The sequence below is a fragment of the Caulobacter sp. GW821-FHT05F04 genome (genome assembly GCF_059419665.1).
The window spans coordinates 55,703-113,373 of sequence record NZ_JBWKSF010000008.1; the positions used below are offsets into that span (position 1 = coordinate 55,703).

Annotated in this window: 44 protein-coding genes, 1 tRNA gene and 1 pseudogene (2 of these 46 running past the window's edge); 18 read left to right on the top strand and 28 right to left on the bottom strand. The window is 65.4% G+C overall.

The window, feature by feature from the left end; all coding sequences use genetic code 11:
- The 3 genes from AC07R7_RS19685 to AC07R7_RS19695 all read left to right on the top strand — a co-directional run.
- Positions 1–34, top strand: the final stretch of a protein-coding gene (locus AC07R7_RS19685) for an HD domain-containing protein (RefSeq protein WP_494636368.1). 530 nt of this gene lie to the left of the window's left edge; only the last 34 of its 564 coding nucleotides appear in the window; its start codon lies off the left edge, out of view; it ends in the stop codon at positions 32–34.
- A 245-nt stretch (positions 35–279) separates the two neighbouring features.
- Positions 280–798 (top strand): alkaline phosphatase D family protein, encoded by a 519-nt coding sequence (locus AC07R7_RS19690; RefSeq protein ID WP_494636454.1) that lies wholly within the window; start codon positions 280–282, stop codon positions 796–798.
- Positions 799–809: 11 nt separating this feature from the next.
- Positions 810–2,945, top strand: a complete 2,136-nt coding sequence (locus AC07R7_RS19695; protein ID WP_494636369.1) for a phosphocholine-specific phospholipase C — start codon at positions 810–812, stop codon at positions 2,943–2,945.
- Between the two features lie 119 nt (positions 2,946–3,064).
- Here the strand turns inward: AC07R7_RS19695 and AC07R7_RS19700 are convergent, their stop codons facing one another.
- Positions 3,065–3,898 (bottom strand): oxidoreductase, encoded by an 834-nt coding sequence (locus AC07R7_RS19700; protein WP_494636370.1) that lies wholly within the window; start codon positions 3,896–3,898, stop codon positions 3,065–3,067.
- Positions 3,899–3,990: 92 nt separating this feature from the next.
- Here AC07R7_RS19700 and AC07R7_RS19705 point away from each other — a divergent pair, with 92 nt between their 5' ends.
- The 4 genes from AC07R7_RS19705 (at position 3,991) to AC07R7_RS19720 (ending at position 9,323) form a co-directional block, all read left to right on the top strand.
- The gene (locus AC07R7_RS19705; RefSeq protein ID WP_494636371.1) at positions 3,991–4,917 is read left to right on the top strand and encodes a LysR family transcriptional regulator; all 927 of its coding nucleotides are present in this window, start codon (positions 3,991–3,993) and stop codon (positions 4,915–4,917) included.
- Positions 4,918–5,164: 247 nt separating this feature from the next.
- Positions 5,165–7,189 (top strand): TonB-dependent receptor domain-containing protein, encoded by a 2,025-nt coding sequence (locus tag AC07R7_RS19710; RefSeq protein ID WP_494636372.1) that lies wholly within the window; start codon positions 5,165–5,167, stop codon positions 7,187–7,189.
- The gene (fes, locus tag AC07R7_RS19715) at positions 7,189–8,448 is read left to right on the top strand and encodes an enterochelin esterase (protein ID WP_494636373.1); all 1,260 of its coding nucleotides are present in this window, start codon (positions 7,189–7,191) and stop codon (positions 8,446–8,448) included. Before AC07R7_RS19710 ends, fes begins: the two co-directional genes overlap by 1 nt.
- On the top strand, positions 8,445–9,323 hold the full coding sequence (locus AC07R7_RS19720; protein WP_494636374.1) for an alpha/beta hydrolase: 879 nt from the start codon (positions 8,445–8,447) through the stop codon (positions 9,321–9,323). The genes fes and AC07R7_RS19720 overlap by 4 nt, the downstream gene beginning before the upstream one ends.
- Before the next feature lie 368 nt (positions 9,324–9,691).
- Here the strand turns inward: AC07R7_RS19720 and AC07R7_RS19725 are convergent, their stop codons facing one another.
- Genes AC07R7_RS19725 through AC07R7_RS19745 form a run of 5 tightly spaced genes read right to left on the bottom strand, consistent with a single transcriptional unit; the run spans position 9,692 to position 17,021 of the window.
- Positions 9,692–10,591: an alpha/beta hydrolase fold domain-containing protein gene (locus tag AC07R7_RS19725; protein WP_494636375.1), complete on the bottom strand. Its 900-nt coding sequence runs from the start codon at positions 10,589–10,591 to the stop codon at positions 9,692–9,694.
- A gap of 14 nt (positions 10,592–10,605) precedes the next feature.
- Positions 10,606–11,358, bottom strand: coding sequence for an SDR family NAD(P)-dependent oxidoreductase (locus tag AC07R7_RS19730; RefSeq protein WP_494636376.1), 753 nt, complete (start codon positions 11,356–11,358; stop codon positions 10,606–10,608).
- A complete protein-coding gene (locus AC07R7_RS19735) occupies positions 11,358–12,656 on the bottom strand; it encodes an MFS transporter (protein WP_494636377.1) in 1,299 nt (432 codons plus the stop codon). The genes AC07R7_RS19730 and AC07R7_RS19735 overlap by 1 nt, the downstream gene beginning before the upstream one ends.
- A gap of 8 nt (positions 12,657–12,664) precedes the next feature.
- A complete protein-coding gene (locus tag AC07R7_RS19740) occupies positions 12,665–14,827 on the bottom strand; it encodes an alginate lyase family protein (RefSeq protein ID WP_494636378.1) in 2,163 nt (720 codons plus the stop codon).
- Between the two features lie 7 nt (positions 14,828–14,834).
- Positions 14,835–17,021: a polysaccharide lyase 6 family protein gene (locus AC07R7_RS19745; RefSeq protein WP_494636379.1), complete on the bottom strand. Its 2,187-nt coding sequence runs from the start codon at positions 17,019–17,021 to the stop codon at positions 14,835–14,837.
- A gap of 383 nt (positions 17,022–17,404) precedes the next feature.
- Here AC07R7_RS19745 and AC07R7_RS19750 point away from each other — a divergent pair, with 383 nt between their 5' ends.
- The 3 genes from AC07R7_RS19750 to AC07R7_RS19760 all read left to right on the top strand — a co-directional run bounded on the left by AC07R7_RS19750 (position 17,405) and on the right by AC07R7_RS19760 (position 23,629).
- A complete protein-coding gene (locus AC07R7_RS19750; protein ID WP_494636380.1) occupies positions 17,405–20,743 on the top strand; it encodes a TonB-dependent receptor domain-containing protein in 3,339 nt (1,112 codons plus the stop codon).
- 136 nt (positions 20,744–20,879) lie between these two features.
- Positions 20,880–21,617 carry a FadR/GntR family transcriptional regulator gene (locus tag AC07R7_RS19755; protein WP_494636381.1) on the top strand — a complete coding sequence of 246 codons (738 nt, stop codon included), beginning with the start codon at positions 20,880–20,882 and terminating at the stop codon, positions 21,615–21,617.
- Positions 21,618–21,679: 62 nt separating this feature from the next.
- A complete protein-coding gene (locus AC07R7_RS19760; RefSeq protein ID WP_494636382.1) occupies positions 21,680–23,629 on the top strand; it encodes a sialate O-acetylesterase in 1,950 nt (649 codons plus the stop codon).
- A gap of 132 nt (positions 23,630–23,761) precedes the next feature.
- Here the strand turns inward: AC07R7_RS19760 and AC07R7_RS19765 are convergent, their stop codons facing one another.
- The 3 genes from AC07R7_RS19765 to AC07R7_RS19775 are packed head-to-tail and all read right to left on the bottom strand — an operon-like array spanning position 23,762 to position 31,171.
- The gene (locus AC07R7_RS19765) at positions 23,762–25,567 is read right to left on the bottom strand and encodes a CIA30 family protein (RefSeq protein WP_494636383.1); all 1,806 of its coding nucleotides are present in this window, start codon (positions 25,565–25,567) and stop codon (positions 23,762–23,764) included.
- A gap of 26 nt (positions 25,568–25,593) precedes the next feature.
- A complete protein-coding gene (locus AC07R7_RS19770; protein WP_494636384.1) occupies positions 25,594–28,104 on the bottom strand; it encodes a zinc-dependent metalloprotease in 2,511 nt (836 codons plus the stop codon).
- A 16-nt stretch (positions 28,105–28,120) separates the two neighbouring features.
- Entirely contained in the window at positions 28,121–31,171 is a 3,051-nt protein-coding gene (locus AC07R7_RS19775; protein ID WP_494636385.1) for a TonB-dependent receptor domain-containing protein, read from the bottom strand.
- A 1,101-nt stretch (positions 31,172–32,272) separates the two neighbouring features.
- Here AC07R7_RS19775 and AC07R7_RS19780 point away from each other — a divergent pair.
- From AC07R7_RS19780 to AC07R7_RS19795, 4 genes are all read left to right on the top strand, one after another.
- Positions 32,273–33,205, top strand: a complete 933-nt coding sequence (locus tag AC07R7_RS19780; RefSeq protein ID WP_494636386.1) for a tyrosine-type recombinase/integrase — start codon at positions 32,273–32,275, stop codon at positions 33,203–33,205.
- 195 nt (positions 33,206–33,400) lie between these two features.
- A complete protein-coding gene (locus AC07R7_RS19785; RefSeq protein ID WP_494636387.1) occupies positions 33,401–33,682 on the top strand; it encodes a type II toxin-antitoxin system RelE/ParE family toxin in 282 nt (93 codons plus the stop codon).
- 46 nt (positions 33,683–33,728) lie between these two features.
- Entirely contained in the window at positions 33,729–34,046 is a 318-nt protein-coding gene (locus AC07R7_RS19790; protein ID WP_494636388.1) for a HigA family addiction module antitoxin, read from the top strand.
- Positions 34,047–34,313: 267 nt separating this feature from the next.
- On the top strand, positions 34,314–35,522 hold the full coding sequence (locus AC07R7_RS19795; protein WP_494636389.1) for a tyrosine-type recombinase/integrase: 1,209 nt from the start codon (positions 34,314–34,316) through the stop codon (positions 35,520–35,522).
- A 418-nt stretch (positions 35,523–35,940) separates the two neighbouring features.
- Here the strand turns inward: AC07R7_RS19795 and AC07R7_RS19800 are convergent, their stop codons facing one another.
- A complete protein-coding gene (locus tag AC07R7_RS19800) occupies positions 35,941–36,174 on the bottom strand; it encodes a helix-turn-helix domain-containing protein (RefSeq protein ID WP_492840295.1) in 234 nt (77 codons plus the stop codon).
- 193 nt (positions 36,175–36,367) lie between these two features.
- On the opposite strand from AC07R7_RS19800, the gene AC07R7_RS19805 reads away from it, so the two are divergent.
- Together AC07R7_RS19805 and AC07R7_RS19810 are read left to right on the top strand one after the other, a co-directional pair.
- Complete coding sequence (locus tag AC07R7_RS19805; RefSeq protein ID WP_494636390.1) at positions 36,368–38,239, top strand: hypothetical protein; 1,872 nt, start codon at positions 36,368–36,370, stop codon at positions 38,237–38,239.
- 274 nt (positions 38,240–38,513) lie between these two features.
- Positions 38,514–38,587 (top strand) — tRNA-Cys (locus AC07R7_RS19810).
- A gap of 172 nt (positions 38,588–38,759) precedes the next feature.
- Here the strand turns inward: AC07R7_RS19810 and AC07R7_RS19815 are convergent.
- The 14 genes from AC07R7_RS19815 to AC07R7_RS19880 all read right to left on the bottom strand — a co-directional run bounded on the left by AC07R7_RS19815 (position 38,760) and on the right by AC07R7_RS19880 (position 52,487).
- Positions 38,760–39,946, bottom strand: a protein-coding gene (locus AC07R7_RS19815) for an IS3 family transposase (RefSeq protein ID WP_494636391.1) whose coding sequence is annotated in 2 segments (ribosomal slippage) — positions 38,760–39,685 and positions 39,685–39,946 — 1,188 coding nt in all. Because the reading frame shifts where the segments join, the coding sequence is not laid out codon by codon here.
- A gap of 24 nt (positions 39,947–39,970) precedes the next feature.
- On the bottom strand, positions 39,971–41,251 hold the full coding sequence (locus tag AC07R7_RS19820; protein WP_494636392.1) for a hypothetical protein: 1,281 nt from the start codon (positions 41,249–41,251) through the stop codon (positions 39,971–39,973).
- A 45-nt stretch (positions 41,252–41,296) separates the two neighbouring features.
- Positions 41,297–42,217 (bottom strand): glycosyltransferase family 2 protein, encoded by a 921-nt coding sequence (locus AC07R7_RS19825; protein ID WP_494636393.1) that lies wholly within the window; start codon positions 42,215–42,217, stop codon positions 41,297–41,299.
- An 8-nt stretch (positions 42,218–42,225) separates the two neighbouring features.
- Positions 42,226–42,978, bottom strand: coding sequence for an SGNH/GDSL hydrolase family protein (locus AC07R7_RS19830; RefSeq protein ID WP_494636394.1), 753 nt, complete (start codon positions 42,976–42,978; stop codon positions 42,226–42,228).
- Between the two features lie 15 nt (positions 42,979–42,993).
- Positions 42,994–43,653, bottom strand: a complete 660-nt coding sequence (locus AC07R7_RS19835; protein ID WP_494636395.1) for an acyltransferase — start codon at positions 43,651–43,653, stop codon at positions 42,994–42,996.
- Between the two features lie 21 nt (positions 43,654–43,674).
- Complete coding sequence (locus tag AC07R7_RS19840) at positions 43,675–44,982, bottom strand: MATE family efflux transporter (protein ID WP_494636396.1); 1,308 nt, start codon at positions 44,980–44,982, stop codon at positions 43,675–43,677.
- The gene (locus AC07R7_RS19845) at positions 44,983–46,059 is read right to left on the bottom strand and encodes a glycosyltransferase family 4 protein (RefSeq protein WP_494636397.1); all 1,077 of its coding nucleotides are present in this window, start codon (positions 46,057–46,059) and stop codon (positions 44,983–44,985) included.
- Positions 46,059–47,207 carry a glycosyltransferase family 4 protein gene (locus tag AC07R7_RS19850; RefSeq protein WP_494636398.1) on the bottom strand — a complete coding sequence of 383 codons (1,149 nt, stop codon included), beginning with the start codon at positions 47,205–47,207 and terminating at the stop codon, positions 46,059–46,061. Before AC07R7_RS19850 ends, AC07R7_RS19845 begins: the two co-directional genes overlap by 1 nt.
- An 80-nt stretch (positions 47,208–47,287) precedes the next feature.
- Positions 47,288–48,268, bottom strand: coding sequence for an NAD-dependent epimerase/dehydratase family protein (locus AC07R7_RS19855; RefSeq protein WP_494636399.1), 981 nt, complete (start codon positions 48,266–48,268; stop codon positions 47,288–47,290).
- Complete coding sequence (gene rfbA, locus AC07R7_RS19860) at positions 48,268–49,137, bottom strand: glucose-1-phosphate thymidylyltransferase RfbA (RefSeq protein WP_494636400.1); 870 nt, start codon at positions 49,135–49,137, stop codon at positions 48,268–48,270. The genes AC07R7_RS19855 and rfbA overlap by 1 nt, the downstream gene beginning before the upstream one ends.
- Entirely contained in the window at positions 49,134–50,036 is a 903-nt protein-coding gene (rfbD, locus tag AC07R7_RS19865; protein ID WP_494636401.1) for a dTDP-4-dehydrorhamnose reductase, read from the bottom strand. Before rfbD ends, rfbA begins: the two co-directional genes overlap by 4 nt.
- Positions 50,029–51,090, bottom strand: a complete 1,062-nt coding sequence (rfbB, locus tag AC07R7_RS19870) for a dTDP-glucose 4,6-dehydratase (protein WP_494636402.1) — start codon at positions 51,088–51,090, stop codon at positions 50,029–50,031. Before rfbB ends, rfbD begins: the two co-directional genes overlap by 8 nt.
- Before the next feature lie 12 nt (positions 51,091–51,102).
- Complete coding sequence (gene rfbC / locus AC07R7_RS19875) at positions 51,103–51,684, bottom strand: dTDP-4-dehydrorhamnose 3,5-epimerase (RefSeq protein ID WP_494636403.1); 582 nt, start codon at positions 51,682–51,684, stop codon at positions 51,103–51,105.
- A 149-nt stretch (positions 51,685–51,833) separates the two neighbouring features.
- Positions 51,834–52,487 carry an exopolysaccharide biosynthesis polyprenyl glycosylphosphotransferase gene (locus tag AC07R7_RS19880; protein WP_494636404.1) on the bottom strand — a complete coding sequence of 218 codons (654 nt, stop codon included), beginning with the start codon at positions 52,485–52,487 and terminating at the stop codon, positions 51,834–51,836.
- A gap of 628 nt (positions 52,488–53,115) precedes the next feature.
- Here AC07R7_RS19880 and AC07R7_RS19885 point away from each other — a divergent pair.
- A complete protein-coding gene (locus tag AC07R7_RS19885; RefSeq protein WP_494636405.1) occupies positions 53,116–53,643 on the top strand; it encodes an antirestriction protein ArdA in 528 nt (175 codons plus the stop codon).
- 11 nt (positions 53,644–53,654) lie between these two features.
- On the opposite strand, the gene AC07R7_RS19890 is transcribed toward AC07R7_RS19885, so the two are convergent.
- The 4 genes from AC07R7_RS19890 to AC07R7_RS19905 form a co-directional block, all read right to left on the bottom strand.
- Positions 53,655–55,223, bottom strand: coding sequence for a type IV secretory system conjugative DNA transfer family protein (locus AC07R7_RS19890; RefSeq protein WP_494636406.1), 1,569 nt, complete (start codon positions 55,221–55,223; stop codon positions 53,655–53,657).
- Positions 55,220–55,459: a conjugal transfer protein TraD gene (locus AC07R7_RS19895; protein ID WP_494636407.1), complete on the bottom strand. Its 240-nt coding sequence runs from the start codon at positions 55,457–55,459 to the stop codon at positions 55,220–55,222. Before AC07R7_RS19895 ends, AC07R7_RS19890 begins: the two co-directional genes overlap by 4 nt.
- 38 nt (positions 55,460–55,497) lie before the next feature.
- Positions 55,498–55,806 (bottom strand): conjugal transfer protein TraD, encoded by a 309-nt coding sequence (locus tag AC07R7_RS19900; protein ID WP_494636408.1) that lies wholly within the window; start codon positions 55,804–55,806, stop codon positions 55,498–55,500.
- 364 nt (positions 55,807–56,170) lie between these two features.
- The gene (locus AC07R7_RS19905; protein WP_494636409.1) at positions 56,171–56,416 is read right to left on the bottom strand and encodes a hypothetical protein; all 246 of its coding nucleotides are present in this window, start codon (positions 56,414–56,416) and stop codon (positions 56,171–56,173) included.
- 469 nt (positions 56,417–56,885) lie between these two features.
- On the opposite strand from AC07R7_RS19905, the pseudogene AC07R7_RS19910 reads away from it, so the two are divergent.
- Positions 56,886–57,671: pseudogene (locus AC07R7_RS19910) on the top strand (IS110 family transposase) (it continues 98 nt past the right edge of the window).

Genomic DNA, 57,671 nt, shown 5'->3' on the forward strand with positions numbered 1-57,671 from the left:
CGAGCGTCACCTCGTGGCGGCGCTGAACCCGTAAGCCACCCCACCCGATCGTCACGCGATCATAATAATACCGCATTATATCAACGACTCTATAATGCGATATTATGCTGATTGGGGACACTCAGGGCGCGCACATGGCGACGTGGGACGATCACGACTATGGCGCGAACGACGCCGATCGGACCTATCCGCTGAAGGAGGTCTCCAGGACGGCCTTCCAGCGCTTCTGGAACCTCGAAACCGACACCTTCGCGCCGGCTGCACGTCATCTTGCTGGACGTGCGCTGGCGTCGCGACGCGCCCGATGGACACGGCGACATTCTGGGCGAGGGGCAATGGCGCTGGCTGGACGGCCGACTGGCTGTTCCGGCCGACTTGACGCTGGTGATCAGCGGCACGCAGATCCTGCTCAACGCCGGCACGGGCTCCGAGACCTGGGAAGACTATCCGCGCGCCCGCGACCGCCTGTTCAAGATTATCCGCAAGCATCGCCGCGAAGGCGTCGTTTTCATCACCGGCGATCAACACTATGGCGAGGTGGCCCGCGCGCGCGGCGCTCTGGGCTACGACGCGGTCGAACTGCAGTTTTGCGGCCTCAACCAGATCGAGAAGCCGGAAAAGAACCTCTACCGCGTCTCCCCTGTATCCACGAGCCTGCACGCCATGTGCCTCCTGGATATCCAGTGGGAGGCGGACGACTACAACGCGCCGCACATCCTCTATCGCGTCAGCGACAGCCAGACCGGCGCGACCGACATCGCCTATCGCCTCAATTTCAGTGAACTGACCTATAGCTGAGAGACGTCGCCATGACCGCTGACCGCCGCCATTTCCTCAAGGCGCTGGGCGCCGCCGGCTTGAGCGCCGCCACGCTGGCGACGCTGGAAAAAGCCATGGCCACCCCGGCCAATAACCGCACCGGGACGATCATGGACGTCGAGCACGTGGTGATCCTGATGCAGGAAAACCGCGCCTTCGACCACTATTTCGGCGGCTTCCCCGGCGTGCGCGGCCTGGGCGATCCGCGCCCCTTGCGGCTGCGGAACGGTCACACCGTCTGGCGTCAGCCCAGCGATCAGCACCCGGACGGCTATGTGCAGCCCTACTGGGCCGATTCAAAGACCGCCAACGCCTATGTGGTCGACGGCGCGGATCAGGGGCACAGCGCCGCGACGATCATCGTCAATGGCGGACGTTTCGATCAGTGGGGCGTTTCCCGGCAGCTTCAACACCGCATGACCTACTACAAGGCCTCGGATCTGCCCTTTTACCACGCTCTGGCCTCGACCTTCACCATCCTCGACGCCTACCACTGCTCGACCCTGACCCAGACCTATCCCAACCGCCTGCATCTTTGGACCGGCTGCAACGGCGGCGGGCATGTGGGCGGCGACCCGGTGATGAGCAACTACGGCGAGGACGAAACACCTTCGGCCGACATGGCCACCGATCAGCCGATCAAGGCCTATGAGTGGACGACCTACGCCGAGCGCCTTGAGGCGGCGGGCGTAAGCTGGAAGGTCTATCAGGAATACGACAATTTCGGCGACAACATCCTGTCGGTGTTCAAGCCCTTCCGCCCCTGCGACAAGGATTCCAACCTCTACAAGCGTGGCCGTTCATGGGTGTCCGAGCACAAGGACGGCCCAGACCGCACCCGGTCGGACGGCAAGCAACTCGTCGAAGCCTTCCGCGCCGACATCGCCGCCGGACGCCTGCCGCAGGTGTCGTGGATCGTCACGGCGGCCGCCCTGTCCGAACACCCGCGCTGGACGCCGGCGGACGGCGAAAACCTGACCGCCAAGCTGATCGAAGCTCTGGTCGATCATCCCGAGGTCTTCTCCAAGACCGTCTTCATCCTCAACTACGACGAAGCGGGCGGCCTGTTCGACCATATGCTGCCCCCCATGCCCGCCGCCGACGCCACGCGGGGCTATAGCGGCGTCAGCGTGGCCGGCGAGTTCAAGGATTACGACAAACATCCCCACCCCGGCGTCAGCGGCCCTCAGCCGCTGGGCCTCGGCATCCGTGTCCCGGCCATCGTCGTTTCGCCGTGGAGCCGCGGCGGCTACGTCTGCTCGCAGGTCTTCGACCACACCTCGACCCTGAAATTCCTCGAAAAGCGCTTCGGCGTGAAGGAGCCGAACATTTCCGACTGGCGGCGCGCGGTGTCCGGCGATCTGACCTCGTGCTTCGATTTCAAGACTCCGAACGCGCGGGGCGTCGACCTGCCGTCCACCGACGACTACACGCAGCGCCTGGCCCATGCCGCGCGCCAGCCCGCCCTGAAAATCCCCGCGCTCCAGACCCCCGCCGAGCAGCCTCGCGTGCAAAGACCGGCGCGCGCCCTGCCCTATCGCCTGGGAGCCGATCTGCGGCCAGACGGGGAAAACCTGCTGGTCGAGCTCGCCAACACCGGCGGCCACGCGGCGGTCTTCACCATCCACGACTACGCGCCCTACGGCCTGAGCGCGCCGTGGCACTACACGCTGGTCGCGGGCGAGCGCCATACGGCGGCGCAGTGGAACCACAAGGACAAGGAAGCCTACGATCTGGCCGTGCATGGGCCCAATGGCTTCTACCGCCATTTCCGCGGTCGCCCGTCCAAGAACGGCTATGTCCGGGTCGCTTTGCGCGAAGAACCGGCGACCGGAAAGGTTATGCTGAGCCTGCGCAATGAGACCTCGGCCAAGGCGAAGCTCAGCCTTGGCGTCGATCCGCGCTATCCCGTCGCCGCCGGCGCCTCACGCCAGCAGGCCATCGCACTGGAGCCCGGCGAGCAGCGCGAAATCGCCCTCGATCTCGCCGCCAGCGACCTTTGGTATGATATCAGCCTGACGGATGCCGCCGATGCCGACAGCCTTTGGCGCTATGCCGGGCGCGTCGAAAACGGCAAACCGGGCCGCACCGACCCCGGCATTGGGGCGATGGCGCTGACTCTGTAATCCGGACAGAAGAACCGAAACATCAAGGAGCCGGGTCGTGCGCGTATAGCCGCACGGACGGCCACCGAGCCTTCAGTTCCGCAAGCAGGCGCTGGACCTTGAGGCGTTCTGAGAACGCCTCAAGCCTCCGGGAAGTCGGTGCTGATCGTGAGGTCCTCCCAAGTCCCAATCTCCGCCTCGACCGCCTTCAGCTTGGCGCGGGCTCGGCGCAGGGCGTCGGAGCCCAGCAGCAGGTGCAACGGCGGATCGGACGCGTCGACGATGCGCAGGAGGGCCTGAGCGGCGCGGTCCGGATCGCCCAACTGCTGGCCAGCCATCGACGAGAAGGCCGCGCGGGCATTGCCGACCGTGGCGTCGTAGCCTTCGGCCCGCGTCTCGCTCAGGCGGATGGAGTGGGTCGACAGGAAGTCGGTGCGGAAGGCGCCGGGCGCGACGGCCGTGAGCTTGACGCCCAGCGGCGCGACCTCCTGGTGCAGCGACGCCGTCAGGCCCTCCAGGGCGTACTTCGCCGCCGCGTAGAGCGCCGAGGCCGCCCCCGGCGCCCGGCCGGCGATCGAGGTGATGTTGAGGATCCGGGCCTCGCCCTGCGCGCGCAGCCGGGGCAAGGCCGCGCGGATGACCTTGAACGGCCCGAAGACGTCGGTGGCGAACAGCCGCTCGGCCTCCGCGTCCGTGGCGTCCTCCAGCGCCCCCAGCAGGCCGTAGCCGGCGTTGTTGACCACGATGTCCAACCTTCCATCGGCCAGGCGGAAGGCCTCGTCGACGGCTCGGTCGATGGCCGCGCCGTCGGTGACGTCCAGGGTCAGGATGTGCAGCATCCCCGGCCCCGCCTCGATCGCCGGTGCGCCCGAGCGGACCGTGCCGACCACGGTGTCGCCCCGCGCCAGGGCCGCCTGGGCCAGCGCGAGCCCCAGGCCGCGCGAGATCCCGGTGATGAACCAATGCTTCGTCATCGCATGCTCCTTGTGAGGCGCACCTTGTGCGCCCCTCAGAGCAACTTCAGAATAGAACTATATCTGCGTGAGCTTATTAGCCGGACTAAACAATGACCACGAGCACCAACGCGATGCTGAGCGGCGGCGACTTCGTCCACCTGCGCGCCTTCGTGGCGGTGGGCCAGGCCTTGAGCTTTACTCGCGCCGCCGAGATCCTCGGGGTCACGCCGTCCGCCCTCAGCCAGGTGGTTCGGACCTTCGAGGACCGGATCGGCGTTCGTCTGCTGAACCGCACCACTCGCAGCGTCTCGCTGACCGAGGCCGGCGAGAACCTGCTGCGCCGCGTCGCTCCGGCGGTGGCCGAGCTCAGCCAGGCCGTCGGCCAGGCCCGCCTCTACCAGGAGCGTCCGTCGGGGACGGTGCGGGTCCATGTGTTCCGCTCGGCCGCGGAGCTCTACCTCCAGCCGATCCTGCCCGCGTTCCGCAGCGCCTTTCCGCAGGTCGTGCTGGACATCACGATCGACGACGAAGTCGTCGACACCGTGGCGGCCGGGTTCGACGCGGCCATCCGTATCGGTGAGGTCATCGAGCGCGACATGATCGCCGTGCCGTTGGAGCCGCCCGTGCGACAGATCCCGGTCGCCGCGCCCAGCTATATCGCCGAACGCGGCCTGCCGACCCATCCGCGCGCCCTGCTAGGCCACGACTGCATCCGCTGGCGCTGGCCGGGCCGCACCCAGCCCTATCGCTGGGAGTTCTTCGAGAACGGCGCCTGGTTCGAGGTCGAGGTCGACGGGCCGCTGATCGTCAACAGCAAGGACATCGCCCTCAAGGCCGCCATCGACGGCGTCGGCATCGCCTTCTCGGTCGAGCGCACCGCCCGCCAGGCCATCGCCGATGGCCTGCTGGTTCCGATGCTGGAGCCCTGGTGCGAGCCCTTCCCGGGCCACCACCTGTGCTTTCCTCAGCAGCGCCAGATGAGCCCAGCCCTGCGCGCCTTCATCGACGCGGTCCGCGACGGCGCTTCGGCCACTTAGTCCGCTTGCCAACGAGCGGCGAAAGCGTTGAGCCCATGAGAACTTGGCGGACTTGACGCGGCTGGCCACGCTCGACGCGAAGACGCGCCGGTCTCGCGGACACGCCTCCCGCGCCGGGCATGGCCGACGGCCGCTGCGCGGTCATGGCTCTGCTTCGCATCGCCCTTAAGTGATGCGACTGATTTGCATTTGCAAATATGGCTCGTTAGAAGCCCGGTCGTTGTACGAAAGCCAAGGGGGTCCAACGATGATCGGAATCAAGAGCCGGGCGCTGCTCATGGCCGGGGCGAGCGTCGCGCTGCTGACCCCGGCCAGCCTAGCCCACGCCGACGAAAGCAAGACTGCCGTCAATCAAGTCGAACAGGTGGTCGTCACCGCCGCCGCCACCCAGCAGAAGCTGACCGATGCTCCCGCCAGCATTTCGGTCGTCACCGAGGAGGATCTGCACGTCCGTCCGGTCCGAGACCTGACCGATATCCTCGACCGGGTCGAAGGCGTGACCCTCAACCGCTCGGGCAATCAGCGCACGATCCAGCTACGCGGCCTGGGCAGCGCCTACACACTCTTCCTGATCGACGGCAAGCGCGTGAACTCGACCAGCGCCATGTTCCGCGGCAACGATTTCGACGCCGGCTGGGCGCCGGTCGAGGCGATCTCGCGGGTCGAGGTGGTGCGCGGCCCGATGTCTTCGCTCTATGGCTCGGACGCCATCGGCGGCGTGGTCAACATCATCACCAAGCCGGTCGGCAAGCATTGGACGGGCTCGGCCAGTCTTGACTACGTGCTGCAGGAGGACGGCGACGCGGGGGACGCCTACAAGGCTGGCTTCTTCGCCAGCGGCCCCCTGAAGGACGACGTCCTGGGTCTGAAGATCTATGGCGGCTACAACCGCCGCCTCGGCGACGCCAACAACGTCAACCCGCCCACGACGAGCGGCGGCGCGCCGCTGTTCGGCATCCGCGACAAGCACGAGGGCTACGTCGACGCAACCCTGGCCTGGACGCCCGACAAGGCCAACACCGTCCTGGCCAACCTCGGCTGGAACCGCCTGACCCACGACAGCTTCCCGATGGAGCGTCGTGACTGGTCGCTTACCCACAAGGGCAAGTATGGTTTCGGCGACACCCAGTTGCGCGCCTACGGCGACCGCATCGAGAACGAGATCGGCAACGTCACCGGTCAGAAGAACCCGAACAAAGCGACCAACGCCGCTGTCGACGGCCGCGTCACCCTGCCTTGGGACGCCGCACGCCAGACCATCACCTTGGGCGCGGAGTGGCGGCGCCAGGAGCTGAAGGATCCGGCCAACCTGCGCGGCCTGCCCGGAACGCCGACCTACAATCAGAACCCGGTCACCCAGGTTGACCAGAAGGCCGCCTTCATCGAGGACGAGGTTCGTTTCACCGACGATCTGCGCCTGACGATCGGCGACCGCTATGACGACCACGAGAACTTCGGCGGTCACCACAGCCCCCGCGCCTATCTCGTCTTTCACGCCACGCCGAACATCACGTTCAAGGGCGGCGCGGCCAAGGCCTTCCGCGCGCCTACCCTGCTGCAGAACAGCCCCAACTGGGGTTCGGTGTCCTGCGGCAGCGCCACGACGGGCTGCTACATCATCGGCTCGACCGAGCTGAAGCCCGAGACGGCCACCAGTCGCGAACTGGGCGTGCGCGCCGAGTTCGACCGGTTCAGTGGCGGGGTCACCGTTTTCCGCAACGACCTGAAGAACATGATCGACATCACCAGCCGCACGCGCGACGTCAAGCTGGCGCCGACCTATTCCAATTTCGTGGGCTTCCTGCCTGATGGCCGGCCGATCTTCCGCAACCAGAACATCGCCAGGGTACGGTCGCAGGGCCTGGAGGCGAACGCCCGCTTCCGAGTCAGCGACAAGGTCGATCTGACCGCCAACTACACCTACCTCGACAGCAAGAACCGCAGCAATCCGGTCGAACTGGCGATGATCTATCAGCCCAAGCACTCGGCCAACGCCACGGTCAACGTGCGTCCGACCGACGCCTGGTCGCTGTTCGCCACCTGGAACTATGTCGGCGAGCAGTTCCTGGCCGTCTACACGAACGCCGCCAACAACGTGAAGCGCCAGGGCTACGGCACGGTCGATATCGGCGCGGCCTACGCCCTGAATCCCGAGACCACGGTGCGGTTCGGCGTGCTGAACACCGCGGACAAGGCGATCAAGCGCCAAACCTCGGACGAATATAACGAGGAAGGTCGCCGCTTCTTCGCCGCCGTCACGCGGCGGTTCTGATGGCGTCGCGCCCCTGGGCGATCGTGGCCGGCCTGACGCCGGCCGCCCTGGCCGCAGCCGCCCTGGCCGCGCCGCTGGAAAGCCCGCGGCTCGAGGCCCTGCGCCAGACGCTGTCGGCGCCCGGCGCCGCGGCGGAGTTCTGGGCCGGCGTGAGGGCCGGGGGCGCGCCCCTAGTCGAGCCCAGGCCCGACGGCTCGGCGCTGGTCACCTTCCTCTGGCGCGGCGAGACCAATCGCGAGGTCGAACTCAGTTGGCCGGTGTGGACAGCGGACCGACGCGAGAACCATCTCCAACGGCTGGCCGGCAGCGACGTCTGGTTCAAGACCGTGCGCCTGCCGGCCGGAACCCGACTGTCCTACCAGCTCGCGCCGGATCCCAAGCGCGGCGCCCCAGGCGACCGCGCCGCGTATCGCGCGGGGCTGGTCGCGGCGCTGGCGCCCGATCCGCTGAACCCGCATCGCTGGGAGACGTCCTCGGTTGTCGAGCTTCCCGGTGCGTCTCCTCAGCCCTGGGTCTCCCCGCGCGCGGTCGCCAAGGGGCGGCTGGCGACCAGCGTGTTCGAGAGCAAGACCCTGGGCGCCGGGCGGGAGGTGACGGTCTATTCGCCGCCGGGCCCAACCAGGAACACGCCGTTGATCATCGTCTTCGACGCCGATCGCTACCTATCGTCGATCCCGACGCCGACGATCCTGGACAACCTGATCGCCGCCGGCGCCATCCCACCGGTGACGGCAGTGTTCGTGGCCAATCCCACGCGAGAGGCGCGCGGGGTCGATCTGGCCTGCAATCCCGCTTTCGCCGACATGCTGGCCGATGAACTTCTGCCCTGGATCCGCGGAAGAGCGTCGGTCTCGGATGATCCGGCCAGAACCGTTCTGGCGGGCTCCAGCTTCGGCGGGCTGGCCAGCGCCTGCGCGGCCCTGAGGCGTCCAGAACGGTTCGGCGCGGCGCTCAGCCAGTCAGGATCATTCTGGTGGGAGCCCGATAACGGCAAGCCCCCTTCCGACGCCGCCGGTTGGGTGGCGCGACAGGTCCAGGCGCAGGACCGCAAGCCCGTCCGCTTCTATCTCGACGCCGGCCTGCTGGAGTCGACCGGCGGCTCGGAGAGCATCCTTTCGACCACCCGCAAGCTGGCCGACGTCCTGCGGGCCAAGGGCTATGAGGTCCGGCAGGTCGAGTTCGCCGGCGGTCACGACGACCTGGCCTGGCGTGGCACGCTTTCCGACGGCTTGATCCATCTGCTTGGAGACCCGCGATGATCTCCCGACGCCATGCGCTGGCCGTGCTGGCCAGCCTGCCCGCCACGCCGGCGCTCGCTCAGCCCGGAACAGGTCCCACCGGCCCCGGCCTGTTCGAAACCGGCGCCGCAACGCACAGGATCACCCGCCACGCTTTCCTCTCGGCCGACGGCAAGCGCCGCTATCGGGTCGACATGGCCACGCCCAAGGGCAGGCCGCCCCGGCGCGGCTGGCCCTCACTCTACCTCCTGGACGGCAACGCCGCCTTCACGATCCTGACGCCCGCGGATCTGGCGAGCGTTCCGGATCTGGCGCTGATCGCCATCGGCTACGAGACCGAGCAACGGTTCGACAACCTGGCGCGGACCTTCGACGACACGCCTTCCTTGCCCGGCCCGCCCGAGACGCCGGGCCGTCCCGAGGGGGGATCGGCCGCCTTTCGCGAACTGCTGCTGGGAGAGATCCGGCCGCGCCTCGAACAACTCGGTCGCCTGGATCCCGAAAAAGCGGCGATCTGGGGACACTCGTACGGCGCGCTCTTCGTGCTGGACACGTTGCGGGCGGCCCCGGAAGCCTTTCGGACCTGCGTTCCGGTCAGCCCTTCGCTTTGGTGGCGCGACGGCGCGATCGCGGCCGCGCCGTTCCGCTCCCCAAGCCGTCCTGTCCGCGTCGCCTTGATGGTCGGCGACCGCGAAGCGCGACGCACCGGCGGTTCGCCGCCTTCGCCGGATGACTTCGCCGCCTCCGTCGCCCGCGTCCGCGCCTTGGGCGAGAGCCTGGCGGCCACACCGCGCCTGATTGTCGACGTCACCGTGCTGCCCGGCCAGTCGCACGGCGGCGCCCTGACAATGTCTCTTCCCCTGGCCCTGCGCCTCGCCGCCGAGGATCGTCCATGAAATGCGCCGCCTTCATCGCTAGCCTCACGCTCGCCGCCGTTCTGGCCTTCCCGGCCGCGGCCCCTGGGACCTCGTCGCCTACGTCCTGATCGCACCGGCCCTGATCCTTGTTGCTCAGGTCTCGGCAAGGGCGGCGCGCGGCCTGCGCGGCCCCACCGATCTCCAACCGTCCCAACCGAGACCATCGGCCAAGAAGACCTGACACCCCAAGTCGAACACCGCTTCGGCTTTAAGCCAAAATGTCCAAACAAGGGTGGTGCGGGCGCGAACCAACCGGTCCGGTCAATCGCGACTTCGCGTTAAAGATGCGCCATCTGCTGACGTTGGCCCCCCGCGCCGGAAAGCCGACTTGCGGCCAGCTCCTGGCGCTAGCGAGCGCCAACCACCCGGTTCATCGTCAGAAACTCCAGGGCCTCGCGTTCGATCTTGTCCTGCTCCTCTTTCGGGAACTTGCCATGCACGCCGCCCGGCACGGTGTGGAGGCGGCTCGCAACGCCGGCCTTGTCCAGGTCGGCCTTCAGCGCCAGCGACGCCTCATAGGGAACGGTCGGGTCCGCATCGCCATGCACGATGAACACCGGTGGCTGGCCCTTGCGCACGTACGTCGCCGGCGACATCGTCGTCCACAGGATCTCCGGCCCTTCACCGATCCATCGCGCCGTCGACGGGCTCTTGAAGGCGCCGGGAAGGTTGGATCGCAGGTGATAGGGTCCGTAGAAATCGAGGATCGCCGGCACGGTCGGCTGGTCGCGACAGGCGGGCAGGTCGATATCGTTGGTCTTGGGCAGCATGCCCGCCATCAAGGCCAGGTGACCGCCGGCCGAAGTGCCATAAGGCACGACCCGCCTGGCGTCGAAGCCATAGGTCTTGGCGTTCGCCTTGACCCACGACAGGGCGCAGCGAACGTCCTGCACCGCCGCCGGCGCCGTGGCGACGTCGCTCAGGCGATACTCGACGGTTACGACCGAGAAGCCCGCCGCCAGATAGGCGCGGAAGCCGCCCCATCCCGCCGGCTTCTCGCCCTTCCACCAGGCGCCGCCATGAATATAGACCAGCACCGGACGCGGCCCCTTGAAGGCGGTGTTGCGATAGACATCGAGATGCAGGTCCTTGCCGCTGGCCCGCAGGTAGACGACGTCCTTGGTCGCCTCCGGCGCCTTGACCGACACCGGCGGCGCGGGTTCGGTCGGCGCCTGGGCGACGACGGGCGTCGCGCCCAGCAGGACGATGGCGGCGAGCGCCTTGGTGGCCAGCGTTTGGGCGATCATCGATACCTCTCCCATCAGCTCATCAGCAGGCCGCCGTTGATGTCCAGGCAGACCCCCGTCAGGAAGCTCGACTCGTCGCCGGCCAGATAGGCCACCGCGTCGGCGATCTCGGGCGCGCGACCCTCGCGACGCAAAGGGGTGCTGGCCGCGACGCGGGCGCGGACCTCGTCCTTGGAGAAGGTGTCGTGGAAGGTGGTGCCGATCATGCCGGGGCACAGGGCGTTCACCCGGATGCCCTGCGGCCCCAATTCCTTGGCCATGGCCTTGGTGAAGGTCATGATCGCGCCCTTGGCCGTGGCGTAGGCCGTGGCGCCGGGACCGCCGCCGTCCTTGCCGGCCTGCGAGGACAGGTTCACGATCGCCGAGCCGGCGGCCATGTGCGGGACGGTCGCCTTGGTGGTCAGGAACACCGAGTTCAGGTTCAGGCGCATGACGTGGTCGAAGAAGGTCTCGTCCATCTCGTCCAGCGTCTTGCGGGCGACCATGCCGCCGGCGACGTTGACCAGGGCGCCGATCGGGCCGCCGAAGGTCGACAGGGCCGCGTCGACCAGGGCCTGGACGTCGCTGGCGGAGGTCATGTCGCCCTTCAGGATCAGCGCGCGGCCGCCCGCGGCTTCGATCTCGGCCAAGGTCGCCCTGGCGCCCTCTTCGCTGCCGAAATAGTTGATCGCGACCTTGGCCCCTTCGGCCGCCAGCTTCAGCGACACGGCCTTGCCGATATCGCGCGCGCCGCCGGTGACGATGACGGTCTTGTTGGTGAGGCGCATCAGGATTTTGCTCCGTTGGTAGTGCGGGCCGCGAGGGCGGGATCGACGAGGCGTTCGCCTCGGCCGCCCAAGAGCCAGATGGACAGGATGGAAAGGGGAACCAGGCTGGCGCCCATGACAAAGACCGGGGCGTAGCTGACCTTGGTGGCGACCGGGACGATCCAGGTGGTGATCAGCACCCCGGCCACGGCGGCGGTGCCGCTGATCCCGGCCAGCGATCCGACCGACCGAGGCAGGTAGTCGCTGGGCAGGGTCTGGATGTTGTTGATGGCGATCTGGAAGCCGAACAGGATCACGGCGATCAGCAGCACCGCGTGCAGCGGCGTGGACGCGCCGATGGTCAGCAGCAGGGCCGGCAGCATGAGGACGCCACCCAGGGTGATCGCCCACTTGCGGGCCTTGACCGGCCGCCAGCCGCGACCGATCAGCCAGCCGGAGATCCAGCCGCCGAACAGGCTGCCCGCCGCCGCGCCCACATAGGGCACCCAGCCGAACAAGCCGATCTGCTTGATGTCGAAGCCGAAGCGCTCGGCCAGGTAGATCGGCAGCCAGGAGACGAACAGCCACCAGACCGGGTCGATGAAGAAGCGCGCCAGGATCAGGCCCCAGGCCTCGCGGTGGCGCAGCAGACCCGACCATGTCGGCTTGTAGTCGACCTCGGCGTCGCCGGAAGCCGGGCGCTGGCCGGTCAGGATGTGCTGGCGCTCCTCCTCCGACAGCCAGGGATGGTCCTCGGGCGCGGCGCGGCAGACGATGGCCCACGGGACCACCCACAGAACGCCCAGCAGGCCGATGACCATGAAGGTCGCGCGCCACCCGAAGGTCAGGAACAGCCAGGCGATCAGCGGCGCGGAGATGATGGCCCCGACCGAGGCGCCGGCGTTGAAGATCCCCTGGGCGAAGGCGCGCTCGCGCACGGGGAACCACTCGGCGTTGGCCTTGGCGGCGCCGGGCCAGTTGCCGGCCTCGCTGACGCCCAGGGCGGCGCGCAGCAGGCCGAGCGTCAGGATCGACCGGGCGACCGAGTGCAGGGCGATCGACGCCGACCAGGCCAGGATCGACAGCATGAAGCCCACCCGCGTGCCCAGGGCGTCGAAGATCTTGCCGAAGATCGTCTGACCGGCCGCGTAGGACAGCATGAAGCAGGTCAGGATGAGCGCGTACTCTTCCTTGCCGACGCCCATGTCCTTGGAGATCTGCGGCCACATCACGGCCAGCGCGTTGCGGTCGATATAGTTGATCACCGTGGCTAGGCCGACCATGCCGACGATCAGCCAGCGAAGGCCCTTGAACTTCATCTCGCGCCTCATTGTGCGGGACCCGCCAGGCCGGAGAACCCGGTCCAGGCGTAGGCGCCGGCGGGGGTCGTGACCCGATGGCGCTTGGCGGGATCGGGATCCCAGGAGACGCCGATCGCCAGGCTCTTGCCGGAGTTCAGGCGGATAAGGACGAGGTCCGCGCCGTTCTCGGGCACCCGCTCGACGGCCTTGACCGAGGCGATGGTGTCGCGGGCGTATTCCTCGGCGGCGCTGTAGGCGCCGTGCGGCTCCAGCACCCCCGCCAGCGTGAAGCTGTCCTTGTCGTCGCCGCGTAGGATGAAGGCCCGCTCGTTGCGGAGATTGTAGTTCGGGTCATTGGCGCCCAGCTCGGTCAGGACGACCTGATCGACGTCACTGGACGCGAAGACGTAGTCGTAGAACCGGCCCTGGTTGAACCAGGAGACGCGCGCCCCGTCCTTCACCGGCGCGCGGCCGCGATCCCACAGGTGCTGATAACCGTCGGCCTTGCCCAGCGGTTTCAGGTCGCTGGTTCCGCCCTGGAACTTCAGGCCGGACTCGACGATCTGGCCGTCATAGTGCAGCGGCAGGTCGAAGCGATGCTTGCCGCCGCCTTCAGCCCGGACCAGCTCCAGGACGATCGGACGCCCAACCTCGGGCCGGTCGATCAGCGCCATGGCGCGGCGATAGCGCACGCCGGGCCAGGCGTCGTCGATGCTGGCGGCGGTCATCTGGACGCCGTCCTTGCTATCGAAGGCCAGGATCGTCGGCCAATGCTTCTCGCCGATGTCGGTGTTGGCGCCGAACTGGCTCTTCTCGTCGACCACCAGGGTGTTGTGAGCGACCGTCTGCTGGGCCCAGCTATCGTTCTCGGGCAGGTAGCGACCGCCGGCCTTGGCCTCGACATTCAAGAACCGCGCCGCGCCATAGTCGGTCACGACCTCCTGGCCGGCGTCGTAGAACAGCCAGGACAGCTTGTCGAAATGGCCATGCCCCATGCCCTGGGACGTCGCCTTGAAGACCAGCGCCTGGTCCTTGGGCTTGGGTCCGGAGCGCAGCACGACCAGCGCGCCCTTGTCGCCCTTGGCCCCGTCGCGCAGCTTGATCGAGGCGAACGGGAACGGCCTGGCCTCGCCGCGCGCGATGGCGGCGGCGACCTCGCGGCCTTCGGGGCTCAGCACCACCGAGCCCTGCTGGATGGCGATCGACAGCAAGGCCGGGTCCTTGGTCGCGGCATAGGTCACCGCCACGCCGTGGACCAGTTCGGGGGTGTCCAGACCCTTGTCCTTGATGGCGTCGTTGATCGGGAACAGCAGGCCGCCATAGCTCTCTTGGATGGTGGCGTAGACGGCCTTGCGCAGCACGCCATCGCGATAGTCGAGGATCTTGCGCGACGGGTCGTGGCGCTGGATGGACTGGGCCAGCAGCAGGAACGGCGACAGGGCGTAGCGCTGATAGTACGGGCCTTCGGCATAGTAGCCGTCGGGCGAGAACAGCTCCTGCAGCTGCTTGTAGAAGCCTGACTTGCCCGAGCCGTCCAGGCCGTACAGTGCCTGCTTGACCAGGCCCTGATCGCCGATCGCGTAGCCGGTCATGCCGACCGCCGCCAGCGCCCAGGTGCCGTGGTTGTGGATGCTGTCGAAGGTCTTGGGCGAGCCCGTCGACAGGAACGCCGCCATCGGCCGGAACACACCGGCCTCGATCGTCGCGCGGTCGGTGGCCGGGATGGCGTCCATCACCGCCTCGTAGCCCTGGATGGAATTGACCAGCCAGACGCTGTCGTTCAGCACCTGCCAGAACAGCCGGCCTGGAACCTGGTTGGCGCGCTTGGGATGCAGCGGCAGGGACGGATAGAGCTTGGCGTAGTCCAGCAGCACACGGCGCACCAGGTCGGCATAGGCCTTGTCGCCGGTCTGCCGATACAGCATCCCCGCCTCATAGATCAGGCGGTAGTTGTCCTTGTGCCGCTCGTGGGTGTAGCCGCCGCCGGCGTCGGCCGGGACCGGCACGTCGATGGTCTTGCGCAGTTGCGGATCCACGAAGGCCTTGCTCTTGGCCAGGGTGGCGGCGAACAGCGGCGGCGCCTGAGCGGAAGCGACTGGCGTGGGCTTGGCCGGCGCGGCGGCCTGGGCCGCTCCAGCCAAGGCCAGGGCCGCGAGGCCGGCGAAGAGATGGACGCGGAACTTGGACATGACTGGCCTACTTGCGCTGATCGACGATCTCGAGCGCCGCGCCGATGTTACCGGCCTCGCTGAGATCGGGCTTGCCGACGTGAATGGTGACGCGGGCCGGGGCCGCGCGCTCGAAGAGGTTGCCGTCGAACTTCGCGACCTGGACTCCGTCCAGTCGCATCGACGGCTGGCCCGGCGCGACGTCGCGAAACGCCGAGTCCTTGACCCGGACCCGGGGGCCGAAGGTGCTCTCGTCCGTCCCGCCCCGCTGAAGGTCGAGCACGGGTCCGCCCAGGCGCGTGAATAGGCTTCCGGTGATGTCGACCGTCTCTGCCCCGTAGAGGCCCGAACCGCCCGTCTCGCCGGCGAGATCCAGCACCGCCCCGCTGATGTCGGCGAAGCGCGAGCCGCTGATCGTCACATGGTCGGCGAAGGTGCTCTTCTCGCCCATCAGGACGGCGAACGCCTGGCCGCCCAGATGTGAGACCTTGGTGTCGACCAGTTCGACGGCGTAATTGCTCAGCGGATAGCTAGGGCTCACGCGGATCATGGCATTGCCGATCGCGTCCCGCGCCTTGGCGCCCGACAGGCGCAGGCCTTGCAGCTTCAGAGCGCCTTGGCCGACCAGGTTGAACAGGGTCGTATGATCGAAGGTCACCAATGGTTCGGCGCCCGTCCCGGCGCGAAAGGTCAGGGGCTGGCGGACCTCGATGGCGTGGCCCTCGGCATAGTCGCCGGTCGCCAGCTCGATGATGTCGCCGGCCTTGGCCTTGAGGGCGGCGGCCGACAGCTGGTCCCGGCCCGGCTTGATCTTCAGGACTTGGCCGCTGTCGAGCGCGACGGTCCGGTCGCCCTTCGGATACCAGGCCACGCCCGTCTCTTCGCGGGTCAACAGCTTGACCGGTTCCTTCAGGCCCAGGGCCCTGCGCGCGGCGGCGTCGGGGTAGATTCGGCCATCCGGCAGGGTCTCGCGACCGATCGCCTTGGTCTCGAAGCCCGAGGCGCCGGTTGGCGGCGCGACCCCGTCGACCCGGTTGCCGGTAAAGGTCAGGCCGTCGATCGGCGCCGTGGCCTTGAAGATCGCTTCGCCGCCCGCGCCGAGGAAGACATTGCCCGACAGCGTGCTCCGGGCGGGCGGCAGGGTGCGTTCCTGGTCCGCGCCGGCGCCGAACAGCACCTGCTTCACGTCGACGAAGACATTCTTCTCGATGCGGGCGTCGAGCACCTGATTATAGCGGTTGAGCGGCGAGTTCGGGACGCCGTTCATCAGCACCAGCGCCGCGACGAAGCCATCGCCACGCAGGCCCTGGAAGTAGTTATCGCGCACCGTCTGGCCGGCGTTGATCACGCGCACGCCGCCGGTATGGGCCACCCCGCCGCCCAGGAAAACATTGTCCTCGACCAGGTTGCCGTCGCCATGGCGCAGCACCAGCGACCCTTGCGAGCGGACGAAGACGTTGCGGCGATAGATGTTGCCGCCGGACTTATTCGAGACGATCTCGACCTCGCCGCTACAGCCCTCGAAATAGTTGTCCTCGACCACCGTCAGGGAGCGGATGCGCGAGAACTGGCTGGTCCCGACCCGGATCGTCTCGCCGCCATTGGATCCCAGCGGGGGGCGCGGGCCGAAATAGTTGTGGTCGATGCGGTGATGGTTCTGCTGGCTCTCGACCGAGCTCAGCACCACGGCCAGGGTCACGCCGTTGTTCAGCTTGCCCTGCAGGTGGTTGTGGTCGAAGCGGTTGTTCTGGCCGTAGAGGCCGACCCAATAGTCCTCGGCGGCGCGGTCGGGCTTGTTGAACTCGTTGATCACCGTCTCGGTGACGCGGGAGTCGAAGGCCAGCGCCTGGTTGTCCTTGCGGAACGAGATGACCTCGGACGATGGGCTGAAGCCATCCTTGAAGATCAGGCCCGAGACGATCAGATGCCGGCCGGCGATGCGCAGGTTGGACTTGCCGGAGATCACGACCTTGCCAGGGGTCTGGGCCCGTAGGGTGATCGGTTTCGCGGCCGTCCCCTCGCCGGTGAACACCATCTCGAAATCGCGCCAGACGCCATTGGCCAGCACCACCGAGTCGCCGGGGACCGCGGCCTGTACAGCCGCCTCGAACGCTTCCGGCGTGCGCGCCAGACGCTCCGCCGCGTCGGCGTGGATCGAGCCGGCCAAGGCGCCCAGGCCCATCAGGGAGGCAAGGCTCGAGCGCAGGTTTCTCAATCGACGTCCTCCCCGCTCGAAGCTGTGACCGCTTCCTGTGTCCGTCAAACCGGCGCCGCGCGACGTGCGCGTCCGATGACAAGGACACCTCAGTCCGACCATTTGAGCGATAAGCTGTCAACCAATTTGTCGACCAATTTTCAAGCAGGCCGCAAACTATGCCCTGAACAACGAGAATTTCCCGCCGGTGCCCGCCGCGCTGCTTCTGCGCCAAACGGCTTCAAACCCGGGCGTTCGGCCGCGACAAGGCCAGGCTTTACTAGGCGCTGATTGGGGAGCGCTTCAGGAAAACGGCGTGATGGGGAGTTGACATTCGTTTTCAAGCGGTCAACCAAATAGGTAAGCCAAATATAGAAAATTGGTATCCGGGGAGGATGAGAACTATGGACACCCATCCACGGCGCGCCGGTGTGCGCGCCATGCTGCTGGCATCGACGTGCCTGATCATCGGCTCGGGCTTCGGCCAAGCCTTCGCGCAGGAAGCGCCGGCATCGCAGGACCCGAACGCGACCGGGGACGCCCAGGAGGTCGAGGCTGTCGTCGTCACCGGCTACCGCGCCTCGCTGCAGAGCGCGCTGAATGTCAAACGGCAGTCGGACGTCATGATCGACGCCATCAACGCCGAAGACATCGCCGACTTCCCCGACGCCAACCTCGCCGAGTCGCTGCAGCGCATCCCCGGCATCTCGATCGATCGCGACAACGGCGAGGGGCGGACCATCACCGTCCGCGGGCTGGGCGGCGATTTCACCCGCGTGCGCATCAACAACCTCGAGGCGCTGTCGACGGCGGGCACCAACGACACCAACTCCACCGCGATCAATTCCACCCGGACGTTCGACTTCAATGTCTTCGCCTCGGAGCTCTTCAACAGCCTGAAGGTCCGCAAGACCGCCTCGGCCGAGACCGACGAAGGTTCGCTCGGCGCGACGGTCGACCTGCAGACGGGCCGGCCGTTCGACTATCGCCAGGACCGCTACGCGCTCTCGGTCGAGGACGCCTACTACCAGAACGGCAAGCACCACAATCCGCGCCTGGCGGGCCTGTTCTCCAAGCGCTTCGCCAACGACAAGATGGGCTTCCTGGCCTCGGCCGCCTATTCGGAGAGGGACTCCGAAACCGACCAGTACCGCCGCCAGATCGTGACCGGCGAATATGTCTATCGCTCCGCCACGTGGGCGACGCTGGAGAACCCCCGCCGCGCCGGTTTCTCGGCGCCGGTCGGCACGCTGTTCACCAACCGCATCTCGAATCCGACGGCGACCAACCCCGGCACGGTGTCGTCCACGGCGGCCATCACCAATCCGGCCTATATTGACGCGGTGACCGGCTCGGATCCGGGCGCCTACGCCCTGCTCCACCCCTCGCTGGACGGCTCGCAGATCATCTTCCCCGCCCTGGCCGGCCCAGAGCAACAGGACCTGCACCAAAAGCGCCTGGGCCTCACCGCAGCCTACCAGTGGGACATCTCCTCCCGGACGCGCCTCACCATCGACGGGCTGCATTCGAACCAGAAGAGCACCTCGACGCTGAACCAGCTGCTGCCGTTCGGCCTGAACCGCAACAACACCAATGCGACCTTCGCCACGGCCAGCGCCGCGACCGCCTTGAACTCCAAGCGCGGGCTCTATCCCGGGACCTGCAACTACACGGCCGGCGGGGCCTACGCCTCGCCGATCGACTGCGGCCAGGCGACCTATGGCGGCGCGCTCGTCGCCGGCACGAGCTTCTCGTACAACCCCAACAATTTCGACGTTTACGACTACTACAACTCGCCAGTCTCGCCCGGCTATGTCCCCTCCGCCGACGGCCTGGCCATGCGCGCCCAGCAGATCGGTCGCCCAGCGACGGACGTGCTGGCCGCCAATGTCACCAACGGGGTCGCCGACTACCTGCAGCTGCGGAACCTGGACTGGTCGGCGCGCGCCGACCAGGGCAGCTACAACACCACCTTCGACCAGCTTTCGTTCAACCTGACCCACGAGTTCAGCGACAGGTTCAAGGCCGACTTCACCTACGGCCTGTCGCGGTCCAAGCTCAATTCCTACGGCAAGATGGCCGAGTGGGGTCAGTTCGATCAGCCGGCCACCTTCACCTATGACGAGCGCGGCGGCGGTGACATGCCGCTGTTCGACGCCGGCTTCAACGCCGCCGATCCCAGCCAGTGGACGATCCTCAAGGGGGTCTCGTTCCTGCGCTACCACAAGAAGGTCGTCGAGAACCGCTACAATTCGTGGAAGGCCGACTTCACCTGGGAGCTCAACGACAACCTGACCCTGAAGTTCGGCGGCACCCAGCGCGACTATCGTTTCTCGACCTCGCAGACCGAGCGCCAGAACGTCCAGATCAACCCGACCGAAAAGGAGGCGGGCGTCTCGATCGCCAGCCTCGGCAAGGTCATTAACTTCGGCCAGGGCCTGGACGTGCCCGCCGGCACGACGACGTCGTGGTTCGGACCGGACATCCAGAAGTTCGACGATCTGTTCGGCTTCACCTGCGAGTGCATCAACAAGTGGGGCGACTGGCGTCTGACCCAGTTCCGCCAGCAGGGGCGCGAGACCTTCGCCGTGCAAGAGAAGACCGAGGGCGCCTACGGCCAGGTCAACTTCAACTACGATTTCCTGGACGGCTGGAACACCTTCGGCAACATCGGCGTGCGCTATGCCAAGACCGACGTGGACTCTACCGGCCGCTCGACCGGCGGACGCACCGTCCAGGGCGGGAATTCCTATTCGGACGTCCTGCCGTCGTTCAACATCGCCATCCGCCCGCGCGACAATCTCTACTTCCGGTTCGGCGCGGCCCAGACCATGTCGCGCCCGACCCTGCAGCAGCTGGCCCCGACCATCACCCAGCTGACGATTCCCGAGGGCGGGATGACCTCCGGCGCCACCCTGACGATCGGCAATCCCAAGCTGTCGCCCTTCCGCGCCAACAATTTCGACGCCGCCGTGGAGTGGTACTACGCCGAGGGCGGCCTGATCTCGGTGGCGGTGTTCAGGAAGAAGATCGGCTCCTATCCGCAGACCGTGCGCTTTTCCGCGCCGCTGTCGACCTTCCTCGACGCCGAGGGGCTTGCCAGCCTGATCGAGCAGTTCGGCGCCAACAGCGACCAGGCCGCCTATATCCGCGGCGACTATGATGCGACCGCGCGCCAGTTCCGCGACGCCCCCGGCGGAGAGCTGAAGGGCTGGGAGGTCAACTACCAGCAGGCCTTCACCTTCCTGCCCGGACTGCTGAAGAACACGGGCATCCAGCTCAACGCCACCCACATCCAGTCCGAGCTCACCTACATCCTCGATCCCGGCACCGACACGACGCCGGCGACCCTGGGCAAAGCCCCGTGGCTCGGCGCGTCGCCCAACGCCGTCAACCTGACGCTCTATTACGAGGACAAGCGCATCAACACGCGGGTCTCCCTGGCCCAACGCGACGGCTACTACACCACCTACCCGCTGGTGGCCGGCGCCTGTGCGCCGGGCGTCGTCGGCGGCCTGGCGTGCGACACGCCGCTGATCAACGACTTCGGCGGATCCAAGGACACGCTGAACGTCGATTTCGCGTTCAGCTACAAGCTGTCGAGCCAGGCGTCCTTCTCGATCGAGGGCTTGAACATTACCAACCAGGCGACCAGCCGGTACTACTACGCCGACAATCCGGTGGCGGCGCTCTATGGCTCGCCCGGGCGACAGTTCACGGTCGGGTTCCGGTTCAAGCACTAGGCTTTGGTCTATCAGGGGTATACCGCTTTGGTTCACCCCTGATAGAACCTTCCAATGTCCCATCAGCCCGAGTTGGGAACGCGGAGTCGTCTCAAGACGACCCGGACGAGCGGCAGCGGAGCATCGGCGGATGACCATGGATAGGCGTTACCAACAGGTCGCGAAGCAGATCATCGAGCTCATCGAGTCTGGCGAGTTCGCCCCGGGCGGCCGACTGCCCGGCGAGCGTGAGCTGGCCGAGCGGCTGGGCGTGTCACGCGTCACCGTGCGGGAAGCCGAGATCGCCCTCGAGGCGCAGGGCTACATCGCCGTCAAGACGGGCTCGGGCGTCTATGTCCGCCCCCGTCGGCCGGCCGACCTGTCTCCCCTGACCGAGGTTGATGCGTTCGAGCTGACGACGGTCCGCGCGGTCGTCGAGGCCGAGTCGGCGGCGCTGGCGGCGCTCAACATGTCCTCCGAGTCCCTGGCGCTGCTGGAAGAGACCATGCGGGTGATGGCGGGCAATGACGAGGCGGCCGAAGAGGCCGACGAGCGCTTCCATCTTCTGATCGCCGAGAACAGCGGCAGCCCCATCATCGAGCATTTCGTGCGCACCCTCTGGCGGATGCGCAACGAGGCGCCGCGGGTCGTCCAAGTCTACAGCAACGTCTGCAAGAGCGGGTTCGAGGACCGGATCGAGGAGCATCGGGCGGTGTTCGACGCCATCCGCAACCGCGATCCCAACGCCGCGCGGCTGGCGATGCGCGAGCACTTCAGCCGCCTTTTCGAAGCCATGCTGGCGGCCGAGGAGACCGAGGCCATCGTACAGCTGCGCCGCAAGGCGCTACAGCACCGCGACCGCTTCAAGCTCTCCGTTCAGCACGGCGCCGCCTGAGCCCAAAGCGGGCCACACAAGACTGGGCGGACGAACCCAGCCGACGACATCGAGGAAACGGCATGAAACGCGTTGCCACTCTGGCCTTAGCCGGGACCCTGTGGTGCGGCCCGGCTCTGGCCGAAGCCCCCCGCTTCACCAACCTCTTCAGCGATCATGCGGTTCTGCAGAGGGGCGAACCGGTTCGGCTCGGCGGCCGGGCCGACCCAGGCGCCACCCTGAGCGTCGAGATCGGCGGCCAGAGCCTGGCGACGACCGCCGACGCGAACGGGCGGTGGGCCGTGACGACCAAGCCCATGGACGCTGGCGGCCCCTACACGCTCTCCGTCTCCGACGGCCGCGCGCGGACCGTGCTCAACGATGTCATGGTCGGCGAGGTCTGGTTCTGCTCCGGACAGTCGAACATGGGCCTTAAGCTGCAAGACGCGACCAATGGCGGCAACGAGGTCCGGGACTCCGAGAACCCGCTGCTGCGCTTCACCGACGTCGGGCGCGATGTCGCTCCGCGCCCGCTCGACGAGGCCAAGGCCGTCAGCGGCTGGACTCTGGCGGCGCCGGCGAGCGTCGGCCCGGCCTCGGCCGCCTGCTACTTCATGGCCAAGGCGCTGCAGGCCCACTTCGGCGTGACGGTCGGCTTCATCACCGCGACCTGGGGCGGTACCCAGACCCAGGCCTGGATCGGCGAGGCCGGGCTGCGCCCCCTCAAGACCTATGACGACGCGCTGGATCGCCTGGACCTTTACGCCAAGGACCGGCAGGCCGGCGAGGCGCGGCAGACGCGCTATTTCGACGCCTGGTGGACGGCCCATGAACCCGACGCCAAGGCCAAGGCCGCCTGGGCTCGGCCCGATTTCGACGACGCCGGCTGGAAGCCGGTCCATCCGACAAGGGTCTGGGAGCGCCTGGGCGACCCGGAGCTGGCCAGCTTCAACGGCGCGGTCTGGTATCGCACCGCCTTCACCCTGACCAAGGCACAAGCGGACGGGGCCACGCGCCTCGCCCTGGGCCTGATCGACGATAGCGACACCACCTTCGTCAATGGCGTGCGCGTCGGCGGCATCGAGGGGCGCACCACGCGACGCGGCTACGCCTTGCCGAAGGGCCTGCTCGTGGCGGGCCGGAACGTCGTCGCGGTCCGGGTGCTGGATTCTGGCGGCTCCGGCGGCCTCTACGACACCGACGACCAGCGCTTCCTGGCCCTGGCGGACGGAACGAAGACGCCGCTGCCGCAGGCCTGGCGCTATCGCGTCTCAGCGCCCCTGGACGCCTTGGGCGGTGTTCCGGTGACCCCCTGGGATCCGACCAAGGGCACGGGCAGTCTGTACAACGCCATGGTCGCGCCCGTGACGTCCTACACCGTCAAAGGGGTCGCCTGGTATCAAGGCGAGTCCAACGTCCATGACCCGGCGGGCTTCGGTCGTCTTCTGCCAGCGCTGATCCAACAGTGGCGCGCGGCGTTCGGCGTGACGGACCTGCCCTTCGTGCTGGCCCAGCTGCCGAACTACGGTCCCGTCGGCGACCATCCCGGCGCGTCGAAGACCGCCGAGGTGCGCGAGCATCAGCGGCGAACGGCCCAGACGTTCGACCGTGTGGGCTTGACCTCGATTATCGACATCGGCGACCGCTACGACATTCACCCCGGCCAGAAGACGGTCGTGGGAAACCGGTTGGCCCTGACCGCCCGGCGCGTGGCCTATGGCGAGACGGTGGCGCAGAGCCCCTCCCCCGTGGCCCTGACGCGTTCGGGCGACGACCTGGTCGTGCGCTTCAGCGACGCCGCGGACGGCCTGCGCACCTATAGCAGCGACACCGCCATCGGATTCGAGCTCTGCGACGTCGATCGTCGATGCCGCTACGCTTCAGCCGTGGCGTCGGGCGACCACGTGACCCTGGCCGGCGCCAACCGCCCCGAGATCCGCGCCATCCGCTATGCCTGGAGCGACTCCCCGTTCGTCAACCTGTTCAACAGCGAAGACCTGCCTGTGGGGCCTTTCGAGATCCCCGTCGACTAGCGACGCGCGAAGCGGATGCCGCTTCGCGCGTCGGCGCGCAGGACACGTTGGAAACTGGCGGTCTAACCCGCGCCAGAAGCCGCCCTCGCCTTTCGAGCGAGGGCTTCCGGCGGCGGGGTCAAGCGGAAAGGCTCAGTAGAAGGTCACATCGTCCAGCTCGAACCAGAGCTTTCGACCGGCCGGACGCGAACCCGAGACGCCCACCTCCAGCAGGTCCGTCCCGGTCCAGGCGCCCGCGCCCCGCCCCGATCGCTTGAAGTTGGCGAACGGGACGGTGATCTTCTCCCAGGTCCCGTTGGCCGAGACCGTGGCGACCCACGAGCCCGAGACGCTGTTGATCGTCACGACGTAGGCACCGCCGTCGCCGCGCAGCTCGAAGGTTACGCCCTTGAACGCCGAGGCGTCGACCGGCTCGACCGAGCCACGGCTCAGCGGCAGCAGGACGCCGGCGTCCGGTTCGGCCTTCTGGGCCATTTTGGCCGCGACGCTCAGCACGTGGTCGCCATTGCCGCGGTCGACGGTCTGCAGGACCTCGACGCTGCGATCGCGGCCGCCGTCGAAGTCGCTGAGGCGCAGGGTGTCCAGGCTGGTGCGGCCGTCGGCGCGCTCGAAGTCGTCGACCAATGGCCCCTTGGCCTTCAGGGTCGGCATGGTGGGCTTGTCATTGTCGGCCGAGCGGGACGAACCGGGCCCAAACACCGCCTTGCCGTCGATGAACACACGGTCGACCTTGCGGATGTCGGTGATGGTCGTCCACGGCTGACCGGCGATCATCACGAAATCGGCGCGCTTGCCCTTCTCCAGCGTGCCGCGGTCGGCCAGCAGGTTCATGGCCCTGGCGCTGGTGGCGGTGCCCGCGATTAGGGCCTCGGACGGGGTCAGACCCGCCTGGACCAGCAGTTCCATCTCGCGCAGCGTCGAGGCGCCGTGCGGCGTGCCGGGCATGCCGGCGTCGGTGCCCAGGGCGATGGGCACCCCGGCGTCCTTCAGCGTCTTCACGTTGGCCAGGGCATAGCCGAACTTCTGGACCGCCAGCTTGGCGCGCGGGCTATCGGAGTCGGCCGGCGGCGCCTGGCCCGGCTTGACCGGCTCGTAGACCGCCAGGGTCGGGGCGTAGAACGTGCCGTTGGCCTTGAGTTTCGCGACGGTCTCGGCGTCGATCGGGCCATCCTGCAGACTGTGGGCGATGATATCGACGCCGCCGGTCGCCGCGACGGCGCCGCGCTCGACCGTTACGGTGTGCGACAGGACCTTGAGGTTCAGCTTGTGGGCCGAGTCCGTGAGGGCCTTCAGCGTCCAGCCGTCCATGCTGGTGTTGTCCGGGGCCGAGCCGTAGCGCCAGCCGTCGGTGAAGGCCTTGATCGCGTCGGGCTTGTAAGGGGCCAAGCCTTCGATGGCGGCCTTGGCCGCCTCGGGGGTGTTCACCCAGCGGGTCGTGGCCTCGTCGGCCCAATCGGCGCCGTGACCGCCAGGCGTGCTGACCCGAGCCACGAAGTTGACGTGCGGCGTGGTCAGGGTCGACAGCCATCGGCGACGCGGCGCGAAGGATTCCGGCTGCTGGTGGAAGTCGTTCACCGTGGTCACGCCCGCGGCGACATAGGCGTCAGCGATCTTGGGGGTGATGTTCGGCGCGCCGGCGGGGGTCCAGTGGGTGTGGACATCGAAGAAGCCCGGCACCACGGCCTCGCCCTTGGCGTCGATCGTCTTGGCGCCCTTGGGAACCTTCACGCTGCGGCCGACATCGACGATGCGACCGTCCTGCACGACCAGGCCGCCCCTGTAGGGCGCGGCGCCGGCGCCGTCGAAGATCTGGGCGTTGACGATCGCCAGGGCCGGCGTCGCGGCCTGGGCGGCGGCCATCGGCAGCAGGACGCCGGCGGCGACGATCAGCGCCCCTCGGCGGGAGACCTTGAGCAGCCTGGCATGGTGAGCGGTCATGGGACGCTTTCCTTCTTGGATACGCATTACAAACCTGCGCTCGGGGCGCAGAACCAACAGTCTTCTCCACCGATCGGCATGCCGGGCGGCAGGCTCTCGACCGCGCCGGAGCGGGGCGCGGCGAGGGCCTGCCTGACGGCGATGTCGTCGCTGAGCAGGGCGCGCGACAGCGCCGCGGCCTGGTCGCCCTCGGCCCCGCCGCCCTTGTAGGCGGCCAGGGTCTTGCCGAAGGTGCGCAGCGCCGCGTCGATCTGGACCGCCGCTGTCGGCGACAGCGCCTTGTCGCCCTGCGCTTCGACCAGGTCGCCGACGACGCGGGCGCGTATGCGACGACGCAGGTCGCCCAACCGCCCCTCGGCCTTGCTTGGGGCCACGCCCGCCAGCAGGCGCTCGGCAAGCTCGGCCACGCCCAATTGGGCCGGATCGCGGCGGTTCTGCTCGACCACCCGGTTCAGCCGCTGCGGATTCAGCAACAGCGATACGGTCTGGTCGGCGGCCATCTCGGCGGCGGTCGGCAGGTCGAAGACCGCGGGCCCCGAGGTCGGGAAGATCTCGATCTCATAGGCCTTGTCGCGCACGCCCGACTGGCCGGACGACAGCAGGTTCAACAGAGGGTCGGGCAGGTCCAGCGTGGCCGGGTCGGTGGTCAGCAGCAGGGCGTCAAGCGCCTTGCGCTGGGTGGCCGCCGACGGGATCGACGCGACCTCATGGCCGTCGCCGCGCACCGCGTACGAATAGTCCACGCCGCCGATCAGCTTCACGGCGGCTTCGACCTGGTAGCGGTGGAACAGGTAGATCGGCGCCAGGACGCGCTTCAGGTCCGCCGCCGGCGCGCCACTGGGCAGGTTGACCAGGCCGAACTTGCTCAGCGCGATCTTGCGCACGGCCAGCACGTGCTCCAGCTCGGCGACCGCATCGGGACCATTGTCCCACAGCGCGCCATAGGGCTGTCCGGCCGCGGCGCTGCGCGAATCCCCGTCGGTGACGAAGCGCAGGCCGTTGGCCTGGGCGTCGCGCGCCAGGCGATCCAGGCGCGCGGCCTCGTCCGAGCCGGGCGCGCCTTGCGAGTAAAGCCAATTGATCGCGAACCGGTCCCAGGCCCCCACGCCCTTGGCATAGGCGTCGGACAGGTCCAGGCGGTCGCCTTCGATCCTCACCAGCGGCGCGGGATAGTCCATCACCGAGGCGCGGTCGTAGGTGCTGCCCGCGAAGTTGTGGGCCAGGCCCAGAGTATGGCCGATCTCGTGCACCGACAGCTGGCGGATGCGGGCCAGGGAGACGTTGAGCGGATCGTCGGGACCACCCTTCCCCGTCTTGTCCGCGCCAACCAGGCCTTCGAAGATCAGGCGATCCTGGCGCACGCGCAGCGAGCCCAGCTGGACGACGCCGCGGACGATCTCGCCGGTGCGCGGATCGACCACCGTGGTCCCGGTCGACCAGCCGCGGGTCTGCCGGTGGATCCAGTTGACGACATTGTAGCGCGCGTCCATCGGGTCGACGCCCTCGGGCAGCGACTCCACCCGGAAGGCGTCGATATAGCCGGCCTCCTCGAAGGCCTTGGCCCACCATTGGCCGCCTTCGATCAGGGCGGTGCGGATCGGCTCGGGCGCGCCGCGGTCCACGTAGTAGACGATCGGCTTCTTGACCCGCGAGCGGACCGCTGTCGGATCGGTCTTCTCCAGCCGGAACCGACGCGCCAGACGCTGGACGATCGGCTGGTCCAACCGCGTGGCGTAGTCGGCGAACAGCACCTGGGCCGAGGTGCCCGTGCGCGGATCCTGCGGACGCGGAACGAAGCCCGGCGCCGGCAGGCGGATGAAGCTGTGATGGACGCCGAAGGTCACCGCTCGTCCGTCCGGGGCGATGCCGTTGACCTCGGATCCCGGATCATCGGCGGTGAAGGTCTGCCGCGTCTCGAATTCGAGATTGTCGGGAAAGACGCCGGTGACCGGCAGGTCGACATAGCTGAGCGCCGGGGCCAGCTTGTAGGCGCCCTGCTTGCCGCGCTTGAGGCCGCCGGCGATGTCGAAGGCGTCGCGCAGCAGAAACGAGGCGATGTCGACGGAGACGCCGCCAGCCGGCGTCTCGGCGATCACCTCGCCCGACCAGACGACCGAGGCCGGGAAGCTGTCCTGGACGGTCCGGGTTTCCTCGGGCGTTCCGCCGACGGCGCGGAAGCCGTAGTTCTCGAAAGCGATCAGCACCTTCTTGCCGACCCGCCGGAAGATCAGCACCTGGGTCTCGCCCGTCGCGGCCCGGTCCAGCCCCACCGGCGTCGACCCGAGGCCGCCGCTGAGGCTGGGCTGATAGAGGAACCGTCCCGACACGCCGTCGGCGGCGGGCGCCGGCAGGGTGATGACGACGGCGCCCTTGGCCGCGTCGGTCTTCACCGGCAGCAGCCCCAAGGGCGAGGCGGCCGCCGGCGCGGGCGCGCCAGCGGCTTGAGCGAAAGTCGCCGGCGCGGCGGCGAGCGCGAGCGCGACAAGCGCGCTCGAAACCCGCCAGCGCGCCCGGTCAGCGCTGAACTCGTACTTCACAATCGGTCCCTTGTTCCTAGAACGTCTTCTTGACCGAGACGTACCAGTAGCGCGCGTACGGCAGATAGACCGTCCCGTCGTAGCCCGTCGAGCTGAGCGGCGGATCCTTGTCGGTGATGTTCCGCACGCCCAGCCGCAGCTTGGTGTTGGCCTGGGCGAAGTCGTACTCGCCGTACAGGTTGGCGGTGATCTGCGAGTCCACGACCCACGGCGCGCCGGTCGAGTCCAGCAGAGCCGTGTCGTTATACTCGCCGATGTACTGGGTAAAGCCGCCGACGGTCAGCTGCTTGTAGCGCCAGGTCAGCGCGGCCGAGACCTTCCAGTCGGTCTTGCCGTTCTGTTTCAACAGGTCGCCCCCGCCGGTGATGGTGGTGCCGGCGTTGATCTTGCCCGCCGACCGCGCCGCCATCAGCTCGGCGATGCCCGGCGAAGGCGACTGGTAGTACTTGATCAGGTGGGCGGCGTTCACGTTCAGGTCGAAGTCGCCGAGCTTGTCGGTCGACAGGTGATACATCAGGCCCAGGTCCAGCCCTTCGACGTCCTGCGGCTGCAGGTTGGTGTACTTGTCGTTGACGTACAGGACCTGGCCGGCGGCCGCGAGGCCGGTGCCGGCGAAGGCGGCGTTGTCGTCGGCCGTCGGGGCGGCGCGGATGACGTTGGGATTGCTCGAGCCCGACTGGCGCAGCAGGTAGTCGAGGATCAGGGCGTTGCCCTCGCCGAACACCCCGATCAGGCCCGTCTGCTTGACCTTCCAGTAGTCGACGGTGAAGGTCAGGCGGCCATATTCCGCCGGGATGAACTTCGGCTCCAGGACCACGCCGTACGACAGAGTCTCGGACTCTTCGGGATTCAGGTCGGGGTTGCCCGCCCGGCGCGCCGTGGTCAGCAGTGACCGCGAGCAGCCCGCGAACGAGGTGATGCGCTTCGCCCGCAGGTCGGCCTCGCAGAAGGCGTAGTCGGTGCGGTTGTTCGAGCGGGACACCACCGTGGCGTTGATCTGCTCCAGGTTCGGGGCGCGGAAGCCCTTGGCCCACGAGCCGCGGATGCGGAAGCCGTCGACCAGGTCCCAGGCGCCGGCGATCTTGGGTTTCGCCGTATTGCCGAAGTCGCTGTAGTGCTCGTAGCGGCCGGCCAGCTGCAGATCCAGGCGATGGACCAGCGGGATCGACATCTCGGGCGAAACCAGCGGAACCGCGAACTCGATATAGGTCGAAGCGACCGAGCGATGGCCCTTGGTGTCGGGGTTCATGCTGGAGTTGATCAGGTCGCTGAGCACCGCGCCGCTGATCGGATCGGTGAAGGTGATGGTCCCATCGATGCGCTTGTCGCGGTCGTCCAGCTGGGTCTCGCGACGCACCTCGACCCCGGAGGCCACGCCGACATCGCCGCCCGGCAGGCTGAAGAGGTCGGGCTTGGAGACCTTGAAGTCCCACGAGGCCAGGCTGCTCTTGGTGCGGCGCTTGATCTTGACGCGGATGGCGTTGATCGCCGCCTCGCTGTTGCGGGTGGTGTCCGCGCCGCTGGGGTTGTTGATGTCCGAGCCGTTGAAGACGTTGTAGGCGTCGGGCGTGGACAGGGCCAGCTGGGCATAGAGCTTGGTGTTGGAGATGTTGTCGCTGATGTCGTCGGCGGTGGCTTCCGAATAGACCAGGGCCGATTCCCAGTCGAAGCCGAACTTCTCGCCGCGAACACCGGCCAGCACGCGGTACTGGTCGTTGGTCACGTCGACATGCGTCGGGCCCAGGTCGGCGAAGTTATAGCCGCGCAGGGTCAGCGACAGACCGCTGGCCGGGACGTTCAGATTGGGCAGGCGGTTGGGATTGGCCGTCCCGTTGGCGAAGGTCACCGGGCCGAAGGGATTCCAGTAGTTGCTGGCCGGGATGCTGATCACGCCCGAGGACAGGGTGGCGATCGGCGCCTGCAGGGCGCTGGTCTTGGCGTGATAGAGGCCCAGTTCACCGAAGACGGTCAGGTCTTCGGAAATGTCGTAGTGGCCGGTCAGGAAGACGTTGGTGCGCTTCAGTTCCGGGATCACCGTCGTGCCCAGGGCGGCCGAGTTGAACCGCAGGTCGCGATCGGCGGCCGAGGTCGCCAGGGCGCCGTCGTCAATGCACATGCCGCCGCTGATGTTCAGCTGGCAGCCCGCGAACGTCGAAGGCTGGATGTGGAAATAGCCGGCGCTGCTGGTCAGCGCCGTGGTTCCCTGGCGCACCGTGCCGAAGCTCTGCGGCGTCTGGACATAGGCCCATGGCGTCGTGGTGCTGCGACCGTCCAGGCTGGCGACGCCCTCGAAGCGGGTGCCGGCGAACAGCGGACGGCGATCCAGCGAGGCGGTGTAGTCCTGGTCGGTCGAACGCATGCTCGTGCGCTGGTCGTACGAAACGAAGGCGCTGACATTGCCGCGACCGTCGGCGAAGTTCTTCCCGCCGAAGGCGTTGAAGTTGTACTCTTTCAGGTTCGTGCCTTCGGCGAAGCCGTATTGCGCTGAGGTGGTCAGGCCGTCGACATCGTCGCGCAGCACGGTGTTGACCACGCCGGCCACCGCGTCGGCGCCGTAGATGGCCGCCGCGCCGTCGCGCAGCACTTCCAGGCGCTTGAGGCCCGACACCGGAATGGCGCTGGTGTTGTAGGTCAGCACCGGCACCAGGTTGTCGTTGGCCTGGCTGGTCGGGTGGGTCACCACGCGGCGACCGTTCAGCAGAACCAGCGTATTGCCGATGCCCAGGTTGCGCAGGTTCACCGAGCCGACGTCGCCCCGGGCGCTGTTGCTGCTGCCCGGCAGGTACTGGGCGTTGAAGTTCACGTCGCCCATCTGCGGGATCGACCGGAAGAGTTCGTCGCCGGACACCGCGCCGGACGCCCCGATCTGGTCCTCGCCGACCACCGTCACCGGCAGGGCCGCGTTGACCTTCGCGCCCTTGATCTGCGAACCGACGACGACGACGGCCTCGATCTCGGTGGGTTCAGCGCCGGCTGGCGGCGCGGTCTGGGCCCAGGCGTGGGCGGCGAAGCCCACGGCGCATAGCGCCGTGGTCGCAAGCACGAGTTTGCGATGATTGTTGATCATGGAAGCCCCTCCAATAAACGCGACGCGCGAGCCACCCCCGCCCTGCTCCAGACGAAGCAGGGCATGGCTCACGCCACACTCCGAACCCAAAGGGATCGATGGAAGCTAATCCCATCCAACTTGTGGGGTTTTAAAAAGGGGAATTTTTCTGACAGGCGCCGCAGGGATGGTCACAGAAACAACCCTAAACGAGGCCTTTTGCTCAACGGAAAGGCAAATATTTGCCCCAAATAAAGGGATTGACGAGGGCGGGAAAACGCCCTCACGCGAGAGGAAATCAAACCTGAAATCACGGTCCCCGCTGTTCTTGGGCGCGCCCTTCGGGCGGGCTTTGGCCTGCCGCCGGACGTTCGACGTCGCCCCACGCGCGGGTCCGTTGCGGGCTTCATCTCAGCCGGCCACCGGCGCGGCGAGGCGCTGCGCCCTCCGGGTGGAGCGGGCGCGGACGCCAAGCGCGACGAAGACGGGAACGGACTGCGGTCGATCTTGCGTTACGGCGGTCCCGCAGACCTCCCGACGTTCGCCGATCGTTCCAGTCTTCACACGGACCGAAGCCTTGTGATTACGCCCGAAAACCCTTAGGCCACGCGGGACGGGGACGTGGCGGAATGGTAGACGCGCCGGACTTAAAATCCTATGCGCTCCACCGCAAAATCTAGAAAAACCCTAGAAACAACAACTTCTTATCGCAAATCCAAGGCAAAGCTTAGCACAGAGCTAGCACACTCCGCCGGGGCTCTAGCACAATCCCGCCCCATAGGACTTTCGTCGCCGCGCGACGGCCGCCACGCGATCCTGGACGGCAAGGTTCAACTCTATCTGCGCAACGGCAGCCCCAACTGACAGTGCGCCTGCTCGGTCGGCGGGCGCCAGCACCGCGCCAACACCGGTGAGGATGGCCTCACCCGCGCCGCCGCCTTCGCCCACGACTGGTATCTGGCGCTGGCCCATGACGCCGCCATCGGCGGCGCCATGGGCGCGGGCGCCGGCCGCACGGCGGCCCGGCCAATCCCCCGTCCAGGGCCACTCGCGGGCCGACGTGGTCCGCGATCGGCCGCCAGCGCGTCCCGTCAAACCTTCCGCGAAGCGGCCAGCCGCTTCATGGTCGAGTTCGAGGCCCTGACCCGCGGCCAGCGCAATCCGATCTATGTCACCGGCCATCGCGCGCGACTGACCAACTATCTGATCCCCTTCTTCGGCGCGATGAGCGTCCGTGAGATCGATGCGGGGGTGATCGCCGAGTATCGCGTCATGCGCATGGGCGACCGCCATCGCGGCGCCCCGCCCGCCCGCAGCACCCTGCATCAGGAAATCGTCTGTCTCCGCCAGGTCCTGAAGACGGCGATCCGGCTTCGCTGGATCGACCATCTCCCCGACCTTTCGGCGCCGTACGGCCGGTCCGGCAAGATCTCGCACCGAGCCTGGTTCTCGCCGGAGGAATGGGCGCTGTTCGAGGCGGCGCTGCATGATCGCGTCGCGCGGCCCCGGAAAGAGCGCTGGCGCGAGGCCGGCGAGAACCTCCGCGACTACGCCCTGATCATGATCCATACCGGCCTTCGCCCGGATGAAGCGCTGCGCCTGGAATACCGGGATGTCGCGGTGATCGCCGACGAGGCCACCGGCGAGCGGCTCCTGGAAATCGCCGTGCGCGGCAAGCGCGGCGTCGGCTGGTGCAAGAGCATGCCTGAAGCCGTGGAGCCCTTCCTCAGCCTCAAGGCGCGTAATGGCCGGCAGCCGCTCGATCGGCTGTTCCCCACTTTCCAGCGTGAGCTGTTCAACGCCATCCTCGACGAGCTGCGCATGAAGACCGATCGGGAGGGGCGTCGACGCACCGCCTACAGTCTGCGCCACACCTACATCAGCACCCGCCTAATGGCCGGCGCCGACATCTACCAGGTCGCCAAGAACTGCCGGACCAGCGTCGAGATGGTCGAGACCTATTACGCCGCCCACATCAAGAACGTCATCGACGCCTCGGCGATCAATGTCCGCAAGGCCCGCCCCTCCCCCGCCGGCGCGACACCCGCGCCGTGATCCTTGGTCGCCCAAGGCCGGAACCGGCCGACGCGGCCAAGCGCGAAGGGATGGGCCGAACGGCCTAGCCCGCTGGCGTCCGCGCGCCGCACGGCGCGCAGCCATCGCCTGGCTATAGAACGTAGCGCAGAACGCTACATCGACCTTGCCATTCGTAGCGCCGCGCGCTACATCTAAGTTGTTCGAGGATACGCCATGATCCAGAACTGGAAGAGCGAACTGGCGAAGCAGGTTTTTGAAGGCAAGGCTCCCAAGGGCTTTCCTGCGGACATGGTGAGAAAGACACGGCGCCTGTTGGCCCAACTCAATGCCGCGACCGACGTCGAGCAGTTGAGATTTCCACCAGGCAATCGCCTGCACCAGCTTGGCGGCGACATGGCTGGTCGCTGGTCCCTCAGTGTCAATGATCAGTTCCGACTGGTTTTTGTCTGGGGACCTGAAGGGCCAGAAGAAGTTTGGTTTGGCGACTACCATTAGGCGCGCCGCAACGATGTAAATTCGGCCTGTTTACGGAGGAACGGTAGTGGCCACCTTTATGGACTACGATTTTGTCTCGCCCCTCCCCCACCCGGGCGAGATCCTGCGCGAAGACTTTCTAGCACCGCTCAACATGAGTGCTGGCGCGCTGGCCAAGGCGATGGGCCTGAAGGATCGCACGCGCATCGAGCGGATCACTCGCGAATTGCAGCCGATCACCTCCGATACCGCCCTACGACTGGAGCGTGTGTTTGGGGTCAACGCGCAGTTCTGGATGAACCTTCAGGCTCAGCACGACTTGTCTAAAGCGGCGATTGAGAGCGGGGCGGAACTGAAGGCAATCCGTCCCCTGGCTGTCGCCTAGACTGCTCTGTGATCGGGGCGCTCCTAGATGGCAGGCGACAGGTCCTGGGCCGGGCTCAACAACTAGCGTTAAGCCTCTAACCAAGGCCGCGCTCAAGCCCTCGCGTTCTCCGACCCAAAAGGCGGCCAAGCCTCAGGGCGCCCCTTCCAACCTGGATGCACAAGCTCCCGCTCCACGTCACCTTTCTCGATGCCTTCGCCCCCACTCGCGTGAAAGCAGCATCTCCGCTATCCTAGATAGAGTAGCTATAGCTTTCGGGTTGGCATTTTGGCCGAGTCCGTGCGTCACGCCTTGATGGATGGTCGGGTGCAGGTTTACCGGCGCGCCGGCAGCCCCCATTGGCAATGCTCATGCTCAATCGCCGGCCGCCAGCGGCGCAAGACCACAGGCGAAGACAGTCTGGCGCGCGCCAAAGACGTCGCCTTGGATTGGTACCTGGGCCTTCTTGGCAAGTACCGCGCCAGCGACATCAAGGCGGGCAAGACCTTTGCCGAGGCCGCGGACCGCTTCATCGACGAGTTCGAAGTCATCACGCGCGGAGAGCGCAGCCCGATCTATGTTCAAGGCCACCGCGCCAGGATCGCCAACCATCTAGGGCCGTTCTTCGGCGCAACCGTCCTTGGCGATATCACCGCCGGCATGGTCCAGGACTATCGCATCCATCGCATGCGCGAACTACGCGACGGCAAGCCCCCTTCGCCAAGCACCCTGCACCAGGAAATCGTCTGCCTGCGCCAGATCTTAAAGGCCGCAAACCGCCGTCGCTGGCTGGACAGCCTTCCAGATCTCTCCACGCCCTTCCGGCGCTCGACCAAGGTCTCCCATCGCGCCTGGCTGTCGCCGGACGACTACAAGCGCCTCTATACCGAGACGCGCGAACGGGCCCGGCGTAAAGACGCCTCTCCTGGCGACAAGGATCTCCACGACTATGTGCTCTTCATGGTCAACACCGGCCTTCGCCCCGACGAGGCGGCGGGGCTCGAATACCGGGATGTAACGATCGCAAGCGATCAAGGCAGCGGCCAAATTCTTGAGATCAAGGTTCGTGGCAAACGCGGCGTCGGGTGGTGCAAAAGCATGCCCAATGCCGTCGTTCCGTTTCAGCGCCTTCAGGCTCGTCACAGCGGCGCACCGTCAGATCGCCTCTTTCCAACCTCGCAACGCGATCGGCTCAACGCCGTTCTGAACGCCCTCGACCTGAAGTTCGACCGCGAGGGACGGCGTCGCACGGCCTATAGCCTTCGCCACACCTACATCAGCTTGCGCCTGATCGAAGGCGCGGACATCTACCAGATCGCCAAGAACTGCCGCACGAGCGTCGAGATGATCGAGACGTTTTACGCGGCCCACATCAAGGATGTCATCGACGCTGGCGCGGTCAACGTCCGCAAAGTCCGTCGACAGGCCAGCGGCTCCACGAAGCCCACCGCCGGCGCCACGCGAAAGGCTCGACGCCCCGCGGCCGGCCGACTATAGCTCGCGTTGGTTTTAAGCGGGCGTGGCGGAACTGGTAGACGCAACGGACTTAAGCCAAGGATTGAGTGCGCTTGGGGAAACCCAGGACGTAGAACCGCTCAAATTCGGGGAACCCTGTGAAATGGCGATCCCGAGCCAAGCCCCTTTGGGGAAGGTGTAGAGACTAGACGGGCGGCGCCTAAACCTCGGTCGAGGCATGGCGAAGGGATAGTCCAGACCACGAACGCGGCCTCGCCGCGGCGGCGAAAGCCGAAGTGGTATGAAAATCCGTCAGCCGAAAGGCTATGCCGGTTCGATTCCGGCCGCCCGCACCAATCTCTGTAATCGCCAAAATCTCGCGGCGGCCCCATCTGCCCCACCTCTCCGAGCCAGATCTTACGCTCGGCATCCGCTATGGCCGCTACACCGCGGCGGCGGCTCAGTCACGATCTGGGCGCTTCAGGAGGTCGGCCGGTTCGACACGCAGCGCCAGGGCCAGCCGCTCGATATTGTCTAGCGAGAGGTTGCGCTCGGCGCGTTCGATCGACCCGACATAAGTGCGGTGCAACTCAGCGCGCTCAGCCAACTCTTCCTGGCTTTGCTGTGCTTCCCGCCGAAGACGCCGCACGTTGTCAGCCACCACGCGGCGCAGGTCGGAAGGAGGCGCTTTCATAGCGCCAAATCAGACGCCTGATGACTATGAGTCGACAGACGATAAGTAGCATTGTAAATGATGACGATGAGTAGCACTTGGGAGTGACACAAGCGTGGCAATGGGTGGTGTGAACGAAGCTGGACGTCAGGGGTGCGGTGGAGCCGAGCACGCGAACCAAACAACCGACGACGGACGATGTTGGCGCGGGGCCTTGGCGCCTACGACTGGAAACGGGCGCGAGAAAACCTTCTCAAGCGCCCTTAAATCGGCGATCCGAGCAGGTGGCGAAACGTGCTACCAGCTCTACGGCGCGCTGCGGGCTGCGGGTTACAAGGTGCCGTATACGAGCCTCTATGCTTGGCGCCGAGGCGACGACCACCCGCGCCACGTGGAGAGCATTCGAGCGCTCAAGTTCATCGAGCGCCGCTACGGCCTTCATGCCGGCGAACTCAAGGGCCTCATCCCTCATCAAGCCAGGGCCTACGCTGGCCATAAACCGACCGGGCTGACGGTGAATGAGCGCAGGCGCCTTGCTTGGCATTTGCCAGAAGACTTCAACGACCGGCCGCTCGAGCAGCAGGCCGAGATTATAGGCTGGGCGCGCTCGGTGATCCTGACCGGCTCCACGGCGTACCGCCGCTACCAGAGCGCCTCCCAGAAACGTCCTTTTGCGATTGGGTTCTCAGAAGAGGCGCTAGACACCTCCGCACCCTATCGGCAGCCCGGCGAACGAAAACGAAGCTTGGCCAAAGCCGCTCACTTTCACCGCGTCCCAGCGCCGCCCATTCTCGATCAGGAATTAGCCAGCCTGCTCCGCTTCAAGGCCGCCAAGATCACGCCGCTCGGGTTTCGGCGCGTTGGCGTGTGGGGAGCCCAGACCCGTCAGCAGAAGGCGGCGCACCTGGGCCTTCTGTTTGGCGCCTTGTCAGCTTCGGCGAGTGGCCCGATCGCAGGCCTTGGCGTTCCGCAGGCCCATTTGACCGTCGCCCTGCTCGCCTTTCCGAAGATTTGGAATTGGTACATCGAATGGCGCCTACAACGCCGCGGCTTTCACACGCGCTGGGAGTCGGACATGCTCTGTCTGGCAGTCTCGCTTCTACGCCGAGAAACAGGCTGGCTGCGGCAATCGCCGCAGCTCTCTCAACACCTGCTACCCATACCGGGCATCCTGACCGATGAAGAGATCACCAGCGCGCAGCGCGACTGGCAGGGCGCATGTGACGTTGGCTACAGTTACGCCAGCGCCTGGCGCAAGGACATCAAGCGCGTAGCGCGAGTGCATCGCGACACGTTCGAGCCGATTTTACCCGTATTGGAAGCCGAAAGTCCGGTTGGGGTCTACAACATGATCGCCGAGGAAATCGATCGGCGCACGCCAGACTCGCGACAATACCCCCTCGCAGCGGCCGAAGCGGTTCGAAGCCTGTTGATGATACGGCTTGGACTTCACACGGGACTGAGGCAGCGGAACCTTCGCGAGCTGGGCGTTCGCCAGCGGGACGAGGCGCCAACACCGCTCCGCACGCTAGAGGCCTTGCAGCGAGGCGAATTGCATTGGGACGTAGTGCGACAGGGATGGATGATCACGATCCCGGCTGCCGCATTCAAAAATGCCGCCTCCTCCTATTTTTCGGACCAACCGTACAAACTGTTACTACCCGACGTTGGAAATCTCTATGGCCGGATCGAGGCGTACCTTCGGACACACCGGGCCGTGCTCCTGTTCAACGCACAGGACCCAGGCACCTTCTTTGTAAAGACCGCCCGGTACCCACACCTAAGGCACGCCAGCTATTGCCAGACCTCGTTTTATGAAGCGTGGCGCCACACCATCGAGCGCTATGGGGTGTACAATCCTTACACCGGCCGCGGCGCCATAAGAGGGCTCTTGCCTCACGACCCACATAACGTCCGCGACGTACTGGCGACCCATGTTCTGAAGCGCACCGGTTCGTATGAGCAGGCTGGCTACGCGATCCAGGACACAGCCGAAGCCGTCGCGCGCTACTACGCGCGCTTCTTGCCGAACGACAAGGCCGCCATTGCCGCGCGGATCCTTGACGAGGTGTGGGAAGCAGCCTGATGCGTTTAAGTGATCACCATTTGCTTCAGGGCACATCGCGACATACCTTCGCGCCCCTCTCGTCACCCCACCGACGAGCACCTAGCCGGCGGCGTTCAGTGAGTGCTGCCGGCCTTCTCCCCGCTTTCGCCACCTTGGAACAGGCTCTAATGCCACGCCGATGGCGATGCGAGGCCTATGCCCGCGCTGAACCGCATTTGACAGTTGCGAGCGCATGGAGGCTCCTGTATCGAACGCCCTCCCCCGCCGACGTGATTTGCGTCGACGCCCGGATGGCCCGGTGGCGGAGTGGTGACGCAGCGGACTGCAAATCCGTGCACCCCGGTTCGATTCCGGGCCGGGCCTCCACCATTTTTCAAGCACTTAGCTTTTTTGGCCATCGACCAGTTTGTGGGTCGGTTAGCGGAATTCGTTCTCGGCTCAGCCTTGGGCGAGTCGCTACTCGTCCGCCTGCCCGTCGCTTAGGCGATGGCATCGTGACTGGATCCAGTCGCCCGGACACTGACCTGCCTCTGAACTTTCACCCAGTGGCGACTAGAGTCTCCAGGTTGGTTACGCCGTCAGGCGCGGTGGAAGCAACAGGCCGGCGCGCGGAGCTTAGCGACGGCGCAGCGGGACGGCCTGTTGCGATCAGGTGCGCGGCATAGGCCGCGGGGGTCTGGTAGCCGATCGACGAGTGGGGACGGCGGGTGTTGTAGTCGAAGGTCCAGGCGGCCAGCTTCTGGCGAGCGTGCTCGAGGCTGAAGAACAGGGTCTCGTTCAGCAGTTCGTCGCGCATGCGGCCGTTAAAGCTCTCGACAAAGCCGTTCTGGGTCAGCTTGCCGGGCGCGATGTAATGCCAAGCGATGCGCTGGTCCTCGGACCAGGCCAGGACCGCCGTGGAGGTGAACTCCGTGCCGTTGTCGCTGACGATCATGCCCGGGCGCCCACGCCGGCGAACCAGGGCCGTCAGCTCGCGGGCCACGCGCCGGCCCGACAGCGAGGTGTCGGCGATCGCCGCCAGACATTCGCGCGTGACGTCGTCGACCACGTTGAGGATGCGAAACCGCCGCCCGCCGGCCAGCTGGTCGTGCACGAAGTCCAGCGACCAGCGCGCATTGGCCTTGGCCTCGACCAGGATCGGCGCGCGGGCCCCGATGGCGCGGCGACGCGAACGGCGCTTGCGCACCGCCAGGCCTTCCTCGCGATAGAGCCGATAGATCCGGTTCCTGCCCGAAGGCTCGCCCTCCCGCCGCAGCAGCACGAACAGCCGTCGATAGCCGAACCGCCGACGCTCGGCGGCCAGGCCGCGCAGACGCTCGCGCAGTTCGGTGTCCGGCGCGCGCCGGGACCGGTAGCGGACCATTTTGCGATCGGCCTGAACCACGACGCAGGCCCGCCGCTGGCTCATTCCCAGGGCGCTCTGGAGATGGGCCACGCCCTCGCGCCGGGCGGCGGGCCCTACCATTTTTTTGACAGCAGCTCCTGGAGCGCCGCCTTGTCCAGCATGGCGTCGGCCAGCAGCCGCTTGAGCTTGGCGTTCTCGTCCTCCAGCGTCCGCAGCCGCTGGGCCTCCGACACGCTCATCCCGCCGAACTTGGCCTTCCACGCGTAGATCGTGCCTTCCGAAACCCCATGCTTGCGGGCCAGCTCGCCCGCCTTGGCCCCAGCCTCGTTCTCCCGAAGGATCCCGATGATCTGCTCTTCGGTAAATCTCGCTCGCTTCATGTCCGTCCTCTCAAGGTTCGGACTCTAGCGCCGCGTGGAGGAAATTCTCAGGGGCAGGTCAGAGCGAACTCGCCTCTTCACAGCAACACTAGTCATCGATAACTGGCCGATCGGGTTAGCGAGCGACTTAGAGTGCAAGAATTCCCAGGACGAGACGAACCACAAAAGGGTCATGACCTTACTAGACCAGAATATATCAATGAACAGTGCCGTGATGACCATGCACAGCACTGTAGCCCAGGTAAGAGTTTCTCGATTAAACCTCATCAAACTCAAAACGAATCCAACGAAGCAGGCACCACCAATCAGCCCACTCTCTCCAACTAAGCGAACCACGTTGCTATCCACACCTTGACCAAAATATCCAGGGGAGTACCCGATCAAGACTTGAACGATGTTCTCCGACCATGTCTTCAGGATAAACGACCATCGATACGCGCGAATGCTGAAACTTAGATCTCCACGGCGCGCTTGCAAAATACTGACATAGTCACTTCCATCTCTATCAAGGTATCCCGCGCCTACTAGGAATTCGCGCCGACTCTCAAACGTCGGCGCAGCGCCCCACATGAATTCCAGATTCTGAATCATTTCCGCTGGCTTCTGCGTTTCCGAGAAACGCGTGTCCGCCAGAAGAGGCTGAACCAAGGGCAGCGCCGCAAGCATAGAGACTCCCGCGATAAAAGCGGGCAGGATCAATCTAGGTCTCGCAGCCAACGCCGCCGCCACGGCACCAAGAAGTGTGACGCGCGCCTGTGTAAGCAGCATCAGAATCATTAGGCTGCCCTTAAGGAAGATATTGCGCGCAGCAAACCCTAGAGCAACGAGTAGAACCGACGACTCAAATGGCCCCGAGGTGTTGATAGATAGCCTGCCAGTAGCAGCGCTAAATTTTCCTACTTTTGGTATGAGGCCCGCGAACTCAAGAGCTCCCCACATGGAAAGCACAATTCCAATAATCTGAAGGTGTTTTGAAACGTCTTCCCTCTTGACTGTCGGCGCGATCGACAGCGCCATCATTCCCCAGGAGCAGTACTGAGCCTGACGAAGAATATAGAAAATTCCTCCAACACCAGCATCTCTAAAATTGACCACGAAAGACAATATTGAGATCGCCAAGTAGGCAAAGAACCATTTAAAATGAACTGGGTATCTAACTCCAGGTGAACGCTGCCGGTTCCCCCCGAAAGAAATCAGCGCGAAGAGCCAAATAAAATCCTCCGCACGAAGTGCACTACCACCAAATCCGATCAAGTCGACCTTTGGCGCAAGCATAAATAGCGTAAAAAGGTATAGAATATTCATACGACGAAGGCCTATCGCACCGCCCAATTTTCTGTAACGAGCGCGTTACAGATTTGAGCGTGACCAAAATTTTCTATTCAAAGAAATGTGAGGCAGAATACGCTTTGGTATCCTGGAGAAATTTTTACCGAGTTTGTAGCCGATGTATTTCACCGCCGTCCTAACTACTGCAACTGGGATTAATATTGGGGACGCTTTCGAAAGATATCGCACCTCGGATGCAACGAAAGCGAGACCTTCTTTGCCAGTTCCGGATCCACCAACACTCATCTCACTCGCAGAAGCATGAAGCACGCCCACATCGAATGATCGGCGAAACTCTTCAGCTATACTATAAGTGTGCGAGTGGAAAACCTTAGCGTTCGCCTCATAGCGCTTCGACCATCCCGCTTGCATAAGCCGAATGGAAACAATTGCGTCTTCTCCGAAGATGCAATTCAGTGGCATCCCTCCCACCGCCCGCAAGGCTTCCAGTCGATAGGCGGAAAACGAATTTGAACAGAAACCGGCGCGTACTCCGCGAGAAACTAAGCTCGCCTGATCATCAACTCTACCCTGCTCAGGATAGTTGAATAGGCGAGCATGAGCCTCAATCGGGCCGCTCCCCTCTCTAGGCAGCTGCCGACCGTAGGCGACCCCTACTTGAGCGTCATCAAAGACCTGCAAAATGCGCTCGAAGGCGTAGGCATCGGCCGGAATTGCGTCCTGAGTTAGGAGTAGGGCAAAATCACAGTCCGCCAATTGGGAAATCCCAAACTGCCGCGTGCCGCCATGATCGAACTCAGAGCGGTCAATAGAGATCAACTCGAAACCAGCGTCGCGATAGACTTGATCTGAGCCGTCGGTGCTGGACGAGTCGATCACAATGATCCTGCTGGGCTTCACCGATTGGGCGTGGATCGCCTCGACCTGGCGCTGGACCCAGGGCATCGCATTGAGGACAGGGATGATGACGCCGAACTTCATTCTGGATCCTAGAGCGTTCTGAGCTTTAGCGTTTTGATGACAGGCGCAAGCGCTGCGCCTAATGCGCGATGACCGACCAGATTCAAATGGTTCGGATCTGCCATGAAATTGGACTTCGTGAAGCCGCTCTCGACGCTCCGTGGCGAACCCAGCGCCTGGATCGGGTCAAGGTAAGCGACGTTGAACCGCCCGGCCAGGGCCTCGAGCCTCTTGTTCAGCCTGCGCCGGGCTCGCATGACATGGAAGTCGGCATCCGGAAACGTGCCGAGAATGACAAATTGCGCGGCGGGAAACTTCACCTGCATCGACATCAGGGCGTTTTCGACGCCTTTCGCTAGCGCTTCGACGTCAACGTGTCGCTGCCTCCGTGCCCACTTCAGAAACAGCGGCCCAGTTTTCAGCACGGCCTTCAGGAACGGGAGGATCATCGACGCTCGCTCCTCAGCGGAAGGAAGTCCGTCCTCCCTCATACTGAGGGTCCGTGAAGATGGTATGGCCGCCGACAGCGACCGGCCTGTCTCGTAGTTGCCCAATTGAATTATAACGACGTCGGGATCGGCTCCCTCGGCGATCATCCGCGCGACTTCGCCTGCGCGCGAAATCGGCACCGGCTTCGAGACGATGTAGCTTACGCTCGAGCGGCCAGCCTCTTCGAAGGCGGTCCGCAGGAACGAGCGCTCCTCGCCAACGATGTACCCCGTTAGATGGCACCCCCCGATCGCCAGAACCTGGTCGGGAGCATCCGATGAAACCTCATACATGACACTTCTCCCAGACTACGCCCTGCCCCTTACAACGGCAGGAACCCCGAACGCCTTAGAGTTCGAGGGCACACTTCGGGTCACGACGGCACCCGCCCCAATGACGGCCTTATCCCCAATTGTCACACCATCGAGTATTGTAACATTATTCCCAATCCAGCAGTCCGCCCCGATCGTGATCCCACGACGCTGGACAGCGCCAGTATTGTAACTTCCAGTCTCGCCCGGCTCATGACTCTCGGCAGACAAGGTCAATCCCGCGCCGACTTGAGTGCCCTCCCCGATCGAGATCGGGCCTCCGACCCCGAGCACTGCTTTAGGGCCGATATAGGCCCGCGGGCCGATCTTCAGCCCGACCCCTTTTTCATTCAATCCACTTCTGCACTGCAGCCAGAGACCTTCGCGCAACGTCACGCCGGACGCGATATTGACACCTTCGACCGACGAGCAGTCCAGGTAGGAGCCGGCGCCGATCGACACGCCGCTGCCGAGCTTCAGCGCGCCACTGGCCAAAATCCTCACGCCGCCGCCGAGGAACAGACCGTTCGGCTTGCGGCCATGGAACACGCTCCAGAGCAAGCCGCGAACGAACGCCACCCCGCCCTTCTCGAGCGCATAAGCGATCTTCTCCGGCTCCAGATTAACGCGGCGCCCAGCGAAAGTAATGTACGGCATGAGCAGTACCCGGCCTTGACCCTAGAATATCTTAACGCAAGCCCAAATGGAGCAGACAATACCGCCTGCAATCAGAATCCAACTGGTTCTCTTATACGGCGTATAGAAAGCCGTAGCTATACCCAGAATGAGTGTTTCTGCAATCATTCGCGCGGACCATGCATAGACTAGCCCCGAAACGCTCAACCTTTGCACACTGAGGAAGATGCACAAACAGTAGGGAATAAGCAAAAATCCCTGCACCATCGCAGGTAAATGCGGATGGCCCGAAGTCAGCAAATACATAGCCGCCATGTACGCAAAGGATGTACTGGCGATGCCTAGGAGCAGCACTTCAGCGTACTCGCCCATGTGGCCCCCGTTGGTGCTCGGCATCCACGTCGTGAAGGCGGTGTTGATGAACAAGCTCAGCGCCAGGCACATCGCGCAGAAAGCCACGCTGAGCATCAGCCCCAATTGGTGAATGGACTTGGAGACCTTCACCCGGCTGGACGCATCGTAGGTCGGGCTCAGCACCCGGACGATGATCGCCGGCCCGACGGTCAGCTTGCTCAGCAGGTCGAAGGGCACCGAATAGGCCGCCAGGCTCGCCAGCGGTATCCTCGTTGGCGCATAGAGCTTGTCGCCGAAGCCGTTCGCAGCCGCGATGACGCTGGACGTCATCACCCAGAAGCCGAATTTCAGCAGCTTCTTGATTTCGGAGAACAGCTCGGTGAAGCCGCCGACGAACAGCATCTTCAGCGGCATCGCCATCATGATCGACACGATGAAGACGACCGTCCTAAGGACGATCAGCAGAAGCAGCGCCTCGCCTAGTGAGCCGTCGCTCAGGATCACGATCAGCGGGATGATGTAGGAGATCGTGTTGATCAGCGCCGACAGGCTTGCAGCCAACACCTGGCGGTTGGAGGCGTCCATGACGAAACGAACGCCCGAAAACACGATGGCCAGCGGCAGCGTTAGAGCCGCGCCCAGCATGATCCAGAGCGGTATCTGCAGGCTTGCGCTGGTCGGGGCCAGGAAAGCCGCGACGCATACGGCCAAGCCGACCACCAGCCCGAGTATGGCCTGCGCCGCAAATCCCGCCCTGATCGTCTGGAATGAATGCTCGTATCCGTCCTGGGCGACCCGTCGTCCTAGCGCCCGGCCGATGCCCACGTCGGCATTAGCCAGGAATCCGAGGAACATCCAGACAAACGACAGCGCGCCGAACGCGCTGGCGTCCAGGCGCTTTTCGATCGCTGGGATCGTAGCCAAGGCAACACCCGCTGGAAGCGCCACGCTGCAAGCGTAGGCCCCCATGCGCAGCAACAAAGCGCTGCGTCGCATCTATCCGCCCCCCCCGGGACTAGCTGCTATTCGTGAAATGGAGCCTATAAGCTCCCGAAGCTGCCCGATACTAACACTATATGCAGCTTCATGCACCGCGATGGGCGGATTGGTGCCCGCGCGAGCTCGACTTCGCCGGTTCTCGACTATCTTCGCGGCATTGTCGGCATGGTCCGCGGTGAGGAGATACTTCTCCGGTAAGATCTCCGGGATGCAGCCCACCGGGGTTGCATAGAAGTTGATCCCCATCGACATCGATTCATACATGACGAGAGGCTCCGCCTCGTCCACCAGCGAACTGGGCAAAACGAAATCGGTGATCGAGTCGAAGAAGCGCGCCTTGGCCTCGCCCGAAACCGGCCCGAGATAAGTCGCAGAGGGTTGAGCCGAGCAGTAGGCGGCGATCTCCTGGCGAAGGTCCTCGTCCTTCACGGGTCCCGCGATGATTAGACGGGCCTCGACGCCGCGCTCCAGCAGGATCTTGTGGATCTCCAGGACCTGGGGAACCCCCTTCTCGCGCGTTAGGACGCTCATGTGACCCAGTGTGATATCTCGCCGCGTCGCCTGCTCGTCCGCCGGACGCTCAGGCGGGCTCAGCCAGGCGTTCGAGACGGCGACCACGCTCACGCCGCGCCGGGCTCCGTAGAACTCTCGGAAGCGGGCCGCCATGTTCGGGCTCAGCAGGATGTGCGTCTGCCGCGCCCCGCCCAGGAACACCAGCAGTCGCATCCACCGCAGCGGTGTCTTGTAGACCGGCCGAAACGTGTGGTGATGGATGAAGATGTTGAAGCGCTTCCAGCGCATGGCCAGCATGACCAGCAGGAAGGGAATGACGCCCAGCTGGCCAGGCGGCGTCACGTAGGACACCTCGCCGAGCCGGCCGTTCCTCAGAATGTCGAGCGCGGCCTTCAGGCAGCTGCCGAGCTTGTCGGCGACCGATCCGGCGATCCGGTGCGGCCGGATCGTGAATTCCTCGGCGAAGCGCTCGACGATCGCGGCAGTGTACAGCGACTGCCCGTTGATCGGCGGCGGCAGCGGACCCACAACCCATAGGCGCTGTGCAGGCTGGGAGGTCATCAGGAGGCCAGCGCCTTTTTGTAGACGTCCATCGTCGCCTCGGCGACGGAGCGCCAGGTGTTGCCGGTCGCAAACGCGGCCGCCCGCGCGACCGTACCCGCCAGCCACGACTCCGCATCCAGGACGCGCGTGACCGCGGCCGCCATCTCCTGGGCGGACTGACAGTCGAACGTCTGGCGCTCGTCGAAGGCCAGCTCGGTGAGCGAGGTGTTCGCCGAGAACACAGCCGGTGTGTTCGAGCAGTAGGCCTCGATGACCGGGATGCCGTAGCCCTCGTACATCGACGGCAGGGCCAGGGTCGCCGCGCGGTCGATCAGCCACCACTTCTCGAGCTCGCTGACGGGTCCCAGATAGACGAGATCGGGTAGCAAGGTCCGCGCCTTCGCCAATTCCTCGGCCGCCAGGAAATTCTCTTTGCCGGCGACAACCAGCTTCAAACCCGGATGCGTCTTGCGGGCCAGGGCGACGGCCTCGGCTGCCACCGGGATGTTCTTACGCGGCTCGACATTGCCGACCATCAGGACGAATGGCCCGTCTCCGATCTCGGCGGCCATGCCCTCCCGCGGGCTCCAGTCGGCGGGAAAGCTCGGCCGGGTCGTCACGCCGCAGCCGATGACGTTCACCTTGCCGCCGTCGATGCCGGACAGCTCCAGGACCCTATCCCGGGTGAACTTCGACACGCAGATGATCTGCTTGGACTCCTTAGCCTGCCGGTAGAAGTTTCGCGACGATAGGATCCTGTTCGACAGGTTGAACAGCTCGGGTTTGTCCAGCGGTATGACGTCGTGGATGGTCGAAACTTTCGCCGCCCGCCCCGAGGAGCCGAGGCTGGCGAAATAGGTCTCGTGGACCACGTCCACGCGCGAGGAGACAAAGCCGCCGAAGACGCCCGGCGCGAACTCCAGTGCCGCGTTCTGGATCTTCCGGTTCGAACCCAGGAAGTTGAGGTGCTCCTTGCGGACGCTAGCGGCCAGTTCCGTCACCGGCCAGTGATCGAAGTCGCCTTGCACCAGGGCGCTGACCCGCGGGCTCGGCGCCGCCTCGAGCGCATTGATGAGCTCGATGCAGTACCGTGCCACGCCGCTGACGGGCGGGCGAACGGGGCGGGCGTCGACCAGGACGGAGAAGTCGTTCATGTTATCGGGCATAACCATTTCGCATTGGCGCTGGATTTCGAAGAACCAGTCACTCGGAATTCAGGACAGAGCGGCCCGCCGGGCCGCCGCCGTCAGACAAATGAACCGTTCGTCTCCTCGGCCCAGCGGGCGATGCCTCGGTCGAAAGCCCCTTCCGTCAGCACTCCGTTCGCGACCGCCCAGACGGGATAGACGAACGTGGAACGGACAAGCTTCTCGACGCGCTCGGGATGGATCCCGCCCACGCCGCCGACAAGCTTCACCGCCGACGCCGCGAAGTTCACCGCGGGCTTGGGAACGTCTAGGAGCTTGGCCTTTGGGAAGTGCGCCGCCCGCAACTTAAGGACGATCTCCTCGATCGTCGGGCATTCGGGGTACGCCCCGTTCGCAACGATCACGCTCTCGAGCCGGTCTTGTGACATCAAGGCGTCGAAGATGGAGATCAGGTCCCGCACGTGGATGCACGACTTGATGGTATCGCGGCGCCCCGGAAAGACGAAGAAGCCCTTCTTGAGCAGCGAGGCCATGCGTGTGAAGTTTCCGCCCTCGCCCGCGCCGAAGACGACCGCCGGCCGCGCGATCCGCAGCCTGCGGGCGGGGGCGCGCTGGGCCCAGCCCGTGTGGATCAGCTCGGCCAGCCTTTTGGAGCGGCCGTAGGACGAGGCTGGCGCCAGAACGCTATCCTCGACCTTGCGGTCCTCGGACGGCCCGTAGACCGAGATTGAGCTCGTGAAGAGGATGTCCTGCACGTCGTGGGCCGTCGCGAACTCGCAGACCGAAAGCGCACCCTCGACATTGACGTCGTAGTATTCGTTCTCGGGATGGCCCGGGGTCGTGTGGATCGCCGCCAAATTGTAGATGGCGCCGACGCCGTCGGTGTCCAACTGGTGCAGGTTACGGACGTCCAGCGTCACGTGGCGCACGCCAGCGATCACCTCGCGCGGCGGACGGATGTCCACCGACACCACCCGCGCGCTGCGGCTGGTGAGCAGCCGGGCCAGATGAGTGCCGATGAACCCGGACCCGCCCGTAATCAGGACCTCCTTGGCCTGATCGACAGCAGCCTCGGCCATCAGCTCCGCTCCATGACGGAACGCAGGTATCGGCCGTAGTCGCTCTTGCCGTAGGCTGCGACTAGGTCCTCGAGCGCCGTCGCCGAGATGTAGCCGCTCTTGAACGCGATTTCCTCGGGGCAGGCGATCTTGAAGCCCTGGCGCTTTTCCAGAGTGCGCACGAACTCGGCAGCCTCCAGAAGGCTGTCCGGCGTACCGGTGTCGAGCCAGGCATAACCACGCCCCATGATCTCGACCGACAACTTGCTGGCCTCGAGATAGGCGCGGTTGACGTCGGTGATCTCCAGTTCGCCTCGCGCAGACGGCTTGAGGTTCTTGGCGATCTCGGTGACGTCGGCATCATAGAAATAGAGCCCAGTGACCGCCCAGTTGGACTTGGGCGACGCCGGCTTCTCCTCGATCGACACCGCCTTCATGCCGCGATCGAACTCGACCACGCCGTACCGTTCGGGATCGTTGACGTGATAGGCGAACACCGTCGCGCCGGCCGGCCGGCCGATCGCGCTGGTGAACAGGTCCGTGATGCCGTGGCCGTAATAGATGTTGTCGCCCAGGATCAGCGCCGACGGACTGTTCCCCACGAACTCCGCGCCGATGATGTAAGCCTGGGCCAGGCCGTCAGGGCTGGGCTGAACCGCGTACTGGATCTCCATCCCCCACTGCGAGCCGTCGCCCAGCAGCGCCTCGAAGCTCGGCACATCGCGCGGCGTGGAGATGATCAGCACCTCGCGGATGCCGGCCAGCATCAGGGTCGATAGCGGATAATAGATCATCGGCTTGTCGTAGACTGGCATCAATTGCTTGGACGTCACCAAGGTCATGGGATGTAGGCGCGTGCCGGAGCCGCCGGCTAGAATGATGCCCCTCATGCGCGGGCTCCTTCCGAGTGCAGTTCGGTGATGATGTCGGCCACGGCAAGCTGCCAGGCGCGGGGCTGGACGCCGTAATCGGCGGTGAGCTTGGCCGTCGACAGCCGCGAGTTCTTCGGCCGCCGGGCTGGCGTCGGATACTGGGCGGACGGGATGCCCTCGACCTCGGCGAACGGGCCGCCGGCTTCGGCGCTGAGGCGGAAGACCTCCCGCGCCAGATCGGCCCAACTCGCCTCACCTGCATTGACGAAGTGATAGACCCCGGTCGGCGCCGCCTCGTCGGCGATCATCCGCAGGACGATAGCCTTCAGGGTTTCGGCGATGTCAGTCGCCGAGGTCGGGCAGCCGTGCTGATCAACCACGACGCGCAGCGCCGGACGATCGGCCGCGAGGCGCAGCATGGTCTTCAGGAAGTTGGCGCGGTGAGCGCTCAGCACCCAGGCTGTCCGCAGCACGACCGAGCGCGGATTACCCAAGCGCACCGCCATCTCGCCGGCCAGCTTCGAGGCGCCGTAGATGCCGATCGGTGCGACCGGGTCACTCTCGACATACGGCCCGTCTTTGTCGCCATTGTAGACGTAGTCAGTCGAGACCTGGACAAGCGGAATACCGCGCTCGCGCGTGACATCGGCCAGCAAGGCCGGCCCGCCCGCGTTCGCGGCAAAAGCGCCGGCCACTTCGGTCTCGGCCTTGTCGACAGCGGTCCAGGCGGCGCTGTTGATCACCGCCGCAAACGCGACCTTCGCGAACAGGGCCTGGATCGACGTCGCGCTGGTCAGATCCAACTCATCCCGTGCCGGCACGTGCAGCACGACCCCTGCGGGCCAGGCCGCGCGTTGCAGCTCGAGCCCGACCTGGCCAGCCCCGCCCGTGACGAGGATATGGATCGGATCAGCCATTCACGGCCACGCCGAGGCGCTGGGTGGCGTAGCGGCCATCCAGGATTTCCTGCCACCAGTCCTGGTTCTCCAGGTACCAGCGCACGGTCTGCTCGATGCCCTGCTCGAAGGTCACCGAGGGCTCCCAGCCGAGGTCGGCGCGGATCTTCGAGGCGTCGATGGCGTAGCGGTGATCGTGGCCCGGACGATCGGTCACGTAGGTGATCTGGTCGGCATACGCCTTGCCGTCGGAGCGCGGCTGCAGCGTGTCGAGGATGCCGCAGATGGCGCGGACGACCTCGATGTTCTTGCGCTCGGCATTGCCGCCGACATTGTAGGTCTCACCCGGCGCGCCGCGCTCGAACACCGCCTGCAGGGCGCGGGCGTGATCGTCGACGAATAGCCAGTCGCGCACATTTGAGCCGTCGCCGTAGACCGGTAGCTGCTCGCCGTTCAGCGCGCGGATGATGATCAGGGGCATCAGCTTCTCGGGGAAGTGATACGGGCCGTAGTTGTTCGAGCAGTTGGTGACCAGCACCGGCAGGCCGTAGGTATGGCCCCAGGCGCGCACCAAGTGGTCCGAACCGGCTTTCGACGCCGAATAGGGCGAGCGCGGATCATAGGCCGTCGTCTCGGTGAAGAAGCCGTCCTCGCCCAGCGACCCGAAGACCTCATCGGTCGAGATGTGGTGGAAGCGGAAAGCCGCCTTCCCCGCCTCGTCCAGGCCGCGCCAGTAGACCAGCGACTGGTTCAGCATCACGAAGGTGCCGACGACATTGGTCTGGATGAAGGCACCAGGGCCGTCGATCGAACGATCGACATGGCTCTCGGCGGCCAGGTGAGCGACGACGTCCGGCTTGAAGGCGGCCAGCGCCTTTGCCACCGCGTCGGCGTCGCAGATGTCGCCCTGCACAAACGAGTAGCGCGAGCTGGTCTGCGCCGGCGCGAGCGAGCTCAGGTTGCCGGCATAGGTCAGCTTGTCGAACACGAGGACTTCGTGATCGGAGTGTTCGATCAGGCGACGCACTAGGGCCGAGCCGATGAAACCGGCGCCACCGGTGGCGAGGATCCGCATGAATAGTCTCCCTTAGGCGCCGACGAGCGGTTCGAGCGGAACACCATCGTAGGTGAATGGGCTGTCGAACTGGGCCAGCGTCGGGAGGATTTTGTCCTTGTCCGAGAGCACGGCACCGCTTTCAGGCAACGGCCAGTCGATGCAGATCGTGGGGTCGCTCCAGACGATCCCGCCGTCACAGTCCGGCGCGTAGAAGTCGGACACCTTGTAGGCGACTTCCACGTCGGGTTCGAGGGTCATGAAGCCATGCGCGAAACCCACCGGAACATAAAGCTGCTCGCCGCCTTCCGCGGTCAGGCGGGCACCCGCCCACTGGCCGTAGGTCGGCGATCCCCTGCGGATGTCGACAGCGTAGTCCATGATCGCGCCGCGCACGCAGCGGACAAGCTTGGCCTGCGCGTGCGGCGGCTTCTGAAAGTGCAGCCCCCGGATCGTGCCGGAAGCGGCTGAAAAGGACTGGTTGTCCTGCACGAAGCGTACGTCGATGCCGGCGTCCTTCGCGCGTCGCTCGGAGAAGGTCTCGGAAAACCATCCACGTGCATCGCCAAAACGCGGTGCCTTGATCAGTACAACCGAATTCAATTGAGCCCCCACCAAAGTCTCCGCTCAAACAGGCGGGACAAAGAGTTCAAACATTGTTTATCCGAAGACCTTAAATCGGGTCTTGGGCATTTTATGAGTTAAAGATGACGCATCGACGTCACCCGATCAGATCACCGGGAGGACACCGCTACCACTAGCCGCTAGTAAGCGTTCTCAGCCATCAGAAGGTGCGGTACCGTCATCAGGAGAATCCTGATGTCGCCGCCGAGCGTCCAGCGCTCGATATACTCGTTGTCAGCGTCGATGCGGGCGGCCATGGCCTCTACCGCAGTCGTGCCGCCGCGCAGCCCCTTGATCTGGGCCAAGCCCGTCAGGCCCGGGCGCGCCCGGAAGCGCAGATGGTAGTTGTCGATCAGGGCGCCGTATTGCTCGTCGTGGGCCAGGGCGTGGGGGCGCGGGCCGACGATGGACATGTCGCCGCGCAGCACATTAATGAGCTGGGGAAGCTCGTCGATGCTGGTCTTGCGAATGATGCGACCAAGCGTGGTGATGCGGTCGTCATCGCGCTTCGCCTGAACCACCTTTGCTCCATTCTCCTGGCACCGCATCGAGCGGAACTTGAAGATCGTGAAGGCCTGACCGTTCAGCCCGCCACGCGATTGCCGGAACAACACCGGACCGGGCGATTCCAGTTTGATCAGAATGGCGACAAGGGCGAGGAGCGGCGCGAAGAACAGCAAAGCGCCGCCCGCGACCAGAATGTCCATCGCTCGCTTTAGCGGATCCTTGGCAACCGGCGACGCTTTCACGGCGCACGTTCGCTGATCCGCTGACGGATTAGTTGCAATTAGCACGTGGTCCCCACCAGTGTATATGTCCGGGTCTTTGCCCGATGATTTAACAAGCCTTTACTAAATCAGCGTTCCGCAAACAACCGCCCTCAGTGGTTGTTAACCAACCTTTCTTCGCGGCGCGGCGATTCCTGCGCGTTCAAGTGACATTCTCAGCCCTAATGACGGGCGCCCGGGTGAATAATGACGACTTCAGCACGCTAAATCATCGAGCAGCGGCGCCTCCGACTGTGACGGAATGCACACGGTGAACGCTGCCGCGCCTCGCTGAACCGTCATAAGCGTCGCAAGAATATGCGACAGGTCTTTGCGCCCCCGCTCTTGAATGTCCCCAATACTCGGTAAACGGGAGCAGGCGGATAGGGACTGCGCGCATTGGCGAGCGGCCGATCCAGTAATGGCCGGGAACTGGTCGGCTCTGTCGGCGCCCCACAGGGGACTTAGGGCCAGCCCCCAGCGCGCTGCGAAGCGGCTTCCGCCCAGCTTCGGCCGACGTCGCTCGCGCGCCAGCGGACCTGCAGCCGGTTCCCCGCGAAGCCGCTCCTCCGCTTGCACCCCCGGTCTCGCCGACGGGCGTCGGGTTTCAGACGCGCCTTTTGCGTCCGCAACCCAACGACCGAAGGAGATCACAATGTCCAACGCAGCGGACCGGCTATCGCCCAGGATCTATGTCGCTTGCCTGGCGACCTACAATGCCGGCCGCCTTCACGGGGCCTGGATCGACATCGAGGACGAAGAGACGGTCAAAGACGCCATCACGGTCATGCTGAGCGTGTCTCCAATCGCTGGCGCTGAAGAGTTCGCCATCCACGATCATGACGGTTTTGGGGGCGTGACCATCGGCGAGTACGAGGACATCGGGCGGGTCGTCGAAATCGCATCGTTTCTTCGCGAGCGCGGCCAGCTTGGCGCCCTGGTGCTCGATCACCTCAGCGGGAACATCGACGAGGCGAGCGAGGCGCTCGACGACGGGTACCGAGGCGCGTTCGAATGTCTGGCTGACTACTTTCAGGAACTGACGGAGGAAACGGTCATGATCCCGGAGCCCCTCCGCCTCTATATCGACTACGAAGCCATGGCGCGGGACGCGGAGCTCAGCGGCGACGTGTTTACGCTCAGCACGGCTCACGACAAGGTCCACGTTTTTTGGACGCGATGAGGCGAAGGCGCTCAGAACAGGCCTTTGAATTCAGGATTGCTGTAGTAGCGGACCTTGCGCGCCAGCGCCGGGTTCGCGCCCGGTCGAAGTAGGATCAGCGACCCGCTATCGATCCGCATGACCTCGTCGGGCGTGACCAGATCCCGCCGCGCGAGATTGACGTTGGTTGAGCTGCCATGCGTGGAGAAGAGCTTGTTGACGGCCTGCGTCGTTGACTGGCCGCTCGTGCTGTAGGTTTCGGTCGCGACACCCATCGACCGCGAGACCCAGGTCGCCGTGTCGATGTCGGCGACATTGAACACCTGAATGACCCGAGCATTGGCCAGGAAGGTCCCGGCGTGATCGCCATAGGCGCTCTTGAGCTGGTGAAGATCCTGCAGGATAGCCCAGATCTGCACGCCGTATCCGGCCATCAGCCCGAACGCCCGCTCGACCGGCTCCAGATGTCCGAGCGCGGCGAACTCATCGAGCATGAGCAGTACGTCAGGACCGTCGCGCTCCGCGCCCAATGGTCCGCGCGCCAAGGCCCCGATCGTCTGCACCACCATCAGCCGCAGCCAGCGCGCATGGGTTCGAAGACGCTCAGGCGGCAAGACCAGGAACACGCTCACGAGCCCGGCCCGTAGCTCGCTCAGCGAAAAGTCCGACCGCTCCAAGACCCGCGCCATGCGCGGACTATCGAGGAAGTGCGTGTGCCGCTGAGCCGCGGACAACACGCCCGCGGCCTCGCGATCGCTCTTGCCGCGATGACGGTTTGCCGCGCGCGCGACCAGACCGCCGGCCGCGCCGCTGTCCTGCATTGCCTTCAGCATCTTGGCGAAGGCGTCTGGCGCGGCGGTGAGAAGATCCCGCACCGTGGTCAGGCTACGAAGGTAGTCGGGCGCCGTCGTCACGACATGAAGGATGACGCCGGAAATCAGCGCCTTGGCCTCCTCGTTCCAATGGGCCTCGCCAACTTGGTTCGGCGGGTCATAAACCAGCGCCTCTGCGATCGCGGCGACGTCGTCGACCAGGTCGAGACTATCGGGGTCCAGCGCCGACAGCGGATTGAACGCCGCGCACGGCTGACCCGACACGTCGAATGGGTCGAGCACGAAGACCGGCCCCATCCGCGCGCGCGCCGCCGCCGTGATGCGCGTGTTCTCTCCCTTAGGATCCACACAGAGAACCGAACGCCTCAGAGTGAGGAGATTGGGAATGATCGTCCCGACGCCTTTACCGGCTTGCGACGGCGCGATGGTCAGCAAGTGCGCCGGGCCGTCGTAGCGAAGCAGCTTGCCCCGCATCGAACGGCCGACGATCAGGCCCTCGTCGCCGCCAAGCGTCCGGGAGATCTCGTCCTCGCGACTGAACCGCGCCGACCCATGCGCATCGGAGACAGCGCCATCGGGCCACCAGCGCCGCCACCGTAGAAAACCGACCAGGCCGCCGAGCAGGCTCGTGACGACCAGAACTAGAATGCTCACACCAGACCCAACCGGCCCGACCGCGACGATGACGGTGAGCACGAAGCCGCCGATCAGCCGCCCCACGAAAAGACCGATCAAGATCGCGCCAATCATGGTGGCCGTGCGGATCATGTCGCCGTCTCACGCTTGGACTGATGGCTCTGCGCATCGGCCTCAAAGACATGCCGTCCGCGATGCCGCCACCGCGCGAGCACGTCGGCGCGGCCGGCGTCTTGAAGCTGATCGGCAAGTTCGAGCAGCCCGCCCAGCAGGGCGGCGCGGTCGTCGTCGGTAAGATCGACGAGGCCGGCCTTGGTGACGAGGCCGCCAAGTTCGATCAGGTGATGTGTGCGCTCACGGCGCTGCATGACCCAGGCTCTCGTATCGAGAGCGCGCGGCGACGGCTTCAGCCCGTCGCGCCAGCGCCAGGGTCTTGGCCAGCGCCCGCAGCGTCACCAGCAGACGCCGACGCCAGCTTGCGGCCGGCGCCTTTGCGAAAGAAAGCCTCGCCCTCCGACTTCCAGGCCTCCCGCGACTTGGCGTCCTTGGAGGCCTTCGCCGTCAGGAGCGCGCCCGCCAGAACCTCCGGGTCGAGTTCGTCCGCGCCTGTGGCGATGACGAGTTCGCCGAGCTGCTTGATCTTCTGGCTTTTGAGGTGTTTCGCCTTCGCCGCCAGAGCCTCCAGCTCGGCGTCGATGTCGCGGGGTTTGCGCATAGCTCAAGGCCTCCTGCGATGGAGCCCGCCCCGCGCTACAAATACCAAAGGTTGTAGCTTTCGCGCAAGTTGTTTAGAGTCGTCGTGTGCAGCAAGTCAGGCCGATCTGCGATCGGAGTGCGCGCCTATGTAGATGCTCGTTACAATAAGGCCTCATTCCCTGTCGCAACGGCGGAGTTGGAAGACATGAAACGGTCCGTTGATGGCCTGTACCAGTTGGTAAAACTGGTTTGCGGCGAACGCTTGGCCCATCTGCGCAGCCAGGCTGGCCGCGCTCCCTTACGCCCCCCTAATCGCTAGGCCCGACCAATCAGCCAGCCAATAGTTGTTTCGATCCAAACTTGGCTATGGGTCAAAGCAGCCATCAATTTAGGCGATGCTCAGCGCGCACATAGAGGCCCGCCGCAATGTCGATAGCGCCTTGTCGCTCGGAGGAATGAGAAAGTCCAAATCGCACGTATTCCGCTGCCAGGGCTCGCAACGCGCCGGGGCTAGTATCTTTAACTTCGCGATCCAAAATATCATCTATAAGCTCCTCGAGCGCTTCGCGCTCCCGGGGCGTCATGCTTTCCAATACACAATTATACTGCTCGGCCGACGCGGTACGCATGGTCCTTGCCTCCTGTTCGTCCGGCGATGTTGGATTGGTGACAATCGACGCGCAATCCCAGAGAAATACAGGAGGGGGCGTTTATTAGGCCAGGCTGATGCAAAAATCACTCTTGGTGATAATTGGTGCCGCCGGCGTTTTGAAAGGTTGTGGGGACATTGCTCCCGCATCAAATCATCGATGCGATCCGACAAAGTTCAGCGTTCAATTGCTTTGGCTGGATGACCTAGCAATTCTACGCAATGGGCAAGCGAGCGCTGGCACCAGATCTGAGCCCCACAGGGTTCTTGACGGTCTGGACCAGAATAACGCCCGAGACTGACACCCACTCGCTGAAATCCCCGCAAGCTCAGACTCACGCGTGGCTTTGAGTGCGGAATGCGCCAGTAGCATGCGTAATCGGGCAGGCCCCTGAAGGGTCGAGCTCCCAGTAAGGTCTCGGTTTTAGCCGAGACGAAGGGAGACGACGATGTTCTACGCTGCGTTGGATGTGTCGCTGCGGTCGGTGGCGATCTGCATCATTGATCAGGACGGCAAGGTGCGCCTCGAGCGTTCCGTGCCCTCCGAGGTCCTGGACCTGGTCCGCTGTCTGCGCGCGTTCGGCGAGCCGATCCACCAGGTTGGGCTGGAGGCCGGCTTCGACGTGGTGTGCATGGAGGCGCGCCAGGTGAACGCGGCGCTGTCGGCCATGCGCAACAAGACCGACAAGCACGACGCCCGCGGCATCGCCCAGGTCCTGCGGTCCGGCTGGTACAGCCGGGTGCATGTGAAGAGCGTTGAGAGCCATCACCTCCGCGCCCTGCTCTCCTGCCGGAAGGTCATGCAGCGCAAGTGCATCGACCTGGAGAACGAGATCCGTGGCCTCTTGAAGATCTTCGGCGTGAAGCTGCCGCTGCGGCTGTCGCGTGGCGGCTTCGACATCGCCGCGTCCGCAAGGCCGCCCACGCCGACCCAATCTGTCAGCGCTTCATGGGCGTGCCAGGCGTGGGCGAGATCACCGCCCTCAGCTTCAAGGCCGCCGTCGACGACCCTGCCCGCTTCAAGAGCTCGCGCACCGTCGGCGCCCACTTTGGCCTGACGCCCAGACGCTTCCAGTCCGGGGAGAAGGACAACCCCGGCCGCATCTCCCACGCCGGCGACGCCGACGTGCGCGCCACGCTCTACGCGGCCGCCAACGCCATGCTGATGCGCTCGATCAGATGGACCAGCCTGAAGGCCTGGGGCGTCAAGCTGATGAAGACCAAGGGCCGCCGGC

Coding starts and splice junctions, on each gene's coding strand:
- AC07R7_RS19725 (WP_494636375.1), bottom strand. CDS start 10,591: ATGATCGCCCAAACGCTGGCCACCAAGGCGCTCGCCGCCATCGTCCTG.
- AC07R7_RS19855 (WP_494636399.1), bottom strand. CDS start 48,268: ATGGCCGAGGCTGCTGTCGATCAGGCCAAGGAGGTCCTGATTACGGGC.
- rfbD (WP_494636401.1), bottom strand. CDS start 50,036: ATGGCTGATCCGATCCATATCCTCGTCACGGGCGGGGCTGGCCAGGTC.
- AC07R7_RS19710 (WP_494636372.1), top strand. CDS start 5,165: ATGATCGGAATCAAGAGCCGGGCGCTGCTCATGGCCGGGGCGAGCGTC.
- AC07R7_RS19785 (WP_494636387.1), top strand. CDS start 33,401: ATGATCCAGAACTGGAAGAGCGAACTGGCGAAGCAGGTTTTTGAAGGC.
- AC07R7_RS19740 (WP_494636378.1), bottom strand. CDS start 14,827: ATGTCCAAGTTCCGCGTCCATCTCTTCGCCGGCCTCGCGGCCCTGGCC.
- AC07R7_RS19840 (WP_494636396.1), bottom strand. CDS start 44,982: ATGCGACGCAGCGCTTTGTTGCTGCGCATGGGGGCCTACGCTTGCAGC.
- AC07R7_RS19760 (WP_494636382.1), top strand. CDS start 21,680: ATGAAACGCGTTGCCACTCTGGCCTTAGCCGGGACCCTGTGGTGCGGC.
- AC07R7_RS19700 (WP_494636370.1), bottom strand. CDS start 3,898: ATGACGAAGCATTGGTTCATCACCGGGATCTCGCGCGGCCTGGGGCTC.
- AC07R7_RS19820 (WP_494636392.1), bottom strand. CDS start 41,251: ATGAATATTCTATACCTTTTTACGCTATTTATGCTTGCGCCAAAGGTC.
- AC07R7_RS19845 (WP_494636397.1), bottom strand. CDS start 46,059: ATGACCTCCCAGCCTGCACAGCGCCTATGGGTTGTGGGTCCGCTGCCG.
- AC07R7_RS19900 (WP_494636408.1), bottom strand. CDS start 55,806: ATGCGCAAACCCCGCGACATCGACGCCGAGCTGGAGGCTCTGGCGGCG.
- AC07R7_RS19705 (WP_494636371.1), top strand. CDS start 3,991: ATGACCACGAGCACCAACGCGATGCTGAGCGGCGGCGACTTCGTCCAC.
- AC07R7_RS19800 (WP_492840295.1), bottom strand. CDS start 36,174: ATGAAAGCGCCTCCTTCCGACCTGCGCCGCGTGGTGGCTGACAACGTG.
- AC07R7_RS19720 (WP_494636374.1), top strand. CDS start 8,445: ATGATCTCCCGACGCCATGCGCTGGCCGTGCTGGCCAGCCTGCCCGCC.
- fes (WP_494636373.1), top strand. CDS start 7,189: ATGGCGTCGCGCCCCTGGGCGATCGTGGCCGGCCTGACGCCGGCCGCC.
- AC07R7_RS19755 (WP_494636381.1), top strand. CDS start 20,880: ATGGATAGGCGTTACCAACAGGTCGCGAAGCAGATCATCGAGCTCATC.
- AC07R7_RS19835 (WP_494636395.1), bottom strand. CDS start 43,653: ATGCCGTACATTACTTTCGCTGGGCGCCGCGTTAATCTGGAGCCGGAG.
- AC07R7_RS19730 (WP_494636376.1), bottom strand. CDS start 11,358: ATGCGCCTCACCAACAAGACCGTCATCGTCACCGGCGGCGCGCGCGAT.
- AC07R7_RS19890 (WP_494636406.1), bottom strand. CDS start 55,223: ATGATCCGCACGGCCACCATGATTGGCGCGATCTTGATCGGTCTTTTC.
- rfbA (WP_494636400.1), bottom strand. CDS start 49,137: ATGAGGGGCATCATTCTAGCCGGCGGCTCCGGCACGCGCCTACATCCC.
- AC07R7_RS19905 (WP_494636409.1), bottom strand. CDS start 56,416: ATGCGTACCGCGTCGGCCGAGCAGTATAATTGTGTATTGGAAAGCATG.
- AC07R7_RS19850 (WP_494636398.1), bottom strand. CDS start 47,207: ATGCCCGATAACATGAACGACTTCTCCGTCCTGGTCGACGCCCGCCCC.
- AC07R7_RS19765 (WP_494636383.1), bottom strand. CDS start 25,567: ATGACCGCTCACCATGCCAGGCTGCTCAAGGTCTCCCGCCGAGGGGCG.
- AC07R7_RS19775 (WP_494636385.1), bottom strand. CDS start 31,171: ATGATCAACAATCATCGCAAACTCGTGCTTGCGACCACGGCGCTATGC.
- rfbB (WP_494636402.1), bottom strand. CDS start 51,090: ATGCGGATCCTCGCCACCGGTGGCGCCGGTTTCATCGGCTCGGCCCTA.
- AC07R7_RS19885 (WP_494636405.1), top strand. CDS start 53,116: ATGTCCAACGCAGCGGACCGGCTATCGCCCAGGATCTATGTCGCTTGC.
- AC07R7_RS19780 (WP_494636386.1), top strand. CDS start 32,273: ATGGTCGAGTTCGAGGCCCTGACCCGCGGCCAGCGCAATCCGATCTAT.
- AC07R7_RS19695 (WP_494636369.1), top strand. CDS start 810: ATGACCGCTGACCGCCGCCATTTCCTCAAGGCGCTGGGCGCCGCCGGC.
- AC07R7_RS19750 (WP_494636380.1), top strand. CDS start 17,405: ATGGACACCCATCCACGGCGCGCCGGTGTGCGCGCCATGCTGCTGGCA.
- AC07R7_RS19895 (WP_494636407.1), bottom strand. CDS start 55,459: ATGCAGCGCCGTGAGCGCACACATCACCTGATCGAACTTGGCGGCCTC.
- AC07R7_RS19830 (WP_494636394.1), bottom strand. CDS start 42,978: ATGTATGAGGTTTCATCGGATGCTCCCGACCAGGTTCTGGCGATCGGG.
- AC07R7_RS19825 (WP_494636393.1), bottom strand. CDS start 42,217: ATGAAGTTCGGCGTCATCATCCCTGTCCTCAATGCGATGCCCTGGGTC.
- AC07R7_RS19735 (WP_494636377.1), bottom strand. CDS start 12,656: ATGAAGTTCAAGGGCCTTCGCTGGCTGATCGTCGGCATGGTCGGCCTA.